This is a genomic window from Lelliottia sp. 7254-16 (assembly GCF_002922995.1).
Taxonomy (GTDB): Bacteria; Pseudomonadota; Gammaproteobacteria; order Enterobacterales; family Enterobacteriaceae; genus Enterobacter; species Enterobacter jeotgali.
Genome location: NZ_PQVS01000019.1, coordinates 1 through 57,671, shown reverse-complemented (window position 1 = coordinate 57,671; position 57,671 = coordinate 1). Strand labels below are relative to the sequence as shown.

Below are 57,671 nucleotides of genomic sequence, written 5' to 3'. Positions count from 1 at the left end.
GCTGGCCTTTTTCGGTAATATAGACGGCTTCGCCCGGCGCGACATCGCGCAGGAACTCAAAGCCCAGGGTGTCCAGCGCCACGCTTTCGGAGGCGACCATGTACTCGGTACGGCCATCGCCCAGATCGCGTTTACCCAGCACCAGCGGACGGATGCCGTTAGGGTCGCGGAACGCCACCATACCGTGGCCGATAATCATCGCCACGCAGGCATACGCGCCACGGATCAGGCGGTTAGTCGCGGCAATGGCGGCAAAAATGTTGTCTGCTTCCAGCGGATAATGGCGGAAGTTATCCAGCTCGCTGGCAAAGATATTGAGCAGAATTTCAGAATCAGAGGTGGTGTTAATGTGGCGACGTTTCTCTTCAAACAGCTTTTGACGCAGCTCATGCGCGTTGGTCAGGTTGCCATTGTGGGCAAGCGTGATGCCATATGGAGAGTTGACGTAGAAAGGCTGTGCTTCAGAGGCGCTGGAACTGCCAGCGGTAGGATAACGAACGTGGCCAATACCCATATTGCCTTGCAGGCGCTGCATATGGCGGGCTTCAAATACATCGTTGACCAGGCCATTCGCTTTGCGTAAACGGAAACAGTTATTGGCATCAATTGTGATGATGCCTGCTGCATCCTGCCCACGGTGCTGAAGCACCGACAACGCGTCATAAATAGACTGGTTTACCGGCATGAAACCGGCGATACCGACAATACCGCACATTCGTCTTTTCCTCGTTAAGCCACATCTCAAAGCGATTTACACTTTGGGCAAGAAACTCGACGAGCTTTGCAGATAGTCAAAGAACCATCTGATGATGAAGCTGAACTGTGGAATCAGCTGTGACTTGCTCCAGTCTTCGCTTTTTGAAAACCCGGTAAAGGTATCAAGGAAGAACAATATCGCTGCCACGATCAGCACGCCTCGCAGCGCACCAAAACAGATCCCTAACACTCTGTCCGTTCCTGACAGACCGGTTTTCTCGACCAGCTGGCCTATCACGTAGTTAACGATAGCGCCGACGAGAAGTGTCGCGATAAACAGCACCGCGATGGCGATTCCATTCCGGACCAGTTCATCTTCAAAGCCCGTGAACCAGACAGACAGGTAAGTGTAGTAATGACTGGCAACAAAGAAAGCACAACCCCATGTCACCAGCGATAACGCTTCACGAACAAAGCCACGGATCAGGCTAACCAGACAGGAAAAACCTATCACCGCAATGATGGCGTAATCAATCCAGACCATATGTGTCCCACGATTAAACGCCCTGTCATCCAGTTCGGGGCGAATTCTAACAGAAAAAGAAAACGTTTGCGTAGGGATTTCCTTCCCGCGCGTAAATAAAAAAGGCGCTGAAAAAATGCTCAACGCCGTCAGCCTTGTTGCCTTATCTGGCAATCTGGCGCACGCGAATTCCCCTCACCCTAACCCTCTCCCCAAAGGGGCGAGAGGATGGTTTTCTCCCTCTCCCTGAGGGAGAGGGCCGGAGTGAGGGACTCATTAGTTCGCGCTATAATTCATCACCACGCCGCTCAGACCAGAGATTTGCTTCATGTCGCCAAGCGAACTTTTCAGCTTATCTTTTGAGGCATCTGGGCCGACCAGAATACGGGTAATTTTACCCTGCACCGGGGTCGAAGGTGAAGTGTAAGCGCGATATCCCGCGGCGCGTAACTTACCGACCACTTCATTGACTTTATCGGCATTTTTGAGCGCACCGAGCTGGACGACATAGGCTTTGCCGGTTGGCGCTGCTTTGTCTTCCTGGACCGGTTTTTCCGGCGGTGCTTCTGTCGCGGCGGCAATTTGCTCGCTGGCTTTATCACGCTGCGGCTTCGGCTGCGGCTGAGGTTTTTCGGCCGGTTTCGTAACAGGCTTTGGCTGCACCACAGGTTCCGGGACAGGATCCAATTCGCTATTGTTGTTCGCCGTTAAGCGCGAAGGATCGAGCGACGGGGCAGCTGCATCACCCGCACGTACCTCTTCCGCTGCGCCTTCCGGAGGCTGAGCGGGCAACGCCTGCGTGGCCGCAGGCAGCATGTCGGGCTCGTCGCGATCGCCAGGTTTTGGCACCAGCGGGATCGCCGCAAACTCATCCTGATAATGTTTTTTCTGCCCATCGAGCAGTCCTGGAAGGATAATCACTCCCAGCGCAACCAGCACAATGGTTCCTGTTAAACGGTTCTGAAACTTACTTGCCACCGGTTCTCCCCGCCTCCATCACTTCCATGACATGCGCCACGGTGTGAAATGATCCACACACCAGCACGGTATCTTCAGGTTTAGCATCCGCCATCGCGGCGTGCCATGCCAGCGCCACGTTTTCATAAGCTTCACCCTGCGCGAGATGTTCCATCAACTGTTCGGCAGATGCGCCACGTGGCCCTTCCAGTGGAGCACAATACCAGCAATCGACGACACTCTCCATGCAGGCCAGCGTGCCCGCAATATCTTTATCATGAAGCATACCGATAACCGCCAGCACTCGCCCGGTTTTTGGCAGGGATTTGAGTCGTTCTGCGAGGTAGGCCGCGGCATGGGGATTGTGCGCTACGTCCAGGATCAGACGAGGCGACTCGCTGATAATCTGAAAACGGCCCGGCAAAAGTGCATTCTGGATACCGTCATGTATCGCCTGCTCGCTCACCGCCAGCCCACTGGCGCGAATGGCCGCCAGTGCGGTTGCGGCGTTAGGCTGCGGAACCTGCGGCAGAGGCAGATTGTCCAGCACGCCCTGCGCGTCACTAAAGCGCCAGCCGTCAGCCGTCATCTCATACTGCCAGTCAACGCCGCGACGCATCAGATGCGCGCCCTTCTCCTGCGCTACATCGGCGATGGTGTGCGGCATATCCGGCTCACCCACCACGGCAGGCTTGTTCGCGCGGAACACGCCTGCTTTTTCACGGCCAATGCTTTCGCGATCCGGCCCCAGCCAGTCCGTATGATCGAGTGCAATACTGGTCACCACGGCGACGTCGGCATCGACCATGTTAGTGGCGTCCAGGCGTCCGCCCAGACCCACTTCGAGGATCACCACGTCCAGTTGCGCCTGCTTAAACAACCACAGAGCGGAAAGCGTCCCGTACTCAAAATAGGAAAGAGAAATCTCACCGCGCGCCGCTTCAATTTCGGCAAAAGAGGCCGTATGCGCCGATTCTGGCAGCTCGGTATTCTGCACGCGTACACGCTCGGTGTAGCGCACCAGATGCGGAGAGCTGTAAACGCCCACCTTGTAACCGGCGGCCATCAGCATCGATTCCAGCGTGCGGCAGGTGGTGCCTTTCCCGTTGGTTCCCGCCACCGTAAAGACGAACGGTGCAGGTTTGAGCACATCCAGACGCGCACCAACCTGGCTGACGCGTTCCAGTCCCATATCGATGGTTTTACTGTGCAGATTTTCCAGATAAGAAAGCCACGTGACCAGAGGTGACGTGGCTTGGGGGGCAATGTTTTTTTCCATGATACGCACTTTCATCTGAATCGAATAAGTGAAAAGGGCAGCGCCGTCTGGCCCTGCCCTTTTTGAGTTATCAGGCTTCGGGTTCCTGATCCGGCACAACCACGCCTTCACGCGGCTCATCCGGGTTCGGCGACGGCAGATTCATCAGCTTCGCCAGGACGCTTGCCAGTTTCAGGCGCATTTCCGGGCGGCGAACGATCATATCGATAGCGCCTTTTTCAATAAGGAATTCACTGCGCTGGAAGCCCGGCGGCAGTTTCTCACGGACGGTCTGTTCGATAACGCGTGGACCAGCAAAGCCGATCAGCGCTTTCGGTTCAGCGATGTTCAGATCGCCCAGCATCGCGAAGCTCGCAGAGACACCACCCATTGTTGGGTCGGTCAGTACGGAGATATACGGCAGACCGCGTTCCTGCATTTTGCCCAGTGCCGCAGAGGTTTTCGCCATCTGCATCAGGGACATCAGCGCTTCCTGCATACGTGCACCACCGGAGGCGGAGAAGCAGATCAGCGGGCAGTTGTCTTCCAGAGCCTGCTCAACGGCACGGATGAAACGCGCACCAACCACAGAACCCATTGAGCCACCCATAAAGGAGAACTCAAAGGCCACAGCGACAACCGGCATCTCGTGCAGAGTGCCTTTCATCACGACAAGCGCGTCTTTCTCGCCGGTCTCTTTCTGAGCAGAAGCCAGTCTGTCTTTGTATTTCTTGGAGTCACGGAACTTCAGCACATCTTTAGGCTCAAGTTCACTACCCAGTTCTACCAGCGAACCTTCGTCCAGCACGCTGTGCAGGCGATTACGCGCCGACATACGCATGTGGTGGTCACACTTCGGGCACACCTCAAGATTGCGTTCCAGCTCAGCGCGGTACAGGACCTGGCCGCAGCTGTCACACTTGGTCCACACCCCTTCAGGAATACTCGCCTTACGGGTTGGGGCTATGTTGCTTTTAATTCGTTCAATCCAGCTCATTGATAACCTTTCTGCCTGAACCTGGTCGTATGCCAGTTTTGCTGTAAGCGGCGCATAATGCCATTTTTGCCGCAAACAGACCATGAATGTTGCACATTAAAACATAACAGCCCGAAACTTTGGATAAAAAAGTGGTCGAACCGCAAATGCGTATTTATTTCGCTTGCTTCGCTGCCGCACGTTTATGGCGAATTATTTCGATAACGCCAGGCAGGATTGAGAGCACAATAATGGCAACAATCAGTAACTTAAGATTTTCCTGCACAATCGGCAGATCGCCAAACAGGTAGCCCGCGTAGGTAAACAGCAGCACCCACAGCAGTGCACCAATGACGTTATATGCCGCGAAATGACGATAGGACATATGCCCCATTCCCGCCACAAACGGCGCAAACGTACGGACGATCGGCACAAAACGCGCCAGAATAATGGTTTTGCCGCCGTGGCGTTCGTAGAACGCATGCGTTTTGTCTAAATAGCTGCGACGGAAAATCTTCGAATTCGGATTACTAAACAACCGTTCACCGAACACCCGCCCAATAGTGTAGTTCACCGCATCGCCAACGATAGCCGCGATAATCATCAGCACCACCATCAGGTGAACGTTCAAATCGTTGGTCGGCAGCGCGGAAAGCGCACCCGCGACAAACAGCAGCGAATCGCCCGGCAGAAACGGCGTGACCACCAGACCGGTTTCACAGAACAAAATCAGGAACAGAATGGCATACACCCAGACGCCGTACTGCGCGACCAGCTCCGCCAGATGCACATCGATATGCAGGATGAAATCAATAATAAATCGTATTAAGTCCATATTATGAATAACCTTAATTGCAACTGCGTTAGTCCGCTAAAAACAGCGGGCCCATTGGCGGTTTTGGAAGGTCAAAGCGATCCGGGTAGTCTACCGACACCAGATACAGCCCTTCCGCCTTCGCCGTTGCTGCCGCAAGCGTTCTGTCCTTCGCTGCCAGCAGTTCTGCAATCCAGCTCTCCGGCTGGTGTCCGGCGCCTACTTCCATCAGGCTGCCCACTATATTCCGCACCATATGATGTACAAAGGCATTGGCTTTGATATCCACCACCACATACGCGCCATAACGACTGACGGTAATGTGCATCACGTTTCGCCACGGCGTGCGCGACTGGCACTGAACCGCACGAAACGAGGTAAAGTCATTTTCACCGAGCAGAAACTGCGCGGCACGATGCATACGTTCGGCATCCAGCGGCTCATAAAAATGGGTCACGCCCTGGCTTAACACTGCCGGTCGCAGACGCTGATTGTAAATAACGTAACGGTAGCGACGTGCCGTGGCGCTGAATCGCGCATGAAAGTCATCCGGCACATCTTTCACCCAGCGCACCGCGATGTCACCAGGCAAATTCGCATTTACGCCCAGTGTCCATGCCGCATGTTTTCGCACCGCAGTGGTTTCGAAATGCACCACCTGGCCCGTTCCGTGTACGCCTGCATCGGTACGACCGGCGCACAGCACGCCGATCGGTTCGTTCGCCACCTGAGAGAGCGCTTTCTCCAGCTTTTCCTGAACGCTGCGCACTTCATTCTGACGCTGCCAGCCATAGTATTTGCTGCCGTCGTATTCAATGCCGAGGGCAATTCTATGAACGGGCTTTTGTTCCACTTCAGACATCCTTACAGGTACTCCTGCACCAGTTTCTCAGCGATTTTCACCGCCATCAGTGCGCCGCCAAAACGAACGTTATCGGCAACCGACCAGAACTGCACCTGTTCCGGCATTCCGTAATCGTTACGCACGCAGCCAATAGAGAGACGCGCATTGCCGGTAGCATCGCCCACCTGAGTCGGGAAGTCGGTTTCTTCACTTAATGAGATATCTTCGCCGCGCTCAAACGCATAACGCGCTTCTTCAGCAGCCAGCGGGCGCAGAGCTTCAAAGCTCACCATCTGCGCATGGCCGTAGAAGACCGGCGCACGCACGCAGGTGGCGGAAATTATCAGACCGTCATCCTGCAAAATCTTGCGCGTCTCATCGACGATACGACGCTCTTCACGCACGCTACCTTCGCGATCGGCCAGAATCGGCATCAGGTTGAAGGCTAACTGGCGACCAAAGAAATCGTCATCGTCTACTGGAATCCCGTTCAGCAGTTTGGCGCTTTGCCCAGCCAGCGCGTCGACGGCCTTTTTACCCTGCGCAGACACAGAAAGCAGGCTGGTCACATTAATGCGCGCTAAACCGCCATCGTCGATCAGCGGTTTCAGGGCGGTAAGCAACTGGCTGGTCAGGCTGTCCGGGACAGCGATGATGTTACGGTTACGGTAATCGGCCAGCACAAATGGATTCACGTCTGGCACCACCAGCGGCACGTCCGGCTCCAGTGAGAACAGACCGCTCAGGTCGATAACTAAACAGCCTGCGTTAGCCGCTTCTTCAGCGTAAGCTGCCGACGCTTCAGCGCCACCAGCAAAAAACGCCAGCTGCGCCTGCGTCCAGTCAAACTCCGCAACATCCTGCGCACGAACAGTTTTACCTTCATAGCGCAGGGACGTCCCGGCGCTCTCTGCGCGGGACAAAGCATAAATTTCTCCCACCGGGAACTGACGCTCCGCAAGTGTTTCGAGCAGGGCTTCGCCCACAGCGCCAGTGGCACCCAGTACGGCAATATTCCAGCCTTCAGACATGGTGGTTTACTCCAGAAGTGAAACGGCGTCCCTGCCAGATTATCTGGCAGGAAGCATTAAGAAGACATTAACGCGCCGGGTTATATGTGGCGTTGAACCCCAGTTGATTCAGTAACGTTGCAGCAGTGGCATCGTCACAGATGACATACAGGGAGGACCACTCGCGACGCTCAAGATAATTCTTGCGCAATTTGTCGAACTCGCCCGGAGCGCCCGCCACTTTACGCAGCAGCGCATCATCGCGGCGCACATCATACACTAAATGTACCAGCCTTTTTAGCGAAGACTCATCAAGCGATCCGTGCAATGTGATGCGGCCAAATTCCGGCGCAGGCAACAGTGAATCCAACGACACCTGCTGCGGATTACCGATAAAAGCACTATAGGCTTCAAACACCTGCGTCGTGCCGCGTGCTTTGCCTTCCAGGGTATATCCCGCGATGTGTGCCGTAGCGACATCGACGTGATTGAGCAGCGTGACATTAAGATCAGGCTCCGGCTCCCAGACGTCCAGCACCACGCTCAGATCCAGCCCCTCTTCCAGGCATTTCAACAGCGCCGCATTATCCACTACCGGACCACGGCAGGCATTTATCAGAATAGTGCCAGGCTTTAGACGGCGAATAAACGCTTCATCAGCCAGATGCAGGGATTTATAAGGGCCGTCTTTGAACAGCGGCGTATGGAAAGTGATAACATCCGCCTGCTCGACCAGCTCATCCAGGGCGCGGAAATCGCCTTCATCACCACGATCGGCGCGCGGCGGATCGCACAGCAGCGTGCGGATGCCGAGCGCTTCTAGACGTTTTTGCAAACGCCCGCCGACGTTACCCACGCCAACAATACCCACGGTGCGATCTTTCAGCGCAAAGCCGTCGCGCTCGCCCAGCATCAGTAAAGAAGAGAAAACATATTCCACGACCGCAATCGCGTTACAGCCCGGCGCTGCTGAAAATCCGATACCGGCCTGTGCCAGCCAGGCATCGTCCACGTGATCGGTTCCTGCCGTCGCTGTACCGACAAACTTGACGCTTTTGCCCGACAGCAGCGTCTCATTTACTTTGGTCACCGAGCGCACCATCAGGGCGTCGGCATCGTCAAGTTCCGCCAGCGGAATCGGGCGGCCGGGGACAGCCTTAACGTCACCCAGGCGGCTAAACAGCTCACGGGCGTAAGGCATATTTTCATCAACAAGGATTTTCACGACAGAGTACCTGTTTGAGAGGAAGTTAACCGGGCAAGTGTGCCATAATCTCGCCGCCAGGCATACCCGAACGCCTTGCCTGGTTTACGGTGAGTAACGACTTTAAGGATTTTGACCATGCAGCCCATTTCAGGTACGCCGCCGCGCCCTCCCGGTGAAGGCCCCGTAACAGCTTCCGCCATTGGCGAACAGCCTTTATCGACGCAGCAGCGCACCGTGCTGGAGCGACTGATCACCCGTCTGGTTGCGCTCACCTCGCAGCAGAATGCGGAAGTTTGGGCGGGAATGAAGCACGATTTAGGGCTGAAAAATGACACTCCGTTGTTGTCGCGTCACTTCCCGGCCGCCGAGCAAAATCTCAACCTGCGCCTGAATACCGCGCAGCAAAATCACACGACTCGCCAGATTGTGTCCCAGCTTACCGAGTTGTTAAGCCAGGGAAATAATCGCCAGGCAGTAAGTGATTTTATTCGTCAGCAATTTGGCCAGACGGCGCTGAGCCAGCTCACGCCAGATCAGCTGAAAACCGTGCTGACGCTGTTGCAAAGCAACCAGCTTTCTATCCCTCAGCCGCAGCAGCGCCCTGCTACCGAGCGCCCATTACAGCCAGCGGAGCATAATACGCTCAAGCAGATGGTCACACGGCTGGCCGCCGCCACGGGCGAATCGAACAAACTTATCTGGCAATCAATGCTGGAGCTTTCTGGCGTGAAAGCCGGAGAGCTGATCCCGGCGAAACAATTTACCCATCTGGTCACCTGGCTGCAGGCGCGCCAGACGTTGAGCACGCAAAGTGCACCGACGCTGCATACCCTGCAGGCGGCGCTCAAGCAGCCGCTGGAACCGCGTGAATTTGAAGCGGTGCGCGAATATGCTCAGCAGAACTGGCAGGTGACGCCGCAAACGGTGCTGACCACCGCGCAGGTGCAGGATTTGCTCAATCAGATATTCATTCGCCGCGCCGAACGCGATGGCGGAGTGCCAGAAGCACGCAACATTCAGCCGATTTATAGCCCACTGTTTGCCCCGGTGGTCGAAACGATGAAATCGCTGTCGGCACGTCCAGGGCTGATGTTCATTGCGCTGATGATTGCCCTGGCGCTCTTCTGGCTGGTTGCCTGATTCGTTAAACATCCAGCGGACGAAATAACGGGTTTTGTAGGTCGGGTAAGGCGCAGCCGCCACCCGACAACCCCGCTCAGCGCTTACGAAACGCGATAATCGTCACCACAATCCCCACCACCGCCGAAACCGCCCCGGCCAAAAACACCGACGGATAACCAAATGACGTTGCCAGTACGCCCGCCAGCGGACCGGTGATACCGTAAGAGATATCCTGGAACGCCGCATAGCCGCCGAGCGCGGTTCCGCGAATCTGCGGCGCGACGCGTTTTACCACTTCCACGCCGAGTGCGGGGAAGATAAGCGAGCAGCCGCAGCCCGTTAACGCCGCGCCCAGTAACGCTATCCACGCCACCGGAGCTTGCCACAGGAGCAGCAGGCCGAGGGTTTCTATAACCAGTGAAACCACAGCCACTTTGACACCGCCAAAACGATCCGGCATCCAGCCGAACAACACGCGCATAAGAACGAATGCGCCACCGAATGCGGTCAGCGTGAAACCCGCCATCGCCCAGCCGCGACTCATAAAGTAGAGCGAGACAAAGGTGCCAATCACCGCGAAACCGACGCCCTGCAGCGCCAGTCCAAGACCCGGCTTCCAGATTTGCCCTACCACGCTCCACAGCGAAGGACGCTCGCCTTTGTGCGCGGGCACTTTACGCACCGTGCCATTAAAGGCCCATGCCACCAGCGGCAGGAACATCGTCGTTCCCGCCAGCGCGGCAAAACCGAAATGGCTGTGGATCAGCAGACCCAGCGGAGCGCCTGCGGCGAGTGCCCCGTAGATAGCCATCCCGTTCCAGGACATCACTTTGCCTGACCGCGTCGGCCCGACCAGCCCCATGCCCCAGGTGAGCGTCCCGGTCAGCAGCTGGCTTTCGCCAAAACCGAGAATTAAGCGCCCAACAATCAGTAGCGCGAATTTATAGAGGGCATCCACCGGCAATAGTGCCGCCAGAAGCCAGGCGCCGCCCGCCAGCCCACAGGCAAACATCCCCTGTAACGCGGAGCGTTTTGCGCCATGCTGATCGGCCAGTCGCCCGGCATAGCCACGGGTTAGAACGGTGGCTAAAAACTGAATCCCCACCGCGACGCCCACCAGGGTATTGCCGTAGCCCAGCTCCTGATGCACAAATAAGGGGATTACCGGCAGCGGCAGGCCGACGGTCAAATAGGTAAGAAACACCGCGAACGCGATGCGAAACAGCGAGACATTCGCTGATGCCGTTTTTTCGGTTTGGGTTACTGCGGTCATGCGTTACTCCGAAATAAAGAGTAAGGCGGGGAAATGCCACGCCCCCTCTACCTGATGATCAGGATTAAGGTGCGTTGGTTGACGTTAAACGCTTACGCATTATCAAAATGATAATGTTGAAGCCGAAGTTTGCCTTTTCAGTCAACCGATTGTCAACGCATAAAAAAAGGAGCCCTCAGGCTCCTTTTTCACATCAGCGGAAAACTTACGCTTTCAGCTTACGCATTACCAGAGTGGCGTTGGTACCGCCGAAACCGAAGCTGTTAGACATGACGGTCGTCAGCGCCTGCTCAGTCGGTTTAGTGACGATGTTCAGGCCAGCAGCCTGCTCATCCAGCTCTTCAACGTTGATGCTTGGGGCGATAAAGCCGTGTTCCAGCATCAGCAGAGAGTAGATGGCTTCCTGCACGCCAGCGGCACCCAGAGAGTGACCGGTCATCGCTTTGGTTGCGGAGATTGCAGGGCTGTTGTCGCCGAAGACTTCGCGGATAGCACCCAGCTCTTTCACGTCGCCGACCGGAGTCGAGGTACCGTGGGAGTTCAGGTAGTCGATTGGGGTATCAACACCGTCCATCGCCAGCTTCATGCAGCGCACAGCGCCTTCACCTGATGGAGCAACCATATCTGCGCCATCGGACGTTGCGCCGTAGCCAACAACTTCTGCATAGATGTGTGCGCCACGCGCCAGAGCATGTTCCAGCTCTTCAACCACAACCATACCGCCGCCGCCAGCGATGATGAAACCATCACGGTGCGCATCATAAGTACGGGAGGCTTTTTCTGGTGTTTCGTTGTATTTGGTGGAGAGTGCGCCCATTGCGTCAAACTCACACGCCATTTCCCAGCACAGCTCTTCGCCGCCGCCAGCAAAGACGATGTCTTGTTTGCCCAGCTGGATCTGCTCAACCGCGCTGCCGATGCAGTGTGCAGAAGTTGCACACGCGGAGCTGATGGAGTAGTTCACACCGTGGATTTTGAACGGCGTTGCGAGGCACGCAGAAACTGCAGACGCCATCGCTTTGGTCACGACGTAAGGACCAACCGCTTTCAGGCCGCGCGGACTACGCATAGCGTCTGCGCCGAATACCTGAGATTTAGAAGAACCACCGGAACCTGCGATCAGGCCCACGCGCGGATTGTTCTGATAAACATCTTCTTTCAAACCAGCATCTTCAACAGCCTGCTGCATTGAGAGGTAAGCGTAGATAGAGGCATCGTTCATGAAACGGACCACTTTACGGTCAATCAGACCGGTGGTGTCCAGTTTGACGTTACCCCACACGTGGCTACGCATGCCTGAATCTTTGAATTCTTGAGAGAAAGTGATCCCCGAGCGTCCTTCACGCAGAGATTCCAGGACTTCCTGCTGGTTGTTACCGATGCTGGAAACGATGCCCAGGCCAGTAATCACTGCACGTTTCATTCAATACCTCTGTCATTCACACTAGTAAAGTTTCGAGTCGCACAATAGCGTACACTTGTACGCTGAACAAGTCCGATCAGCCAATTTCTGTGGAAATTTGCACCATCGGGCGCACATCGTTAAGATCGTGCCACTGCCTGTCAGACGAGTAACTTACGTGAAACAAAACGCCATACAACCCGCCAACCTTGAGTTCAATGCTGAGGGTACACCTGTTTCCCGAGATTTCGACGATGTCTACTTCTCTAATGATAACGGACTGGAAGAAACCCGTTATGTTTTCCTCGACGGTAACCAGCTTAGTGCCCGCTTCCCTGTGCATCCGCGCAGCCAGTTTGTGGTCGCGGAGAGCGGTTTTGGCACCGGATTAAACTTCCTCACCCTCTGGCAGGCGTTTGATCAGTTCTGCGAGGCGCATCCCGACGCTACGCTACAAAGATTACATTTCATCAGTTTCGAGAAATTCCCCCTCACCGCCCAGGATTTGACGCTTGCTCATCAACACTGGCCGGAACTGCGCGCCTGGGCCGAACAGCTACAGGCCCAGTGGCCGCAGCCGATCGGCGGGTGCCATCGTTTAGTGCTGGACAATGGGCGAGTGACGCTCGATCTGTGGCTCGGGGATATCAACGATCTGACGGATAAACTCGACGATTCACTGAATCAGAAAGTCGACGCCTGGTTTTTAGATGGCTTTGCCCCGGCGAAAAACCCGGATATGTGGAGCGAGAATTTGTTTGCGGCGATGGCGCGACTGGCCCGCCCTGGTGCGACGCTTGCCACCTTTACCTGCGCCGGATTTGTGCGCCGTGGTTTGCAGGACGCCGGTTTCACCATGCGTAAAACCAAAGGATTTGGCCGCAAGCGAGAAATGCTGACGGGCGTAATGGAACAGGATAATACTCAGCCTGCACGCACGCCGTGGTTTGCCCGCAGCGGCGCGGAAAAACGTGAAACGGCGATTATTGGCGGCGGTATTGCCAGCGTATTGTTGTCGCTCGCTCTGATTCAGCGCGGCTGGCAGGTGACTTTGTACTGCGCCGATCCCGCGCCCGCCGCAGGTGCCTCCGGCAATCGCCAGGGCGCGCTGTATCCCCTTCTTACCGCCCACGATCCGGCGCTCAGCCAGTTTTTCCCGGCGGCGTTTACCTTCGCCCGCCGTCTGTACGACGCCCTGCCGGTGAAATTTGACCATCAGTGGTGCGGCGTGACGCAGCTCGGCTGGGATGAAAAAAGCCAGCGCAAGATCGACCAGATGCTGAGCATGGGAATGCCCGCGCAAATTGCCACGGCAGTGGATGCGCAGCAGGTTCTGGAAAATAGCGGTTTGCCAACCGAATGCGGCGGTATTCATTATCCGCTGGGCGGCTGGCTGTGCCCGGCAGAGCTGACGGCGGCAGCCATGACACTTGCGCAGTCGCAGGGGCTGACCGTGCATTTTGGCTATCAACTTGAGTCGTTCGAGCGTCGGGACGACAGCTGGCAGCTGCGCTTTAGCAGTGGCTCAGAAGCGCTGCATTCCAGCCTGGTACTGGCAAACGGTCATCGCATTGGCGACTTCCCGCAGACAGAAAATCTACCGGTGTATCCGGTTGGCGGCCAGGTCAGCCATATTCCCACGACGCCCCAGCTGAAAAAACTACGCCAGGTTCTGTGCTACGACGGCTACCTGACACCGCAAAACCAGGCTAATGGTCATCATTGTATTGGCGCAAGCTATCATCGCGGTCAGACGGAAATTCAGTACAGCGAAGAAGATCAGCAGCAAAACCGCCAGCGCCTGATCGACTGCTTCCCGCAGGCGGAGTGGGTAAAAGAGGTCGATGTTAGCGACGCGAATGCGCGCTGCGGTATTCGCTGCGCCACCCGCGATCATCTGCCGATGATTGGCAATGTACCGGATTACGCCGCGACGCTTACCACCTATGAGGATCTGGCTGAAAACCAGGAATCAGCAGCCAGTGCACCTGTGCATCCAAACCTGTTTATGCTCGGTGCGCTGGGTTCGCGCGGATTGTGTACCGCCCCGCTGGCGGCAGAAATTCTGGCTTCGCAGATGAGTGAAGAACCGATCCCGATGGACGGCGTTACGCTGGCAGGACTGAACCCGAATCGACTGTGGGTACGGAAATTATTGAAGGGTAAGTTAGTTAAACTGGGTGCGGCCTGATGCCCTCACCCCGGCCCTCTCCCACGGGAGAGGGAGAAAACATTAAAAACGACAACTGGCGTTGCCGTTTTGCTTTTACCTTGTGCGGCCTGATGCCCTCACCCCGGCCCTCTCCCACGGGAGAGGGAGAAAACACTAAAAACGACAACCAAAGGTTGTCGTTTTGCTTTTACCTCGCAGCGCCACCGGGCAAAACATTTACTTCAGATTCGCCTGCTGGAACAAATTGTCCCACATGCCCAGCACCAGAGACTGGTCACGCGGCGAAAGCTCACCCGCCTGAATCGCTTTTTCCAGACCACGGCTCACTTCAGCGTGGACCGCTTCAGGTGAGTGATCGTCGCCTGCTTCAAGTTCCGCAACGGCAAGCGTCAGGTGACCACGCAGATAACCGCTGGCAAACAGTTCATCGTCACTGGCATGTTCCACCATGTCATCAATTAACGCCAGAATGCGTGATTCAAATTCTGCGATCATCTTCTTTCCTCAGTTAAGATCTTCCGGCCACGGGAAGAGTTCCGCCTTTAATTCCGGCGTGTGGTAATAATTCTGTAGTGCCTTGATGAAACGCGCCGGTCGCTCCGGGATGCCTTTCTCAAGATATTCCATCACCTGCGCGTGAACGCGGCGCTGGAAGGTAATGCGATCCGGCTCGCAATCCCCTTCGAGATTGTCGCAGCTGACGTTGAACGGGAAACCTGCCGCCACGCAAAACAGCCAGTCGAAGGCCTGCGGTTTAACTTCCACATCTTCAAACTGCCCTTGCGTCGTGGCATCACGCCCGTCCGGACAATACCAGTAACCAAAATCCACCAGCTCGCGGCGTGCTTTCCCGGCGATACACCAGTGGGAAATTTCATGCAGACCGCTGGCATAAAAGCCGTGCGCAAAGACGATCCGGTTGTACGGCGCGTCGGCATCAGCAGGAAGATAGATCGGTTCGTCGTCGCCTTTAATCAGACGGGTATTAAAATCATCAGCAAAACAGCCGTCGAAGATCTCAATCAGCTGCTCATATTTATGCGTACTGTTCATTAGTTCATCCCCAACCAGTGGAGGATCTCCTGTCCGTGGCTGTCATAAAGAAGTTTGGCACTCATCACCGCCGACACAATCACAATCATCGGGCGAATAAGCTGTTGCCCTTTGCTCAATACCAGACGCGAGCCGACGCGCGCGCCTAAAAACTGCCCGACCATCATCACAAAGCCGGTCGCCCAAATCACCTTGCCGCCAATAATAAACAGCAGCAGACCGCCGAGGTTCGAAGTAGCGTTGAGCACTTTGGCGTGGGCGGTGGATTTAGCGAGATTAAAACCGGCCAGCGTGACAAACGCCAGCGCATAAAACGAACCCGCGCCAGGGCCGAAGAAGCCATCGTAAAAACCGACGCAACCCCCGGCAATGAGGGCAAACGGCAGGCCGTGCAAGCGACGTTGTCTGTCCTCTTCACCCAATTTTGGCATCAGTAAAAAATAGAGACCAATGCATATCACAAGGATTGGTAAAATCTGGCGCAAAATGTCCGACTGCACGTGCTGGACCAGCAGCGCACCGCTGGTAGAGCCGATAAAGGTCATCAGAATATTGAGTTTCTGATCGGCAAGGCTGACCACTTTACGACGAATAAAGTAGATCGACGCGGAAAGCGAACCGCCGCAGGCTTGAAGCTTATTGGTCGCCAGCGCCTGAGCCGGACTCATGCCCGCCGCCAGCAGCGCAGGCACCGTGAGCAATCCGCCTCCACCCGCCAGCGCATCGATAAATCCCGCCAGCATCGCGACAAAAAACAGCACCACCAGCAACAGCGGCGACACCATAAACAGATCGACGAAATTATCCATTACAGTACATGCTCATCCAGTAGCGCCTGGCAGGAAGGCGGCAACGGAGGCGGTGTCTTCTTCTCAGGCTTGGTGGTTCCAGGTTTTGCTGGCTCAAACCAGCTCTGCAGCTCGGCTCCGCAGCCATCTCCCGGCGGCGGTAACGGCTGATCTTCACATTCGAGGCTGTTCGCCGGGCAACGCAGACGCACGTGCATATGCGCACGATGCTGGAACCACGGGCGCACTTTACGCAGCCAGTCGCGATCCGTTCCGGCATCGAGGCACAGCTGCTGTTTGATCGCCGGGTTCACGAAGATGCGCGTGACGTCGTTATCTTTTGCAGCCAGTTTGATCATGCTGGAAACGTCCGGCGACCACAGGGATGGCACTACGCTTTTGCCATCGCGCGCCACTAAATCCAGCGCCTGCGGTTTCAGCAGTTGCGCGGAGCTCCAGCGTGTTTTCGGCAATTGCAGGAAGATATCAACATCCAGACCGGACTGATGGCTGGCGTGACCACCGTTGAAGCGACCGCCCGCTGGCATTCCCATATCGCCAATCAGCATCGTCCCCATCCCCAGGTTGTGCACCTGGTTACCCAGACGCTGGATAAACAGCACCAGATCCGGATGACCAAAGTAACGACGCTGGTCGGTGCGCATCACCTGATAGGTATCAGATTGCAGCGGTAAATCTTGCGCGCCCACAATACAACCGTTGGCAAACGCGCCGATCGACTGGGCGCTGCCCGCGATCGGATGGGTAATTTTCTGCCACGGGGTGGCTGCCAGACTGGCTCCGCTGGCGAGCATTGCCAGCAGAGCAATAGCGGTTTTTTTCATGTTTACCAGCGTGGAAGAGGGGCTGTAACGTCCGCATTCTGCGCGCGCTGGCGCAGGAAATGATCCATCAGCACAATCGCCAACATCGCTTCTGCGATCGGCACCGCACGGATACCCACACACGGGTCGTGACGCCCTTTGGTGATCATCTCAACTTCTTCGCCAGAGCGGTTAATAGTGCGCCCCGGAACGGTAATGCTGGAGGTTGGTTTCAGCGCAATGTTGGTCACAATTTGCTGTCCGCTGCTGATACCGCCCAGAATGCCGCCCGCGTGGTTGCTCTGGAAACCGTCTTTGGTGATTTCGTCGCGGTTCTGGCTGCCGCGCAGCGCCACCACGTCAAAACCGTCGCCAATCTCAACGCCCTTCACCGCATTGATGCTCATCATCGCGTGGGCGATGTCTGCATCAAGGCGATCGAAGACCGGTTCACCGAGGCCCGGCGGAACGCCGTCTGCCACCACGGTCACTTTCGCGCCGATGGAGTCGCCCTCTTTTTTCAGGCCGCGCATCAGTTCGTCCAGCGCATCAATTTTGTCGGCATCCGCGCAGAAGAACGGGTTCTGTTCGACCAGATCCCAGTCTTTGATCGCCAGTGGAATGTCGCCCATCTGGGTCAGGCAGCCGCGGATCACGATGCCAAATTTCTGCGCCAGATATTTTTTAGCGATAGCGCCTGCGGCCACACGCATGGCGGTTTCACGCGCCGAAGAGCGCCCGCCGCCGCGATAGTCGCGAAAACCGTATTTTTGTTCGTAGGTGTAATCAGCGTGTCCTGGGCGGAAAACGTCTTTAATCGCGCCGTAGTCCTGGGAACGCTGATCGGTATTTTCAATCAGCAGACCGATACTGGTGCCGGTGGTGCGGCCCTCGAAAACGCCGGAGAGAATTTTGACCTGGTCAGGCTCGCGACGCTGCGTGGTGTAGCGCGAGGTCCCCGGACGGCGACGATCGAGATCGTGCTGTAAATCGGCTTCGGTCAGTTCAATGCCAGGCGGAACACCGTCCACGATGCAACCCAGCGCCAGGCCGTGAGACTCACCGAAAGTGGTTACACGGAATAATTGTCCAATACTGTTTCCTGCCATCACGGCTCCGTTGTCGTTGTTCTGTTTTTGAGCAATGTGAAACGGGCCGAAGCCCGTTGGATTAATCTTTATAGATGCTGAAGTATTCGCGCGCGGCGATGAGCTGCACTTTGGTCAGCATGAAGACGCCTTCGCCACCGTTGTCAAATTCAAGCCAGGTGAACGGCACGTCCGGGTACTGCTCCATCAGATGTACCATGCTGTTACCGACTTCACAAATCAGAATGCCGTCATCGGTCAGATAATCCGGCGCACAGGCCAGAATGCGGCGCGTCAGCTTCAGGCCGTCAGACCCGGACGCCAGGCCGAGTTCTGGCTCGTGGCGATATTCGTTTGGCAGATCGGACATATCTTCTGCATCAACGTACGGCGGGTTGGTGACAATCAGGTCATATTGCAGTTTTGGCAAGTCACGGAACAGATCGGAGCGGATTGGCGTGACGTGATGAATCAGACCGTGTTCTTCGATGTTGTGTTCGGTAACGGCCAGCGCGTCGGTGGAGATATCCACCGCGTCGACTTCCGCTTCCGGGTAGGCGTACGCGCAGGCAATCGCGATACAGCCGCTGCCGGTACACATATCCAGAATGTGTTGCGGCTGATGGTCGATCAGACCCGCGAAGTGGTTGTTGATCAGCTCGCCAATCGGTGAGCGCGGCACCAGCACACGTTCATCAACATAGAATTCGTGGCCGCAGAACCAGGCTTTATTGGTGAGATAAGCGACCGGAATGCGTTCGTTAACGCGGCGAATCACGCGCTCAACGATGCGATGTTTTTCGCTGGAGGTCAGACGTGCTGTGCGCATGTCCTCTGGAATATCCAGCGGCAGATACAGGGACGGCAGAACCAGTTGAACCGCCTCATCCCACGGATTGTCCGTACCATGACCGTACCAGATGTTGGCGGCGCTAAAGCGGCTGACGGACCAACGCAACATGTCCTGAATGGTATGCAGTTCGTTTACTGCTTCATCGACAAAAATTTTATCCATTATTCTCTCCAGGGCATGCTTGCTTAATTTTCGGCGGCTAGTTTGCCATGAAGACGGCGATAAATCAGCACTGCGAGGGCGTGGGATAGGTGAAAAAATGCGTTTTGCTTGCGGCTCGCTCAGGTAAACTAAGGGAAATAAGAGATGAGACGGACTAATGAAAAAGAAAATGCCGCTTAGCGAGGAGGATCAGACGCTCTTTCGCCAGCTCATGAGCGGGACGCGCAAAATCACTCAGGACACGATTGTCCACCGCCCGATCCGCAAAAAAGTGACCGAAGTGCCAGTGAAACGGCTGCTGCAGGAACAGGCCGATAACAGCCACTATTTTTCAGACGAATTTCAGCCGTTGCTGAACACCCAGGGCGCGGTGAAATATGTGCGGGAAGATGTCAGCCATTTTGAGCTGAAAAAGTTACGTCGCGGGGATTATTCGCCAGAGCTGTTTCTCGATCTGCACGGTCTGACGCAGATGCAGGCAAAGCAGGAATTGGGCGCGCTGATTGCGGCGTGTCGTCGCGAGCACGTGTTTTGCACCTGTGTGATGCACGGCCACGGGAAGCATATTCTTAAGCAACAAACGCCGTTGTGGCTGGCTCAGCATCCACACGTGATGGCTTTTCATCAGGCGCCAAAAGAATACGGCGGAGATGCCGCGCTACTGGTGTTGATTGAAGTTGAAGAGTGGCAGCCACCGGAGCTGCCCTGACAGGCAGGCGGGTGGCACAGGCTACCCGCCAGATCATTCGTCACGTCAGATAGCTTTTGCCATCTTCAAATTGCACGGACTCATTTGCCAGTTAAATACCCCTTTGCCGCTTTCGTCGAGGGTGACGTTAGCAATGGCCGAGGTAGTAAACATCGGTGGCGTTTCGCCGGGGCACAGTTCAGACACCAGGTAGCCGACCAGCGGCAGATGGGAAATCACCAGTGCAGAAGCGACACCTTCATTGCACAGCGCCTGAAGATAAGCGCTGACAAGACCCACATCGCCGCACGGAGTGAGTTCAGGAAGAACATCCACGCCTTTAGGCAGGTTCATACATTCCCCTACCACATCCAGCGTCTGCTCGGCCCGCAGGAAAGGGCTCACCAGTACACGATCGATATCCACTTTTTGGCCCTTGAGCCAGGTCGCCATTTGACGGGATTCGTCACAGCCACAGGTGGTCAAAGGACGAACAGAGTCACTGGCAGCATCGAGTGCCGCGTCGCCGTGACGCATGATAAAAACTTGCATATTGCACCGCTTTTGTTAACCAGGATCACCGGCGTTGACTACCCGCTATAACAGCAAAAAAGGTAGAAAACCCGATGGCCGGGCATTGTGCCTGATCCATCTGATGAATGAAACGCTGTTTTTTACCTTAATGGTGTAAGTATAGTCAATATCTGTTTACAAAATCACCAAAACAGGTTCATTCACCGTTGGATATACTCTTGTTGGACCTTAAGTTACGAGGTCAGTTTCCTCTGTCGGCCAAAAGTGCAGATTATTTTCTGCCATCCGCATTAAAGGTTCACACGGGGTAAACCGCGGACCATAAAGCGATGCCAGACGCTGCAATATTGCCACAACTTCACCCGCGCCCAGACTATCCATATAGCGGAACGGGCCACCCAGGAAAGGTGGAAAACCAATGCCAAACACGGCGCCAATATCGCCGTCTCGCGCACTTCTAACGACCTGCTCGTCAAAACAACGAGCCGCTTCGTTGAGCATCATCATGACGCAGCGCTCAGCACATTGCTGTGCTGACAGTTTCCCCTGGCCGCTGGCGCGAATAAGCCCATAAACCGAGGGGTCGACCTGTTTCTTGCTTTTACGCCCTTTAACTGCGTAAAGATAGAAGCCGCGTCCATTTTTTCTGCCTTTGCGATCGTCATTCAGGATCGTAGAAACAATGTTTGCAGGCGGGCTAAAACGTTCTCCATAAGCCGCTTCTAACACAGGTATAATTTTAGTGCCTGTGTCTATTCCAACCTCATCCAAAAGTTGGATTGGGCCGACAGGAAAACCAAACTTCACTAAAGCTTCATCGATGTGATCGATTTTCTCGCCTTCGGTCAGCAGCCGCATGGCCTCATTAATATAAGGCGCGAGAATACGGTTGACGTAAAAGCCGGCCTTATCGGCCACCACAATCGGCGTTTTTCCCTGCAACTTAGCGAGCTTCACCACCGTTGCCACCGTTTGTGCGCTGGTTGATGCATGGGGAATAACCTCCACCAGCGGCATTTTTTCGACCGGACTAAAGAAGTGCAAACCGATTACTTGCTCCGGGCGTGCTGCTTTCTCCGCAATATCGCCAATCGGCAACGACGACGTGTTTGAGGCAAAAATGGTGTGCGGCGCGCAGTGCTGCTCCACTTCCGCGACCATCTGCTGCTTGAGATTCAGATCTTCAAACACGGCTTCAATCACCACATCACGATGCTGAAAACCGCTGTAATCGGTGGTGCCGGAAATCAGCGCCAGTTCTTTGTCGCGTTCACTGGCTTTGATATGGCGGCGTTTGACCTTTTGATCAAGGTGCTGCCAGCTGTATTGCAGGGCATGGTTGATGCCCTTGGGATTGATGTCTTTAATACGTACCGGCAATTTGCCTTTGCTGGCTGTCACGAATGCAATTCCACCGCCCATCAACCCACCGCCGAGCACACCAATGGCAGTGAGCGGCGCAGGAGAAGCATCACTTCCAGGATCTTTTTTCACGTCGGTACTGGCAAAGAAAATGCTGCGCAACGCCTGAGATTGCGGCGTCATTGCCAGCTCACCAAAGGCTTTGGCCTCTGCCGCATAGCCACTGCTGCTGCCCTGCGACAGACCGGTTTCAATTACACTCAGAATACGTTTGGTCGCCGGGTAGTTGCCTTTGGTTTTTTGCTCGGTTTTCTTGCCAACCATATTAAACAGCAGCGCGCGCCCAAGCGGCCCTGCCAGAATACGTTCACGTACCGGCAAATGACGACTGGCCTGACGCCCTTTTAACGCCAGCTCAACTGCCGCTTCCAGCAGAATCGAGTGCGGAACCACTTCGTCCACCAGCCCGGCTTTTAATGCCTGACGAGGGCGCAGCTGTTTACCGGTCAGAATCATCTCCAGCGCAGTACTCACACCAATCAGGCGCGGCAAACGTTGGGTTCCCCCTGAACCCGGTAACAGTCCAAGCTGCACTTCAGGCAGGCCGAGTACGGTTTTCCCATCATCCGTGCAAATTCGGCTGTGGCAGGCCAACGCCAGCTCCAGACCGCCGCCAAGACACGCGCCGTGGATCGCCGCGATCACCGGGATCGGCAATCCGTGGATCTCAGCCATGATCTGCTGTCCCTGACGAGCGAGCTCTTCGGCCTCCATCGCACTATTGGCGCGGGCGATCATATTAATATCCGCACCTGCGATGAAATTGTCGGGTTTCGCGGAAATAAAAATCAGGCCGCGAATCTCTTTGTTTTCACGAATTTGCTTGAGGATAGCGCGCACCTGAACGCCAAACTCGGCTTTCAGGGTATTCATTTTTTCGCCCGGCACGTCGATGGTGACGACGGCGATATTGTCCAGACGGACTTTCAGGGAAAAAGCGGAAGTCGTTTCCATTATTCAGCCTCCAGAACCATCGCCGCACCCAGGCCACCCGCTGCGCAGGCGGTAACCAGACCAAAACCGCCGCCGCGACGGCGAAGTTCATGCAGCGTTTGGGTGATCATACGTGCGCCGGTAGCCGCAAACGGGTGGCCGTAAGCGATGGAGCCGCCCAGCACGTTAAATTTGCTTTCGTCCACTTCGCCGGTGGCATGAGCGCGGCCCAGCACGTCGCGGGCAAAGCGTTCGCTGGCCAACAGTTGCAGGTTCGCGAGCGTTTGTGCGGCAAAGGCTTCGTGCATATCGATCAGGGTTAAATCAGCCATCGTTAATCCGGCGCGTTCGAGCGCCAGTGGAGTAGACCATGCCGGCCCCAGCAGCATGTCCTGCCAGACGTCGATAGCGGTGAATGCATAGCTGCGCAGATAACCCAGCGGAACCAAACCCAGCTCTTTAGCGCGGGACTCCGTCATCAGGATCACTGCTGCCGCACCGTCGGTGAGCGGCGTGCTATTCGCCGCTGTAACGGTACCGTGTTTGCGGTCAAACGCCGGACGCAACTTTGCATAATCCGCTAGCGTTGAGTTCCCGCGAATGTTGTTATCTTCAACGAGAGGCTCACGAAATGGCGGAATGTAGGCCGTCATGACTTCGTCGGCGAGTTTGCCCTCTGACCACGCCAGCGCCGCGCGTTGATGTGAACGATGCGCCAACGCATCCTGCTGTTCGCGCGTAATGCCGTACGTTTTTGCCATTTGCTCGGCGGTATCGCCCATTCGCAGGCCGGTAGAGTATTCCGCAACCGCAGGCGGCACAGGCGCGAGATCGCGCAGGCGAAGACGTGAGAAAAGTTTGAGGCGCTGCCCCATCGTGCGAGCTTTGTTGACGTCTACCAGCACGCGAGCCAGCTTTTTACTGACGCCAATTGGCAGAACGGACGAGGAGTCAGCCCCGCCCGCAATGCCCGCACGAATAGTCCCGGTGAGCAGGCTTTCCGCCACGTTGGCGACGGCCTGGAAGCTGGTCGCACAGGCACGGCTGACGCTGTAGGCGTCCGTATGGACGTTCATGCCGGTGCCGAGCACGATTTCGCGGGCGATGTTGGGCGCTTCGGGCATTTGAACCACCTGCCCAAACACCAGCTGTTCGATAACCTCAGGGGGTATTTCGCTGCGTGCCAGCATCTCCCCCACCACCATTTTCCCCAGATCGACAGCCGGTATTCCGTGAAATGCCGTCGCCTGACGTGCAAACGGAGTACGCAATCCACTGACAATGGCAATGCGATCACCCTGACGGGTGACGAGCGGTAATGCCTGACTCATAACAGTCCCCTGTAAATAACCTATGCGCAAAGTGGTCTGACCTGATAACAGTTTTAACCATATTTTTACATTGAGCCAATCGGGGAAGCAAAAAATTGCGAGGTAAGGCACAGAGAAGAAAAAGAAAATGCCCCTGCATAGCAGAGGCATTTGAGATGTTTTTTATCGGGTAGCGCTTCGCTTACCCGACCTACAATTTCGTAGGCCGGGTAAGGCAAAGCCGCCACCCGGCATAATTACTTAGAAAATTAACGCAGACCGAGCTGGAAAATCAGCGTTTCGGCTTCACACGCAAAAATGAAATCGATGTCGAGTTGCACACCGCCTTCCACTTCCGTGAAGGTCGATTTGATTTCACAAGGATCGGATTCCACGTCGCGCGCGCGTTTCGTCAACGCGGTCAGGGTTTCTTCAGCATCCGAACGTTTGCTAAATACACGGCTGTAAGACGCGGTGCAATCGGTGTTATCCATAATGGTACCGACATCCATACAGCAGCAAACCGGGGTTTCATCAGCACTGCATTTACTCATAGCTCAAGTTCCTCTGCGTTTTCGCGCACGGCGCGAGATAAATACGTTGCTGATATTTTACGCCCTGGCTGAAGGTCTCTCCAGCCGTTAATGGCGCAAATGGGGATAAGTGACCGATATCACACTAAAAAATGATCTGGCGCAAAAATCACCCTTTCTGATGAGTGCGGGTGGTCGCATTTTTGCCACATAGATCTCGTTTCAAAAAACATCTTTGAAAAACTTCAGAAACAAACTTGCAACATCCCATCTGGTCCGACCTATACTCTCGCCACTGGTCTGATTTCTAAGTGTTACCACAGACCCTACACTTCGCGCTCCTGTTACTGTATGTAACATATATTGCATAAAAATAACTCAATGAGGTTATGGTCATGAGCCAGAAAACCCTGTTCAAAAAGACTGCGCTGGCAGTCGCAGTGGCAATCGTATCAACGTCCGCCTGGTCAGCGGGCTTCCAGCTTAACGAATTTTCTTCCTCTGGCCTTGGCCGTGCATATTCCGGGGAAGGCGCCATTGCCGATGACGCAGGCAACGTGAGCCGTAACCCGGCGCTGATCACCATGTTTGATCGCCCTACCTTCTCTATGGGTGCCGTCTATATCGATCCCGATGTCAACGTCACCGGGAAATCCAATTTAACCGGGCAGAGTGCTAACCAGGACAACATCGCGCCAGTCGCCTGGGTTCCTAACATGCACTTTGTTATGCCAATCAACGATCAGTTTGGTTGGGGTGCGTCTGTGACCTCCAACTACGGTCTGGCAACAGAATTTAACGACAGCTACGCGGCCGGCATTTACGGCGGCAAGACCGACCTGCAGACCATCAACCTGAACCTGAGCGGTGCTTATCGCCTGGACAGCAACTGGAGCTTCGGTGTGGGCTTTGATGCTGTTTACGCAAAAGCGAAAATTGAACGCTATGCAGGTTCCCTCGGCCCTCTGCTGGCGAGTCAGCTGCAAGGCCGGGTTCCACCCTCCATGCTGGACGGCATTAGCTCTCCAGACGACCAGATCGCGTACCTGAAAGGCGACGAGTGGGGCTTCGGCTGGAACGCAGGCATCCTGTATGAGCTGGACAAAAACAACCGTTGGGGCTTCACCTACCGTTCAGAAGTCAAAATCGACTTCGACGGCGACTATAAAAGCTCCATCGATCCGAACCTGAGCAACATCTTTGCCAGCATGGGTCTGACCGGCCTGCCAGCAGGTACCGGCGGCAGAACCCAGAACGGCGCACTGACGCTGAACCTGCCTGAAATGTGGGAAGTGTCTGGTTATAACCGCGTTGCACCGCAGTGGGCTATTCACTACAGCCTGACCTACACCAGCTGGAGCCAGTTCCAGGAACTGAAAGCGACCGGCAACGACGGCCAGACGCTGTTCTATAAAGATGAAAGCTTCAAAGATGCTTATCGTATCGCGCTGGGTACTACCTACTACTACGATAAGAACTGGACCTTCCGTACCGGTATCGCGTTCGATGACAGCCCAGTTCCGGCTGACAAGCGTTCCATCTCTATCCCGGATCAGGACCGTCTGTGGCTGAGCGCCGGTATGACTTATGCGTTTAACGACGATGCATCTATCGATGTGGGCGCGTCTTATATGCACGGTCAGAACGTCAGCTTCACCGAGGGCGAAGGCCCTGCAGCGTACACCTTCAAATCTGAAGGTAAAGCCTGGCTGTTCGGTACCAACTTCAACTACGCGTTCTAAAAGCGTCGTTATTAAAAAAGGTGAGCATTTGCTCACCTTTTTTATTTATTCTTTATCTATCTCAGAAAGCTCATTCTCGATAGCCTTGGCGTTCGGATTATCTTCTGGTTTCAGCTTGCCGCCGCTAGCAATGAAGTCATGATTCTGGAAGTAGGCTTCGCGGACCATAATGTACGGGTCGGAAGACTGACGCAGCAGGCCGTCCGAATCCAGCAGTTGAGCGCGGGTCTCGATACCTTCCACGGTCCATTTGCCAATCGACAGCGGCCAGGTCAGCCACGACAGCACCGGATAAAGGGTATCGACCATGTCGCCACCGTCATCACGAATCGTAAAGCTGCCATAAAACGGCAATTGCATATACGGACCGTAACCGACGCCATAGCTGCCGAGTGTGCTACCAAAGCGATGCGGCTGCTCACGCTGCAACTTCTGATTCGCCATTCCCGCCACATCAATAAAGCCACCCATCCCTAACAGGCTGTTCAGGAAGAAGCGGGTGAAATGCACCATCCCCTGATACGGATCGCCCTGCAGGAAGAAGTTCACCATGACAGCAGGCTCTTCCAGGTTACTGGTGAAGTTGCTCAGACCATTTCGAGCCGGTTGCGGAACGTAATCACGCCATGCCACAGCAACCGGACGAACCAGATACGGGTCCAGCACGTTGTAGTTAAAGCTATACATGGATCGGTTGAACCCTTCTAAGGGATCGGAGCGCCCTGTTTGCTCGCCCGAGCTGGCACAGCCCACGAGCAACGTGGTGCCCAGCGCAAGCGCCGACAGCCGAAGTTTCATATATTTCTCCCTGTTAGTATGGCTATCGTTGACTGCCATCCGAAACGGAACGCCGCGCGCTCCGCTAACATACGTGCAAGTGATTGTAACAGCACGTTTCTGGATGTCCACGCACACAGTGACGGGCAGTCAGCTGCCATCACTCTGATCTCAGCATAGCCTGGCTTTTTCATTTCATTTCTTTGCCAATTTTATCCTGTGTCAGAGGTCGATGTATCACGTTTATTGCCATTGCCAGGAAAATAAGAGCATCCCCACGGGCAATGGCCGGAAAACCGCTACGATTACTGTTATGACAACGCAGCGAGACGCTTCTGATGGACGAACTGAACGCAGAAAAAATCGATAAACATACCGATGAGCTGGAAGTGGAAAGCGAAGAAAAACAGCACGGGGGCAAAATCGAGGTCGATGAGGACCGGCTTCCCTCACGGGCGATGGCGATCCACGAACATATCCGTCAGGACGGCGAAAAAGAGCTTGAGCGCGATGCGATGGCGTTACTGTGGTCAGCCATTGCCGCCGGGCTGTCGATGGGGGCATCGCTACTGGCAAAAGGGATATTCCACGTCCAGCTAGAAGGCGTGCCGGGCGGGTTTCTGATTGAGAATCTGGGCTACACCTTTGGGTTTGTGATTGTCATTATGGCGCGCCAACAGCTGTTTACTGAGAACACAGTCACAGCAGTTCTGCCCGTTATGCAAAAGCCAACGTGGGGGAACTTCGGGCTTCTGATGCGCCTGTGGAGCGTGGTGCTGCTGGGGAATATCATCGGCACGGGCGTCGCCGCCTGGGCGTTCGAGTATATGCCAATATTTGATGAGCCTACCCGTGATGCGTTTGTCAAAATCGGCATGGACATCATGAAGAACACCCCGCTCGAAATGTTCTCCAACGCCATTATCTCTGGCTGGATCATCGCCACTATGGTCTGGATGTTCCCCTCTGCCGGGGCTGCCAAAATCGTGGTGATTATCCTGATGACCTGGCTGATCGCGCTGGCAGACACCACCCATATTGTCGTCGGCACGGTGGAAGTTCTGTATCTGGTGTTCAATGGCACCCAACACTGGAGCGATTTTTTCTGGCCTTTCGCCCTGCCAACGCTGGCGGGTAATATCTGTGGCGGAACCTTTATCTTTGCCCTGCTGAGCCATGCACAAATCCGCAATGATATGTCCAACAAGCGTAAGGCTGAGCTGAAGGAAAAGGAAAAATCTCAGCAAAACAACGTCGAAAATCCAAAAAAAGCGGATTAAACGGCGACTCTTTAAGCAGTCAGGCGGTATCGAGCTTAACGCTAAGTATAAATAGGGCTATACTCGTGCCGCTTCGTCCCCTTAGTTAAATGGATATAACGAGCCCCTCCTAAGGGCTAGTTGCAGGTTCGATTCCTGCAGGGGACACCATCCCTGTCTCTCCCAAGCTCTACCCAACTCAACAAAACCCCATTATAATCAGCAATAGCCCCACCTATCCTGCAAGCCGACATCAACCGATATCTACCCAACTAAACGTAAATCAATTGATGCTTGGGGGCCTTTGTGGGGGCTTGCCGTGTTCAATTAAAATTGAGGCCCCCAAATGCCACTTAATGCTCGTCAGGTTGATACTGCAAAACCTAAAGATAAAATCTACAAACTTGCCGATGGTGGCGGGATGTATCTCCAAATTAATGTTAATGGTTCCAAATACTGGCGCATGAAGTATCGGTTTGCAGGCAAAGAGAAAAAATTATCTTTCGGGACTTATCCTGACGTTTCTCTTTCTGATGCTCGCTCAAAACGGGAAGATGCCAGGAAAACTCTGGCTGCGGGTAATGATCCCGGTGAGCTTAAGAAAGCGGAAGAGCTTGCTAAAAAAATGTCTATTGAAAATACCTTCGAGTCTATTGCGACTGAATGGTATAGAGCAAAAGTCCAGGGCTGGTCAAAAAGTTATGCTGATTATGTCGATCGAGCCTTTAAGAACAATGTTTTCCCCTTTATAGGTTCTCGACCAGTTAACGAGATAAAACCCCTTGAACTTCTGTCTGTTTTGCAACGAATCGAAAAACGTGGCGCGCCTGAGTTAGCCAGTAAGGTCCGCCAGCGGTGTGGCGAAGTTTTCCGATACGCAATTGTGACGGGCCGAGCTGAGTACAATCCAGCCCCCGATCTCGCAAGCGCTTTACAAGGATATGAAAAGCGACACTATCCATTCTTGCAGTCTTCCGAACTACCCGAATTTCTCAACAAATTATCTGAGTACACAGGAAGTTTTATTACGCTACAGGCAACCCGTTTGCTTATGTTGACAGGTCTAAGAACTGTTGAATTACGTATGGCTGAATGGAGTGAAATTGATTTTGATAATCATATCTGGGAAATACCAAAAACCAGAATGAAGATGAAAAGGGCCCATTTGGTGCCACTATCACGTCAATCACTAGAGGCTCTTCACCAACTGAAACAGATCACCGGTCGTTACCAACTCATTTTTTCTGGACGAAACGATGTCAATAAACCGATGAGCGAAGCCAGTATTAACATGGTCCTGAAGCGAATTGGGTATGACAAAAGGGCTACAGGGCATGGTTTCCGACACACAATGAGCACCATCCTTCATGAACAGGGTTTCAATACTTCGTGGATTGAAATGCAGTTGGCTCACACGGATAAAAACAGCATTCGTGGAATCTACAATCATGCTCAGTACCTAGAGGGCAGACGCGAAATGATGCAATGGTATGCTGATTATATCGATGACCTCGCAACCGGTCCAGAGTAGAAGATTGAATACCCCTCCCATTGGCCCGGTAATTAAGACCGGGCCAATGCTTTCCTGCAGTACCTACTGACCACTCTCCTTTTTCGATGATCAGATAGTATAAAATGGACCGCCACCGGGGCCTCGAACCCCGCACCTGCAACATCAGTATCAGTATCAGTATCAGTATCAGTATCAGTATCAGTATCAGTATCAGTATCAGTATCAGTATCAGTATCAGTATCAGTATCAGTATCACCGGCTCTATCCTGCTGAGCTAGTGGCGGTATTTAGATCTTATCAATGTCGTATAAATTATTACTCATAGCTCATTTTCCCCGCAACCACTCTATATTAACCATTTATTTCTCACAAATTCATAGTGTTAAAGTTGTTTCAATACTCATTTCAAAAGGTACCAATATTTATTGTGCTACTGCAGCGAGTATGCCAGTGCTCTTATTTATTAGCGCTCTAATGCTGAAAAAGTAAATTGCAAAGAAGCGTCTTCTTTGGTAAGAAAGGTAAGCATTGAAAAATAAGATAAATCTGAGCAAAAAAAGTCACACCACACAATGCACTATATTTTTCAGCGCAGGAAATATTTTCGACTGCTCAAGTTATATTCATTTAAGAGTCATACAACGTCCATATAACACATATCTAAATTGTTCCTCAGTAATTTTGCGTACAGGGATCTTTATGAACATTGCTCTAACCAAAGTATCAGAAAATGAAATCAAATCCCTGATTAGCGCCTCCAGTAGAGGCCCTGTCTTAAGAGCACGCAACCTTAGTAAGGCCTGGCCCAGGCAACCTTACCTGCTGAAGAATATCAATTTTGATCTTTATGCTGGTGAGATGGCTGGGGTTATTGGCAAGTCTGGATCCGGTAAATCAACCCTGCTTCAGCTACTAAATGGAATGCAATCCATTAGTGGCGGAGAAATCCTTAGCCATTATGATGCTGGCAAGTTGATTGATATCACAAAATTAAAACGTCGAGCCCTAACAAGCTGGCGCAGCCGGTGTAGCATGATTTTTCAGGACTATTGTCTCGTCCCGCGTCTAGATGTCTTGACCAATGTCATGTTAGGTCGACTGCACCATACTTCTACGCTCAAATCCCTTTTCAATCTATTTTCTGAAGCCGACCGGTCTCGTGCAATATCTTTGCTGGAGTGGATGAACATGTTGCCCTATGCGTTACAGCGAGCAGAATACCTCTCTGGCGGTCAGATGCAGCGCGTGGCCATTTGTCGGGCGCTAATGCAAAATCCAAATATTTTATTGGCCGACGAGCCCGTGGCCGCACTGGATCCAGCAAACACTCACCTGATTATGAGCGCTCTCTGCAAAATAGCCGGACAAGGTGTCGCCGTAATGGTCAATCTCCATTCCCCGGAACTGGTTAAAAAGTATTGTTCGCGCGTTATTGGCATTGCTGGTGGACAAATCATCTTCGACGGGCCGCCCTCAGGGCTGAATGCTAAAATTCTGCACCAGTTGTACAACGAAAAAGATTAACTACTTAATTCATTTATACGGGGAAAGAAATGACTACACATTTTTGTAATGGCATTCGAATTTCTGCAATTATTCTTGGCATCGCGGTTTCAGGACAAGCAACCGCTGTTGAACAACCAGAAACATTAAATCTCGGTATCCTGGGTGGTCAGAATTCCACTCAACAAATCGGTGATAATCAATGTGTTAAATCATTCCTGGATAAAGAGCTAAATATTGAAACTAAACTCAGAAATGCTTCCGACTATACGGCAATCACACAGGGCCTGCTGGGGGGAAAGGTGGACGTGGTATTGAACATGTCACCGGCCGCCTACGCGTCGGTATATATCAAAAATCCGAATGCCGTTGATGTCATTGGAATGACTGCAGATGATGCAACCGGTGCACACGGTTACCATTCGGTGGTCGTGGTGAAAGCCGACAGCCCTTACCAGACATTAGATGAACTGAAAGGCAAATCCTTTGCTTTTGCCGATCCCGACTCCACTTCAGGATACCTAATCCCTGACTACTCCTTCAGACAAAAGCTAGGAGGAAATGTGGATAACCAGTATAACCATTTCTTTTCCAGTATTACGTTCTCTGGTGGGCATGAGCAGGATATTCTTGGCGTTCTGAACGGACAGTTTGCCGGAGCAGTGACCTACAGTTCGATGTCAGGGGATTACAACACCGGTTATAGTGCCAGCGCCTTCCGCTCATTGATCCGTGCAGGACACACGGATGTGATGAAACAGATTCGTATTATCTGGCAATCCCCGCTGATTCCGAGTGGACCAATCCTCATCAGTAATACTCTTCCTACAGAGTTTAAAGAAAATGTAATCCGTGCCATCAAAAAACTGGATACGGACGATCATGCCTGTTTTGTAAAAGCTGTCGGGGGACCATTACATATTCGTGAAGGGAGCGTCGCTGATTTCCAGCACATCATCGATATGAAACGTGAAATATTGAGTGCGCATTAATACAGCTTTCGATCCTCCCGGCAGTAAAGTCGGGAGATTTCAGCCCCGGAAAACAACGATCAATGAGTAGCCTCCATAACGAGTTTGAACGCTATTACCAACAGATTCGCAAACGTCAAAGGCGGGACACACTAGGCGTATCCGCTCTCCTTCTGTTGCTCTATTTTTCTGCCGGACATATTGCCGAGTTCAGCCTTGCCAGCATATGGCATGCGTTACCTGATTTCTTCAGCTATCTGCGTGATATCTTGCCTGTACTTCATCTGTCCGACCTGTTTGCAGGTTCTGATATTAGAGGGTCATTGTCATGGTGGGGTTATCGTCTGCCTATTCAGTTACCGCTCATTCTTGAAACACTACAGATGGCAATGGCTTCAACGATTATTGCAGTTTTTCTCGCCATTCCACTTTCGTTCCTTACTGCTAACAATGGAGGAACCGCGTTAACGATACGCTTAACCTTCCGTACGCTGGTGGCTTTCTTTCGAACCATGCCTGACCTTGCATGGGCAATGATTTTCGTAATGGCATTTGGTATTGGTCCGTTTTCGGGATTTCTGGCCCTGTTGTTACACAGCACCGGAAGTTTAACTAAACTCTTTTACGACACTATAGAAAGCACTCATGATAAACCAGTCCTAGGGCTCAAGGCATGTGGCGCATCGCCCTTCCAGCAGATACGCTTTGCCTTGTGGCCACAGGTAAAACCCCTGTTTATCTCATTTAGCCTCATGTGCCTTGAAATCAATTTTCGATCATCAACCATTCTTGGGCTTGTGGGGGCTGGCGGGATAGGCCAGGAACTCATGACTAATATCAAGCTCGACCGTTACGATCAGGTCAGCATGACGCTGCTGCTCATCATCGTTGTCGTCACTCTTCTGGATAGCTTTTCCGGATTACTGCGAAAAAAGGTACTGCACGGACACAAAGTACCGCGCACATTTAACCCATTAAAATCCAGTTATCTCCAATACAACAAAAAATTTCTGCGCAATTTTAGTAGACACTCACTATTTCATACCGGGCTAGGGATTTTGGCTTGCGTGTCGTACTACCTTTGGTTTTTTTCACAACATGGTATCAGTTTAGAGCAGCTCAGCAGTGGTATTCGCCAAATAGGCTTTTATTTGCATCGGATGTTTACCTGGCATAATTTTACTGACTGGCCACTGCGTTATTATCTGACACAAATACTGATTACTCTGGCGATTGTTTTCACCGGGACGATCACCGCTACAGCAATCGCTCTTCCACTTTCCTTTTTGGCTGCACGCAATATTATGCAAGGCAAGTTAGCAGGCATTGCTGCCCTGCTGATGCGCCGCCTGTTTGATATTTTGCGCGGGGTAGATATGGCCATATGGGGGCTCATTTTTGTTCGTGCTGTTGGTCTTGGTCCACTAGCAGGAGCATTGGCGATTCTCATGCAAGACATAGGACTTCTGGGACGGTTATATGCTGAAAGTCATGAAGCTGTAGATGGTTCCCCTACAAAAGGACTAACATCGGTTGCAGCCAGCCCTCTGCAAAAACACCGCTTTGGTATTTTTACGCAATCTTTCCCGGCTTTCATCGCTCTAAGCCTTTACCAAATCGAATCCAACACCCGGTCAGCTGCAGTATTAGGTTTTGTGGGTGCAGGAGGCATCGGGCTCGTCTATGCAGAAAACATGCGTTTGTGGAATTGGGACGTGGTGATGTTCATCACACTGGCAATGGTTATTGTCGTGATGACCATTGACGCGATCTCAGCATGGCTACGTTACCGTTACATTGACGGAAATGTAGTCCCCCAGTTTACTCTCCCTGAACGTCGGTATTCGGGTGCTGAGAGCTCTTAATTTTGAATCATCGCAATGACCTTTGTCGCCAGGAGCGTTCTTTCTTAACGGCTGCAATCGCCTTAATAACAGCATAACCCAGCGTTCTGTTGACGTAATGTTTAGTGTTGCGTTTGTAGCGTCACTATTTGTACCTCCTTAACATACTTTATGTCTTCCCGCTGTTTCCCACCTTAACAGCGGGATTTTTTTAGCTAAGGGGAGCCTGTCGGCCCTCCTTGTCCCCTGTTAGTAAGGAGACATGATGATTGATTTAATGAAAGCCCTTGGACTTTGACTTATTGTCCTTCTCCCTCTGGCAAATCCACTGACCACAGTTGCAATGTTTCTTGCACTCACTGGTGGGATGAGTGTAGCCATGAGAAACCGCATTGCATTTCTGGCCTCAATGAACGTATTTATTATCATGATGACGACGTGTTACGCGGGACAGTTGGTAATGAACACGTTCGGGATTTCTATTCCTGGACTGCGTATTGACGGGGGATTGATTGTCGCTTTCATTGGCTTTCGTATGCTATTCGCGCAGCCCACCAGACCAGTTTCTCCCGGTTCTGACGCTGAAACTACCGATATTGGAATAGCTTTTGTTCCGCTAGCGATGCCCTCAACAGCAGGTCCCGGTACTATTGCCATGATTATCAGCTCAGCTTCTACATCTGCGGCTCGGCATGGTGTGGAATATGCCCCCTAGATAATTCTTGTAGCGCCACCACTCATTTTCCTGCTGGTGGGCCTGATTCTCTGGTTGAGTCTTCGAAGCTCTGGAACCATTATGCGACTTGTCGGGACTGGTGGTATTGATGCTGTTTCAAGGCTGATGGGTTTTCTTCTGGTCCGTACCGACGTGCAATTCATTATTAACGGAACGCTTGAGCTCGTTTCACTCGGTAAGGGATAACAAACTTTACTACTTCATTCTTTTGGTGGCAGAAAATAACCAGCTACTGGCGACCAGTCCCAAGGACCTCGCCAGATGATTGCCATGCACATAAACTCCGCTTTCTGCCTGACCGCCTACGATTTACAGCGCCTGTTCGCTGCAGGCGATAATCAGCGGCGCGACTGAGATAATGGTGTACTGTTTCGCCACTGGAAGATCATCGGCACGTGAAAATAGCAGCTATTTTTTTGCCTCCATCGACGGACGTGAAAAATAAAAAAAAACACTCATGATTAACTTCCTGTAACTAAGGTTAATCGTAATAACTCTTTATCATCCGCTGGAATATTTGAATGAATACCAAATCAAATCAATCCCACAAACACAATGCATGTAAACTAACATGTTTAGACTGGGATAACAGCGACTATCATTTCTTCATATATTTCAATAACTAAAACCTATAAACCCCAGAGTTGATAATCAACAAGGTCCATGTCAATTGAAAGTTTTATATGTTTTATTATAGCGTCACAAATTGGACCAAAACCACCGGCATGTTCATAAGCTGTATAACACATCGTTTCGTTCTCTTTGTTTAGGATAACGTTTATCGCCCTCCCTTTAATATACATACAAACATCTATATTAAAGCAAGATTTCAATGCATAACTCCGTGTACAAAGAGCAGTAATCAGTACAAAGTGAACTATATTCCCTTGAGACATAGGTATATCAGAAATGGAGCAAATTAAACCATCTCTCTCACTACTTTCGGTTCCTATTTCAACAACATTAAATTTTTTGTTATTCGCAGAATATTTTATATTGCTGAGTAGACCTAAAGCTGAAATATATTCACTTTTTAGTTGAGAGATCGCCTTATGCATACGTTCAAGCATGTTACAAGGGGCTTCCGCAACGTTTAAGCACTCCTCTGCCTTGCCAATTAATTTATATCTCATAGTTACTCCTTATTAAGGATAGAATTGCTAATTATTGTTTTTATCAAAATACGAAGGCAGACAAAAACCAACCCCAAATTAACAGATTAGCCATTGGTCTCTTTGACTATGAAATTTGATATTTAATAGCATTGTTGTGCCTGGTGCCTCCAGGTGAGTCTTTGGTCAGCAGCCTGACTCGCATCTATTTCGATTCCCTACGACCACAGGAGTAGTTTGCTGGTTCTACCCCTCCGCACAGGGGGATTCATCACAACAGGAAAGGACACTGATAACCCAACCGACACATTAGAGTGAACCCTCAGAAGCAGTATACTTTCCTGTTATTAAGTTAAAATTCCTACCCGAACTGATGAAGATAATTGTGGAAACGATAAATAAGTACCACAACAGTGTATTAACAATTCGTTACCAGATAAGTGAAAAGAATGACAGTGTCATACACGCCGGATTCAAGAATACATAGGGATAAATCGACATTCTGTTGACACAGTAAAAAAACGTTAACAGTATCGTTAAAGTCTGGTTTCCTGCCGGTTTTCCAGACGCGGCGGTGCTTTCAATTACTTCTGAAGCACAACACCAGGTAGTTAATCCCCTGAAAGCACCGCCACCTACAAATTTGATGATAAAAAAGAAGGCAGAATAAAACCATCTGCCTGATAAGTTAAATCGATGCGGTCTTAGGAGTTACCTAACTTCTTCGATCTCACCCGGTTTCCACGTTTTATCAAACCAGGGCTCGAGAGGCCCATATAGACGAATGATTGTAAACCAGCCTTTTCCAGGAACTGTCTGCATCCAGTTGGCTTCCTTACCCTTAGGTGGTTTAGGGCCGAAGAATAAGTCTACGGATCCATCTTGATTTGCAATCAACTTGTCTCGTTTGTTATTTTTACTCGGGAAAGGCTGAGAGGTCTGCAGTTCAGAACGGGTCTGAGGGTCATAAATAACCACTGACCAGAAGTCATTTGCCGGCACATTGCCAGGAATATTGAGCCTGTAGTTCTTAGAACCATTAAGTGGAGCCCCCATCTTATCTGCGCTGGCAATGGCATACTGCGAACCACTGCCCACCGATTTCGCCGCCATTGATGGTGTATTAACAGTTGCGACGTAGAAGAAGCTGGTTCGGGCATCGAGATCGCGGCCAGCGAGCCCATCCCCACCAAGCCAGAGATAGTCATCACCAATGAAACTGGTTCGCCATTGACTGTTAGGATAAAGAACAGAGCGAGGATCTCGATTATGAAAACTAATAGCTCTGGCCGTTGCGTTACCTGTCGCAACAGCATCTGTCAAAATTGCTTTCATCCGTTTATCAGGATCAAACTTTTTACCTTTGCTAATACCAATTGAGGCAGCGAGACCACGGATTTCAGGATCAATAAAATCGACAGGCTCTTTCTGTATGACGTTATTGAGTTCATTATAAAACTCAAAATTGTTTGCATGGACAGTATTAAATCCCCTCTTAGAAGAATTGATAAATTCCATTTTAGGTGGATTATCAGCTTTGCTGAGCGGATAAACTTTAAAACCATCGCGAAACATCTTTGATGCGGCATCTGGCTTACCGTCAACCAGAAATCCACGTAAAACAACAATGTTTACATATGAGGGTGAGCGCGTAATATAATATTCACCGCCATTCCTGACATCCTTAGGTAGATTCCCCATATAATCAGATGGAACAATTAAATATTTTCCTCCCCTTCCCCGATCTGGCCCAGGGACGCCCATATCAACAACGAATCTGAAAAATGCGTCATTCACCGTTCCCGGACCACTGCCAGGCGGTACCTCAACGACCGTTGGGCCATCAGTTTCGAGGTCAAGCATTGAGAAAGCGTAAACGGTATCAGTATTCGCCGTCAGTAAAAGAGGGTTTGAATCTGCAAGTTGATCATAAATTGTTGCCTGGTTACTTTTGGTTGCACCCAGTGCAATATTTCCACGGCGAATTGCTTCAATACTTGCGGCAGGCATAAGGCTCAAGAAAACCTCGACTCCGCGAACGAAGTCAAGGTTATCAAAAGCCAGTTTTGCCGTTTCTTTTGTTGGGACACCATCAATAAAATTAAGTGTGCCAATACGGGTATGGATCTTATCCGGAGTTAGAATATCTTCCGGAATAAACGTATTAAAGCCATGAGTCGGAACCGTTGCATAGGGAGTCTTTTGTGCGTAGCTACATTGAATGTATACCACACTAATAAATGTCATAATAGCCAAACTTATTTTACGCCTATTCGTCATAAACCCTCCACTTTAATATTATAAAATGCATTCACATAAAATTATGATACAACCGTATAATCCAGAACAATGATGTTCTGAAGTAGAGGTTTGAAGATCTCCTTCAATTCCTCATGAACTGAATGTGGTAAATATTTTTGTCGGACAGTTTCATCCGCAAATGTCATAAAAACACAATGTGTATAGCCTGCATTTTTCATCTCTGGGCTATCATTCTCTCCCCACTCAACATCTAAAACACCTTCAATTTTATTTCTAACACCTAAAAATAAAATACGAACAATATCAACATCAAGACTCAAAACATCAGGTTTAAACTGTATAAACAGTACGTGTCTAATCATTAACACCTCTTCTAAAATAAGGACACATGTTCTGAAATAGAAAATAATTCATTAATAGATCAAGGTAACAATAACAGTATCCTGATAATGCCCCGGAGCCAGACCATTCTGGGGTAATACCCGCCCATATATAGAGATCATGAACGGGTTAGCAATGCCCGCTCCAACACCACTCAGCGTATCTATATTACTTTTATTACCCCAGGTTTGTGCTCGTGCCGCATCGCGATAAATTTGATACTGAACTAAATCGCCCTGGTCATTGCTCATTCTCCGTGATCCACCCGCCGAATATAATCCTTCGTTCAAAGCCAGTTGCCAGGTTGTACCCACAGGACATTGCAATGTCAGACTAGAGCGTTGATCGAGTGGGCCAGTAATATCATACTCATGAGTACCAAAATCGATATCCGAGACCGAACGGATCATACATGTGTCTTCAGCACTTGCGACAACATTGAGGTAGTAACTCACCTCACTTTATATCTAAAAAGAGTTAAGTTGTGTGTTCACACATTTTATTTATTTCAATGTAATACTGATTTATTTCCCATATGAATATCTGAAAAAAAACATAAATCAAAATCTCAACGGTTTTTACAAAAAGCAAGCACAATAAAATAATCAACGCACTAAAAAATCACTTCGCACGAATCTTTATCCTGCCAGACTCTCGAAAAGCGTGCTGCGTTGCCAGCAGTGTAATGAACTGTGTGCCTGATATTTCGATGACCAAGATAATCCTGTATCAGGCGTGTATCCATACCTTGCTCTGCCAGTTCATACCCACATGCATGCCGCAGCATATGAGGATGTACGTCGAAAGGGAGACCAGCCATTCGTCCATACTCCTTGCAGATCATATAAAAACGCTGACGTGAGATACGCCCACCTTTACGTGAAACAAATAGCCACTGATTATCATTATCAATTACGAGTTGATTCCGTATATTTAGCCACACATCCAGTGCCTTCCTGGCTTGAACATGTAAAGGGTGTACAGTACTAAATCCATTTTTTAATCGACTAATAGATAATCGCCCCCCTGACAAGTCAAGGTCTGAAAGTTTTAATCCTGTTAACTCACTCGTTCTGAATCCATGTAAATAGCAGAGAAGCAACATACAGTAATCTCTTAATCCATTCTTACTACCAAATGTGGCCCTAGCTAAAACAGATACTTCCTGACGCGTGAGATATAATCTTTGCTTCATGGAAAACTCCGGCATCATGTAGTCTGATAAAATAAGCATGTTCAGGAAAAAACTGTTGTTAACACATTCCCGGCATCCTCTGAATCAAAAGAATCCATCCTAAAATATTCAACCCGCGTTCAGTCACCTTCATAAGGGCAACTGTCACAGGTGACGGTTAAGCTCCCTCTCCCAAATTTCATTAATAAAAATGATTACTTACGGGCCGTCCTTGTAATGTTCGTATAAACCTCGTCATCAGTAGGTGTTGGTCACTTTCTTAACAACAAACACTACCCTGTATGCGGCTGTGTATTTTTTCCTCCATCCTGCCTGTGAGACTTTTTGGCTGACACACTTTTAATACATAATTTTCTGATGCAAGATTGTGTCAAATCGGACAATTGAGGAAGAAAAGTGGAAATGACTCGAGAAAGGGCTGAGTATCTGATCTGCCAAAGAGGGTGGTTATCGCTCATGCCTGAAGATTTCAGAACAAGGCTGCTAAAGCATGCTTTACTTCTGAAATTTGAACCTGGGCAATTTATCTTCCGTACCGGAGCCCCTGCCGGAGGAATCTTTGGCCTTGTCGACGGAACAGTTGTTATCAATACGGCCCCGCTTGATTCCGTGCCTCGCCTCATCCACATTGCTGTACCAGGTGGATGGACAGGAGAAGATAGTTTTCTAACGGGCGATACTCGAAGAATTGAAGTTGTCGCACAAAGTGAAACCTGGATTTTGCACGTACCGATTAAAGCGATGGAACAAATGGTTTCAGCTTATCCAAATGACATTCGCGCTTTTGGCGTGATTTCTATACAGCAGGCTGATTCAGCTTTAAGAATTGTGCATGACTTACAGAAGAGGAATATCAGCTCAAGAATCGCCTCAGCGTTACATCGTATGTCGTGGTCCACAGATAGTCCGGTAACGGTTTCCCAGGATAATCTCAGCATCATCACCAACACTTCTCGTAAGCAGGTCAACAACGTCATTCAGCGGTTTGTAGAAGAGGGATGGGTTGAAACCAGTTATCGGTCAATCACCGTTAAAGATCCTTCTGCATTGCTTCAGCATGCAGAAAAGGACATAAGTAACTAGCTGAACGATATTCCCATTATGCATTCCATTGATTTATGTATTGAGCCGATCACGCACACTGCAGAACCAGGAAATGGACAGCCTGGTTAAATAGGGTCAAATCTATTACGGCTCAAATAGCAATCGAGTTGTATTATCTTCAATAGATCCCGAGCGCTTCCCGTCAGCATCGAAAAAACGATCCTTGCGACATACTTTCGCCTTCGTGTCACAAAAAATCCTATTTGCAAAAGTAAATGCTGAATGATAGAAGTCGCCCATTGCACTCAGTTGTTCTCCACGCACTTGGCCCAAAAATTGTGTTGTTAAAGCATCTGAAACTCCCTTTGCATCAGCGCAAAAAAACACATCGCACACAACCCCTTGCGCAGGGGAAGCCAGCCTATGTAGTGTAGATGCTCCCGTCGATACCACGGTTGCACTCAGTATCAAAAAAACCAACCGTAAAATAGTGATAATTGGCATAACTCGCCCTCTATGGATTAGTTTCACTCAGTTCAAATACTGTTGGCGACACCGCATCCTTCTTGGCTATGAACGCTATGATTCACTGGTCAGGTTAAACAGTGTTCTAACCATATGTGGTTTGTAATCGATTTTTTCAAACGGTTCATATTGACAGAAAGGAAAACCGTTACGAGATTAAGAAGTACTTAAACCAAAATAACGAACCACTTAACTTTGTGTCGCCCGCTCTCCCGTAGTGGGCTTTTTTTTGCTTGCTAATAATCCCTTTGATACTCACTGAATGTCGGCATAATCGAGTTGATTTAAGCCAAAACACCTCAGGATCCTTCGATTAATCCGCCTGCCATAAGTTTTATAAAATTGTCCTCCGTTTTCCATATCTTCCTGAAGTAACGATAATATTTCGTGCTAAATTACTCAGTTGAATTTCTTCATCACTAGTGTCAACACTACTGTGCCAGGTATCAATAAAGACAAGTACGGCGCGAAGGATTACGAACCTATGTTGCGAAAAAACGCGGAAGCGATAGTAATTCAAAGGGGCTGGTTGAGCCGGACATCTGAAGCGTTCAAGGTCCGTCTTCTGGAAAATGCAGAGCTACTGAAGTTCGACACTGGGCATGTCATCTTCGCGAAGGGTGACAAGGCTGGTGGGATTTATGGGCTTGTATCAGGGACTCTGGGGATCATGGCTGCACCACCTTATTCAACGCCCCGTTTGATCGATATTGCAGTTTCAGGCGACTGGATTGGTGAAGACAGTTTTATTTCGGGCAAACCAAGAAGGATTGAGCTGGTTGCACAAAATGAAACCTGGCTACTGCATGTACCGCTTGAAAAAATGGAGCAAATGGCTGAACTAGATCCTGACAATATGCGCGCTTTTGGCGTGATGTCTATTCTGGGGGCCGACTCGATGCTCAGGCTTGTACATGACTTACAGAAGAAAAGCGCAAGCGCCAGAATCGCCTCTGCCCTTCATCGTATTTGCTGGGCAACGCATATTCCAGTGGCCGTTTCACAAGAAAGCCTGAGCGTTATCACTACCACATCGCGAAAACAAGTTAATGCTATTATCAAGCGTTTCGTTGAAGAGGGCTGGGTTGAGACTGGTTACCGCTCAATCACGGTTTTAAATCCAGAAGCGTTAAAACATCATGCAGATGAGGATATGGCTGACTGATTAGTGTAATGATAACCACGCTGATAATGTATTTTCTTGGCTATACTACCCAAAGCAATCATTAACCAGATAGAGAAATAATGACATTGGTGTCCCTGAAATCACGAGAAAAGGCTGAGAAAATCATCTGCCAGCGAGGCTGGCTATCTCATATGCCAGTTGATTTCAGAATGTTGTTATTACACAACGCAGAGTTTTTACGATTCCGGGCCGGGACCGTAATCTTTTCTCCGGGAGACCCTGCTGGCGGAATCTATGGCCTCGTTAGCGGAGTAGTAACGGTAAAAACAGCACCTTCAGGCCAGACACCACGATTAATACATATTGCAGTCCCTGGTGGCTGGACAGGTGAAGACAGTTTCTTGACTGGAGATCCTCGGCGTATCTCTTTGACGGCCTACACTGACATTCAGGTTATGCACGTCCCGCTCCCCGTAATGGAAGAAATGGTCTGTGCCGATCCAAATACCTTACGGGCTTTCTCCTCTATGTCTCTCATATCGACAGACTCTCTAATCAGAATCGTTCATGACCTGCAATTAAAAGATGTCAGTTCAAGGATCGCCTCTGCTCTGCATCGAATGTCCTGGTCAACAGATACGCCAGTAATGGTATCCCAGGAAAATCTGAGTATCATTACAAATACCTCTCGTAAACAGGTCAATATCGCAGTTAAACGCTTTGAGGAAAACGGTTGGATTGAGGCTAGCTACCGTGCAATTACAGTTATCAATCCTGATGCTTTACTACAATTTGCAGAACGCAGGACTTAGTTTCATAATGCGCCACTATTAATTTTTTAAATAATATCAATCGTAATCTGCAACGTCTTGACAAGATAAAATCCTGTTTAAATAATAATCTATAATTATTCCCAACCTATTTCCAAAGCATGTCTTTTTTATTTACTCTATTTTGATTTTTAAGCTCTCAAAAAACTTTTTCCTATCGGAAAAATAATTTAAGTGGAATTTTATGGGCTTGTAAGTGTACGGTGAGAACCATATTGGCGAACTAGGGCTATTCAGTTTACAGTACGATGCGCCACGGCAAACTGAACCATCCTGGTAATCTTGGAGAATATACTCTTTGAGAGTTAGCGAGGATGACAAAAGATTACCGATTTTCCCCTGAAGTTTGTCAACGCGCTATTCGCATGATTCTGGAAAACCAGAATATTTACAACTTACAATGGGCTGCTATCTTCTCCATTGCCCTAAGATCGACTGCGCTCCCGAGACATTGCGTATATGGATCCGTCGGTAGGAGACCATTATTGATGAGAAGTATGCTGCTGACTGCCAGCGAACGCCAGCGTCTTAAAGAACTGGAGAAGGAGGTCCGTAAACTGCGACGCAGCAATGATATTGCTGCGTCAGGCTTCAGCGTATTTTGCCCAGGTGGAGCTAGACCGCCACTGAAAAAATAATGCTGCTTCTGGAAAATCTGCGCGGTGAGCACGGGGTAGGGCCAGTCTGCCACGAGCTGGATATTGCCCCGTAAACGTACTACTGGCACTAGTAACGGCAGAAGCATCCGGAGCGGCGAAGCTGCCGGAATAAGCGCGATGCCGCACTGATACCTGAGATACAGCGTGTATATGAAGCAAGCTACAGCATTTATGGCGTTCGTAAGGTTTGGCGACAGCTAAAACCTCAAGCAATCGGTGTTGCCCGATGCACCATTGAGCGCTTGATGAAAGCCTTGCAGATACTTATGGTGGCACGCGGCTAATTGTCAGAACCACCCGCAGCACCAAAGCCGAAACACCGTAGGAGCGGGTGAATCGTCAGTTCGTGGCCGAACGGCACTATAGCCCTTTGGTGGCCAATTTTACCTACGTCAGCACCTGGGAGGGGTTCGTATATGTGGAGTTCGTCATCAATGTGTTTGCCGGAGTCATCGTGAGCTGGCGGGTCTCACCCACGATGGAAACATTATTCGTCTTGGATGCGCTGGAGCAGGCGTTGTGGGCCACATGTACGAGCTTACGTTTCCGTCTTGGGACATGGTTGCGTCCGAGGTCTTGGGTTCGATATGTGGTGTAGTAACAACTAAGCAGAGCCAATTCGTCGGGCACTTCTAGAATTAGGGCGTCTGGCTCGTTATATCCGACCGGAACGGCGGGGCTGCTTATCTCGGGTTTTAGTTCGCAATTTCATGCAGGCGGACAGAGATAAGCCGGACTTGTGATTTGTTTACGCTGTTTGGTCTCAACGGATGGATCGAGGACAGGATGGCGCCCTGTTACCGCTTCGGGCATGATATTTTTTCTTACTTACAGAGGCCATTAGAAACCTGGCATGTTCCGCCGCGCGCGGCGCTAGGTCATGCTTTGTTATCTATAGTAGCTGCCGGCAAGCACATAGAAAGAGTAGGAGCTGTAGTATTTGGTCCCGGTGTCGAGACGAACGTTGAATTTGCCGGAAGAATCGCTCTGATCGACGGCTAGTGTTCCGGTTTTAACCCCATCTACGGACCAGTTTCCTTTTGTTCCGTCTGCACTATCGACGGCCACAGACGCACCGGGTCGTTCGTTGATGCTCGCCGACGTACTAAACGTCCCCTCCCCACTCGGGCTTACACCTAGCACGTACCCATAAGCGGGCATGTCGCAAGTCACGGTGACGGTGCCTAATAATTTTGGCCCTCCCCCGGGTTCGGAGTATGGAAAGTTAACCTCCGTAGCAAGGCCGTTTACTATTGAACAGGCGGCGGGAGAGGTTACGATAATAGGTATTGTGACTGTTTCCGCGGGGCCGGTCATGCAGAGCCCTAAGCTAGGCCCGATGAGGCCCAACAGGCAGAATATTTTAGGTAGATTTAGTAGATCCATGCCGTGTCCAATTTGATGTTGTAGTTACCAGGTGTGATGGTGTAGTACGGATCTCTGGCCTCGATCGCAAATTTTTTGGCCCCAGCGTCGATCCCGGTGGTGTACCCGTTTTCTTCTACGCAGGAGTCAGTGCATACGACGTACAGTTGCCAATTCGGTTGAAGGCCACATTCTATCGAGGAGCACACGTCGTTTATTTTTATGCCCTGCCGACCCTTCCCTGTGGTCGTAACGTAAAAAAGAACGGTGTTGCCAACCGCACCCATCGCCACCGGGTGGTTACCCGTTATCGACAGGGTGGGTACGTCGGTAGTATCGCTTACGAACACGGCAGCATTGGCCGTGCCAGAGGAGCCGTATTGGCGGGCCGGTGCCATGGGCGAGCAGGCGGCCCATGCGGCGGCCATCGCGAGTATCATAGTAACCCTCACCCGTTTAGACCGTTTGTAATTTTTAGTCATAGTATCCCCCGAAGAGTACGACGTAGTTCCATGTACCGGTTAGGACAGGTTGGTACATACTGCCGTGGAGGTAGATGTGAGTGTTCATGTCCCCGTCTTTTTGGTATACGTTCGTTGTGTTCGGGGGGAAGTACTGCCAGTCGGCATGCGTGGAGGACGTAGCCAGCTTCTTTTGCGCGTCGGAGTCGTCGTCGCCTATATACATTTTCCACCCCATACAGCAGCCGCCTTTGGATTTTACCATATGCATTATGTCTGTGGGCATCTCGCACGTTGGGGAGGAGTCAGAGTAGGTATAACTGCAATGGGTCCCGTTACCTGTTGTGAGGGTGGCCCATGTCCCTACGGAGCCGGGGCACGAGATCTTAAGGTCGGCGACCAGGTTGTCTATTTTTTGAAGTGTCGTCGGTAGCGCGTAGCTGACGATCGTAGCCGTGCACGTAGCCACCGCTCCAACTTGGATTCGTCCGGTAACGGTGGTTTCAGACCCGTACTGTCGCGCCTGTGTGTTGGTAGGTAGTGCGACGACGAGGTAAAGTAGTATGGTGTGTAGGTATCGCATCGATGTCCATGAGTGGTGTAGGTGGCTGGGCGGACGGTTCGCCCGTAGACACAGAATACCTGTGCATTTTATGCCACGTTTTGTTTTCTCGTATTGTAATAGCAGGCAGAAGTGAGCCGCTCGGAGCTAGCCCCGCATTCCTCAATAAACCATCTGCCCACTGCAACCATCTCTTGCGGTAGTCCTGCACTCTGGCCAAGGCGGCATCAATACCCTCTTCCCGGCGCAAAGCCTGCTCATAAAGCCGCTGACATCGCTCATGATGGTGCTCTCTCGCACGTGTTGATATTCCGGTGGCCCCGTGGTCATTAAATTCCACACCCAGCCAGTCAAAGCCGCGACTGACCCGGCCAGTAAAGGTGTTATCCGGATGACACCGGAAGGCATGCATTTCAAAATACGTATTGAGCTGACGTACACACGAACGCAGTCGCCAGCGTGTCTTTGCCAGTAACAGAAAGTCATCCATATATCGTGCATAACAAATATCCTCAACCACATTAAACCTACAATCCACGTGGTACGGTAATGAAGCGCCAAATAAGGATCTCAGTGCACACCCTTGGGGTATCCCCGTCTGAGGGATAATGATTTCTCCTGCATCCTCACCGCTGTACCAGAGATATTGCCGGATGAGTCTGATCAACCTGGTGTCAATAACATGCCGAGTGACCTGTCTCCAGAGTTCCATTTTGACTATGTGTCGGTAATTAGACTGGCCCCATGAATCTCCAGACAGTTACATCGGGCGTGCAATAACCATGCTCTGGCCTGCTCCCAATACCCATCAGTAAGGCATAACTGCAAGTTAGCTTCCCTGGCTTGTTCAGAATGGGCTTCAGTTACCATCTACATCATGAATACGCAGGACCGCATTCCTTATTTATCTCTCCGGAATGACACAGTCGGAATGTATTTATATTCAGACAGCAGATTAACGTGGTCAGGTATAAATCTGCACATCAATCATTGCAGTATAAATCCCCTCCGCAGCTGACTGACCGCTGTCGGCCCACAGACTCACCGTATGCCGCTCTTGCGCCTCGCCAGAAAGCTGGCACAGTCCGGGAGGGATACCGCACTTCAGCGGACTGCCCTCACTGCCCCCGGCAAGAGTGACGCTCAGCTGCTGCCCATCCGCATCGTCGTCATCCGTGAACATATAGCCTTGCCCGGGCCCGCTCCCCTGGTTCGCAGATGACAGCCTGACGGCAACATCCCCCCCGGGAACCGGTGCGCCCCCCACATCCACATCAATCGTTAATTCACCCAGCTTCAGACGCGTTGTTAAGGTGGCGGTGGTGAAGGTTTCCTTTTCGGGGAGCCAGTGCAGCTCCAGCTTGCTGATTCTGGTCGTCGTCAGCGTTAACGGTGTTTCCTTTACCGCATAAATAGCGGCTCCGGCGTGCTCACATCCCAGACAGGACACCAGAAGCGCGATGACCCCCGGGCCGTGCCTGAGCGTTTTCAACAGTGCCACCATACTTCCCCTCCCACCGCCACCGGCTTAGCGGTTAGTTAGAGTACACAGCGGCCTGAATCCCAGCCGTGTATTTGCCTGCCGACAGGCCCTTGCCGATATCCTGTTCCGGGTAGAACTGCACGGTCACATCCGAGGCCGTGCCCTCTCCCTCAACCATATACCAGTTATCGGAGCCAACGGTTGACTCAGGGAGCAGGGTATTCCCCTGAGAATCCTTTAGCCTCACAGCGATGGTGCTCAGATCGGTTTCATTTACAAAATCGGTTACATCTCCCCTGCCTTTGTCATTGTATGGCGTTAACCAGTGGAAACGAATGCCTGCCCCATCACTGCCTGCCTTGCTTGCCGTCACGGCACCCAGCACCGTAGAGGCCAGAAGCGGGGTGTCCTTGTTGAAAGAGAAGTGCGTCTCCCGGGAGAACTGTACCGTATCCGGTGCCGTGAATGTCACGTTGACCGGGGCGCTGTTGCCATCCTGCCAGGTATCGGAAGCAGCAGCAGCAGAGCCCGCCGCCATCAGTAAACCCACTGCAATCATTAGCTTTTTCATTTCATCATCCTTACTGGGTATAAGCCGCGGCCTGAAGTACGCCACTGTACGTGCCAGGAACGGGTGTCTGGCCCGCGCCATCCACAACCACATACAGCGTCATGTCCTGGATTTCGACGGCTTTGTCAGTGCCGACATAGGAAGGGTCACTTGTTTTTGGAACAGCTTTGGTGCCCGAAGCGTCAGTCGCAAGCATAACCTTCAACTTTTTACTCTTATCCGAGGTGCTCACCAGCGAATATTTTCCTGGTTCTCCTAGGTCAATAACCCCTCCATCGGCTGTGACCACCCACTTAACACCAAGGTCTGTGGCTGTCCCCTTGCTGGTACCCAGAGATGCCACCGCTGTTGCAAGTTTTTTGTTGGCATCCAGTGCTGCCCCAGACAGCAACCCTGCCTCAGGCGTCACCGTAATCTCTGCGACGTTGGGTTCCCTGAGCGTAAACTCAAGGGTATCGTTAGCCGCTTTCCCCAGACTGCCAGCATGAGCCGACGTAACCGCCATCGATAACAGCACGGGCAAGGCCCCGAGCGTCAGTTTTAATTTATTATTCACACACAGACTCCTGTTTAATGTATTTTCACACGTGCTTGTTTTTCTTTTTAAATAAGCCCTGACCGAATGTAAAATGTCATGAACTGTTTATTATATTTTAAATTACCGTCCTCCTTTTACTTCACTCACCATATACCTCAGGCGCAAAAAAAAAAAAAAAAAAAATACGAAGATACGGTTTATTCATCACTCTAATGGCGATATAAACCCGCACCGGAATTAAAATCGCTTATCGCAAGACGGGGAATTAATTTCAGTGATAAATAAAATATTCACACCAGCAACAAACATTCATTCGTGCAGACATGAATTAACCGGTAATGACCACGCCGGGCATAAATATGTCAGCCTATTAACAGGTGTCATTCCTTTACTCCACCCAGACCGCGCTGGCCAGGGAATAGGTAAAGTTACCTGCAGTCGTTACGGTTCCTGAGGGAGTTAACGTGAACTGAGCGGCATCAGCTTTTGCCGCCGCGACGACCATCTTGTCAATATTCTTTGTTGACGAATAGTTATCGGCTGTACTCAGCGATGTCGCCGTACCGCCCCCCAGAATGAGGGTTAATGTACCCACAGCACCTGCTTCCGGAGTCCCGTCTGCCTTCTCGGCATAGTGATCAGTAGAGCTCTTCGCAATCGCAAGGGCCACTTTCCCGGAGCCCACGCCCGCACAGGTGACCGTAACCGTCCCGGCACTGGTGTCCAGTACCTTACCTGCAGCATCGAGATGCACATCTGTCGGAGTGAGTTTATTACTACACGTCATCGCCTTTATCGCCTTTATCGTGAGCGTATCCACCTTGGCATCATAGATAGCCCCAGCTGCCAGCGCGGGCACCGACGACAGGAAGCCGGCACCGGCAATCAGGTACGCGAGTAACGCCCCTGTTTTCCTTTGGTTCTTCGCTATTACTCTCGTGTTCATAGTCTTATCCTTTGAAGGTCATTGTTGTTGCGCAGGCTGACACTCAGGGCAGTAACGCCACACCATGTAACTGCACCGGGTACTCATCGGGTATCGCATTCTGCTCACCGTCGCTGTAGAGGGTGAACTTCACCACGTCATCTCCAGTCAACAGTAGAATGCCCTTGCCGTTTTCCTGGTCTTGCTGCCAGCCGGAGCCGCCCAGCCTGATACGGATTTTATTGTGGCTGCCGTTTTTGCCTTCCAGCTCATAGCGGTGCGGCTGGTCGGTGCTTTTCACCCCATCGCTCCAGACCTGAAACCCCGTATGGCTGCTGTGGAACACCATATAACCCTCACCCAAAATGGCATCTTTAATGAGGACGCCGCTTATCTGAGGCCGCATCTTGAGCACCATCTGCGGCCCGTCCGCCGCCCACCCGATAGCGCTGCCTGCAAGCCAAAGACACAGAAGTGCCGTGAGCCAGACGCGGCACGCCTTCATTCCCCGCCGCAGGCGTTGTCCAGGGCATCGTTTCCCGTCAGTCATTCACACTCACCTTTCATGACATAGATACCCGCCGGCCCCTTCTCTGCAGGCAGGGTGTAGCTCGCCTCACACTGCTGTTTGCCGCCCCACTTCACGAGGAGCGTGCCTTTATCCGGCAACCCGGTCAGGTAAACCTGGCCGTCATCCCCCATGATACCGGCGGTCACGTCGTTGATCTGGACCACAGCACCGAGCGGGATAACACTGCCGTCCTTGCGGCTAAGCGTCATCAACCCGCGGGCACCCACCCGGGTGCGGAAGCGGGCCGGAATAACCGCCCCCTGCGTCGGGATAACTTTGACACTGGTCTGCTCGATGTCCGCATCCCCGGCCAAGGAGGTCGGGTCCAGATTCAGGGTATTTTCCTGATAGGCAGACAGCCCGGACATCAGGGTGTAACCTCGAAAATCCGTCTTCACGCCGGGCCAGTTGCTGACCTCCACACCCGATGCTCCCGGCGCTTCAATCACGCCAACCGTGTCGCTAAGGGGCTGCCCGAAGGTGACCCCGTGCGCATACGCCACCATCCCGCCGGAAACACTCCCGGTCACCTGCTTGGTATCCGGGCTGTAGCGGTATCCGCCACCCAGCACCCCATACTGGCCCTGCCAGTTCAGGTTGACCGCGCTGCTGTCGCTGCTGCGGTTCTCTTCTCCCGCCTGATACGATTGCGACAGGTTCCAGTTAAGCTGACGATCGAACCCCTGACCGCTCAGCTGCAGGTCCTGTGTCCCCGGACTTTGCGACGGTGCCGTGTACTGATAGCTGGCGTAGGTATTCCCCCCCAGCCACTGGTCCAGCGGAAAACTCAGCGACAGGTTGGTCAGGTTGTCCATTCCGTTGTCGCCGTTGCCGCCGATATGCTTGCTCCTGGACCAGTTCAACGACGCCGTCACCTGCTTAAAGCCCACGGAATAGCCCAGCGAGAACGTTTCCTCATGTCCCGGACGGTTCCAGTAATCTTCACGACGCCCGCTCATGCTGAGCGAACCCACCTCACCGATGGACTGACTCACCGTCATGGACGTGGTCGACTTGCGGCGATCATCACCGTTATACCCGGACTGCGCATCCGAGAAGGCATCATACCCGTAGCTGTCAAGCACGTCTGACAGGCTGTAGTACCCAGACGAGGCATACTGATAGCTCGCCAGCGTGAAGGTCGTGTTGGTGGTGTCAAACTCCTTCGAGTAACGTACCCGCCACGTCCCCCCTTTTTCTGTCTTCTCCCGGCGCCGGGTTCCCCGCGACTCAATCGCATCCAGGGACAGACTGCCCCAGTCTCCCAAGGACATCCCCAGCCCCACGGCGACGGCGTTAAAATGTTCTGCCCCCTGCAGGCCGCCATAGGCGGTTAGGTTCCAGGGCAGGCCATACATCAGGGTGAACTGCCCCACTGACGCACGGTCCGTACCGGACTGTGCCGGACGGTACTGCCCCATCATGACGTTATAATCCAGGTACCCTTCGCGCAGGGCGATAGCCGGGGTCTGGTACGGCACGGTAAAGACCTGCTGCTGCCCGTCCGATTCCCTCACCGTCACCTCCAGGTCCCCCCCGCTGCCCGGCACGCTTAAATCTGTTAGCGCAAAGGGGCCTGGGGCCACTGAGGCACTGTAGACCGTGTAACCATTTTGTTTCACTTCAACCCGGGCCTGAGTCCGGGCAATACCACGCACCACCGGCGCAAATTCACGTTGGTAATACGGCACCATGCTGTTGTCGGTGCCCACCATCACCCCACGAAAGGGCACGGTGTCGAAAATATCGGAAGGGGTGAAACGCTCCCCCACCGTTAAGCGACTTTTATTCTCGTACAACCCACGCTCCGCGTAGGTCATCAGGGTTTGCCATTTACCGGGTTCGTCGCCCTGCCGCTGCCAGTTTGTCTGGTTACGCAGGCGCCAGGCGCCCAGATTGGCCCCAGGATTGAGCTGCACATAGCTGCTCTGCTCATTCCCGCTGGCAAACGTGGTCTTGCTGGTGTTGGCGTTGTAATTGAGCAATAACGCCGGCACCCCGTCATCCCAGAGTTCCGTAGGTGCAATGCCGCGCAGTTCAGGGCGAAGGGCCACCTGCGGAATGCTCAGCAACAACTGCTGCTCGTTAAAGTTGTACTCTGCCTTTGCCTGTGAAATGGCTTCAAGGTGCACACACGCTCCGGCCTTATCGTCACCCTTTGTGGTACCCTCGCCCGTGGCGGTATCACCACTGCCGTCGCCGCCCTTCCCGAGCAGGTCGGGATAATCATCGGTTTTCACCCCGTAGTGCGATAACTGCTCTGCCGATAGGCAGGGCTGTAGACGGGAGCGTCCCTGTGCGTCTTTCACCGCGCTGAACTTAATATCCCGGGTGTCCACCCGCTCGCCGTTCAGCAGGACATCCACCTGATAGTTACCCGGCATCTGTCCGCCGGCGTTAAACACCGAGACATCTACCGCGCCGCCCAGCACACCCTCGTCAAATGCCCACTCCTTTGCAGACACCCTTTCTAACAGGCACACCAAACCAATTGCCAGAGCAAGACGGGTGTATTTCATCGCCTGCTCCCTGACCCGAAAAACACCAACCACCACCCCTCTTACTGGATTTTCGCCTGGAATGCCTGACTCGCTCCGCCGTAATCGGTGATCACTTTCCACTGGGCGGCCTCACCAGATTTTGCGCCTGGCACGGTCAGCAGGGTTTTGCCAAAGGGAGGAACGTAATCCGAGGTCACTTTTTCAGTGCCCACTTTCACTTCTGTCAGGCTCATGTAATAAGGTGAAGGATTATTCACCTCCAGCTTGCCTCCTTTCTGAGACCAGATGAGCGATGCCCCAGCTTTTTCCGGACCACCGCCGAGCGAAGAGGGGCGAACCAGCAGTTTGATGCAACTGCTGATGCTCATCTGAATATTGAGGGACACGCTCTTATTTTTACTGGCCTCCCCCTGCGCCCACTCATCGTCCGCCTTGGGCGGTACACCAGTCACACACAACCAGCTCAATGATTCACGGTCTTTCGGATATTCCCCGCCGACCCTTACAATGCGCAGGCGACTCTGCTGCCCCCCATCCAGACGAAACACTGGGGGAGTCACCATGAAGTTCGCTGCCGTTTTTTTGTCATCACCCGTCACCTTGGACTGAACCAGAATGGGGTAGTCCTGCGGGTTAGTCACTTCTAGCGAACTGCCAGCAGAATCGGGGTCATAAATCACCCGAGTCGCTCCAAGTTTTACAGAAAACGATTGTGTCGCTGCTTTAACATCCTGTTCTGCCGCCTGCGTGCTTACTGCGACAATACATGCTGCACCTGCCACTATCAGAGTGCTTAATCTTTTACTCACGTCACCTCTCCTGACTTACCCGCATAATTGCGCGCTTTAGTCATATTTTTTATTTAGCAAATACGTTTCTCCAGGTGGTCAATTAGAATCAAACTGACCACTCAAATTAACGGACCGTTCCAGAGATCGTCCTGAGTGCATATTCAGTTCACTTTCGGCCCGCAGACTGCCGACTCATACCCTAAAGTATCATTTCGTTAAGGCCTCACAGTCCGATATTCATTAATTCTTATCGGTCCTTTGCCTCAATTATTGCAGGCACTACCCCCAGAGCTCTCTCAAGAGATAAGGATGGTCCTAACGGTTTTCACTTCGTAAAAGCTCAAAAGTGTAACAATTAATGCCAATGTGAAATAAAAAAACAAAACAACGTAACCTTGCGGTGGCGGCAAACGTAAATTAATAACCAGCACTAAATTGTTAATTGGCTGTAGCGTTAACCCGGAAGGGGAACCTCCGTTAATGAAAAAACCGAAGCTGGAAAGACGTCGCTGAAAAATCACAGCGACGTGGATGTGATTATTTAAGCTTTATAACTAAATCGTCATTCTTGTTTATAGTAATATCAAATTTATTAGCACTCAGGGGGGTTCCATTGAGGCAAAGGATCATATGCGAAGAGAGCCAGTACTTTATCTTAGTTGGGTCGCTTTCGAATTCTTCACCATCAAAGTACCGACAATGCAAATGAATCTCCCCCAAAAAATCCCCCTTCCCTTCTTCAATAAAGTTGAAGCGCCCCTTCGCACGTCTATATTCACCTGGCTCTCCGGGATTTACCGTAACGACTTCGCCAAAGGATGTAATGTCGCATGCAACACCCTGAGGGTCACCTATTGAAACTTTAGGATTTCCTGAATTTATTACAAAATCCAACAAATTTAAACCATTAATCTCAGTGGAATAAATGTTAAGCGCCGCATTACCTTTTACTGTATAAGTTGTTATTTCCTCATTTTCCAGTGAGAAAATATTGAATACTGCCTGCGACTTGCCATCAAGTGAAACATCCCCATTAATCCCTACTTTAGGGGACTCGCTTACATCTCTGCTAATTAACAGCTGTGCGTTTTCACTTAAATTTACTTTTGATGCTGCAGATGAGATGTAGAATTCCTCCTTGACTGAGTCAACTGAGAGTATTCCATTGCTTTTTATTGAAATATCACCCAAAATATCTACAAACTTCGGGCTTTTAATTTTAAAGCAAGATTGAGCAGCATCTTTTACGCCTACATTAACTCCCCGAAGCATTAATAAAGGCGCCTGTAATGGAGATGAGGGGAAATGAGAAAAATCGTATGTGAATGTTCCAGCCTCAACATTAAGCTTCGAATTATCGAACCACCATATTGATTCCTGGGTATGTTTATCCGTGATCTTCATCACAAGTTCGCAACCAGCAGCTCCCATTGTAAATTTTTTCCCTTCAGCTTTGTCAAACGAGCCATCGGTGAGGGTTTGTGAACCAAGGTCCTGAGAATAAATCTGATCTTGCGATGGATCCCAAATGAACGGTGTAGATTGAGTCATATATAACGCCCTTATTTATTAGTTGATAATAGAGTAAAGAGAATAATGCAGAGCATGCTGTCTTTCTTAACACTGCAGGTACTGACACTTCCAGAAGACATCCACATTACATAATGACTAAATAACAGTATAAAATGTAAAACACCCCCTTTCCGATTCATAAAAAAATGTTGGTTAATCCTGAAACACCCCTGATCATCTCAACGACTTTCATTATGTCACCATTATTTTTTGTAACCATAAGTACAATCGTAAAATAAATATCACCCGGGCATGTTAAATGGTTAACCAGAGCAAAGGGATCCAGCCTCCGAAGAGGCTGAAAATGACAAAGGGTCAATATTAAAAATCACTCCAAATCTTCAAGGCATGCAGTGTAGAGCGAATTATCTTTACTCCCGTAATTGACCTGCCCGTTATGAAGATTGATACCCTTGCGATTATTGGGTTCAGCATCCGGTGGATTGCTCGCCCAGTAAGTTTGCGCAACAAAACCCGTGCCGTATTGGGTCATGTCGCCCCACTCACTCCACAGAGCCCCTGCCTCGCCTCGTGGGCTCGCTCTATATTGGATCGTTGCTGAGCCTCCCAACTCAAGAAGAGTGGGAAGACGCTTACTCTGCGCTGCACAATAATCGATGCTGTCCTGCCAGCTGGTTTTTGTGCCTCCGTTATGATCAAACCAGGACTTTAGCGCAAATTTGTAGGTAAAATACGTGTCCGGATCAGCTATCGAGGTTGCCGTAATGGTCACCTGACCCGCATTCCCTTTCGACACAAACGCCACTACACCATCAGTGACTGGTGCCCAGCCCGCACTGGATGTCCAGGTATAATTTGATGGCACATCACCGTCCAGATTAAGGGTAAATTTTGCACCGACAAAACCCGTTTTCGGGAATCCTGCACCTGCCGTATAGGTATATCCATTCGCCTCCACATCCTTGACGGAAGCCTCCAGCGTTACTGTGACCTCCAGTGGGTCTACCACCACACCGTCATACTCCGGTTTCACCGTAAAGGTCCCCGCCTTCGTTCCATGCAGCTGTGCGGTATAGGTTCCCGGCATGCCGCTCTCCACCGCCGCGCCGACTGTCACATCGCTCCCGCTGACCGTGCTGCCTCCCCCATCCAGGACCACAAACGTCAGTTTACCCGTCCCCCCCGTCACAGGGTTATTGTTGACATCTTTTGCCGTAAGGCTCAGCTGCAGATTATCCGAACCGTCCGCCACAATAATGTCATCACCCGGCAGGCCAAACGTCGATGTCGACCCGAATATATCACCCGCGGTCAGCGTCACCGGCTGACTCAGCGTTCCCACCTCTGTACCGTCATAAAGCGGCTTCACCGTATAGCTTCCCGCCTTCGTGCCGTGCAGCTGGGCCGTGTAAACGCCGGGGCTCTCCTCTGTTGCCGTGTCCACCGTCACCCCGGCAGTCACCTCCTGGCTACCGTCCCACACGCTGAAGGTCACCTTAGAAGCCCCCCCCGTCACCGGGTTACTGTTGACATCTTTTGCTGCGAAACTCAGTGCCAGTGGCGCAGTGTCATCAGCCACGATGCTCGTGTCACCCGGCAGTGTAAAGGTCGATGTCGTATCAGAAACCTCACCCGCCGTCAGCGTCACAGACTGGCTCAGTGTCCCCACTGTCGCACCTTCATACAGCGGCTTCACCGTATAGCTTCCCGCCTTCGTGCCGTGCAGCTGTGCGGTGTAAACGCCAGGGCTCTCCTGTGTCAACGCCTCCACTGTCACCGCGGGGCCGGTAACCGGTAGATTACCGCTGTCCTGCACACTAATGCTCATCTTCGATTCCACGCCCGGCACCGGGTTGCCATACCTGTCTTTTGCCGCGAAGCTCAGTTTCAGCGTAGCCGTGTCATTCGCTACAATAGTGTCACCACCAGGCAGGTCAAAGGTCGATTCCGTATCAGAAACCTCACCCGCTGTCAGCGTCACCGGCTTACTCAGCGTCCCCACTGCCGCACCTTCATACAGCGGCTTCACCGTATAGCTCCCCGCCTTCGTGCCATGCAGCTGTGCCGTATAGGTTCCCGGCGTGCTGCTCTCCACCGCCGCATCCACCGTCACCCCGGAAGTCACTTCCTGGCTGCCGTCCCACACGCTGAAGGTCACCTTCGAAGCCCCCCCCGTCACCGGGTTACTGTTGACATCTTTTGCTGCGAAACTCAGTGGCAGTGTGGTTGCATCATCCGCCGCGATGGTCGTGGCACCCGGCAGCATAAAGGTCGATGTCGACCCGGAGACCTCACCCGCCGTCAGCGTCACCTCCTGACTTAGCGCTCCCACCTCCGCACCGTCATACAGCGGCTTCACCGTATAGCTCCCCGCCTTCGTGCCGTGCAGCTGTGCCGTATAGATACCGGGAGCACCATCCACCGCCGCATCCACCGTCACTGCGGAGC

The 57,671-nt window shown here is 51.6% G+C and carries 51 protein-coding genes, 1 tRNA gene, 3 pseudogenes and 1 other annotated feature (1 of these 56 running past the window's edge); of the genes and pseudogenes, 16 read left to right on the top strand and 39 right to left on the bottom strand.

The window, feature by feature from the left end:
• The 9 genes from purF to pdxB form a co-directional block, all read right to left on the bottom strand.
• Window positions 1–715 carry the 5' end (the start) of an amidophosphoribosyltransferase gene (gene purF, locus C3708_RS20310; protein WP_095282778.1) on the bottom strand. It extends 803 nt beyond the left edge of the window, so 715 of the gene's 1,518 nt are visible here — the first part of the coding sequence; it begins with the start codon at window positions 713–715; its stop codon lies off the left edge, out of view.
• 36 nt (window positions 716–751) lie between these two features.
• Window positions 752–1,240 (bottom strand): colicin V production protein, encoded by a 489-nt coding sequence (gene cvpA, locus C3708_RS20305; protein WP_095282779.1) that lies wholly within the window; start codon window positions 1,238–1,240, stop codon window positions 752–754.
• Window positions 1,241–1,495: 255 nt separating this feature from the next.
• On the bottom strand, window positions 1,496–2,197 hold the full coding sequence (gene dedD / locus C3708_RS20300) for a cell division protein DedD (protein ID WP_103947232.1): 702 nt from the start codon (window positions 2,195–2,197) through the stop codon (window positions 1,496–1,498).
• A complete protein-coding gene (gene folC, locus C3708_RS20295) occupies window positions 2,187–3,455 on the bottom strand; it encodes a bifunctional tetrahydrofolate synthase/dihydrofolate synthase (RefSeq protein WP_103950099.1) in 1,269 nt (422 codons plus the stop codon). Before folC ends, dedD begins: the two co-directional genes overlap by 11 nt.
• Window positions 3,456–3,525: 70 nt before the next feature.
• Complete coding sequence (gene accD, locus C3708_RS20290) at window positions 3,526–4,431, bottom strand: acetyl-CoA carboxylase, carboxyltransferase subunit beta (RefSeq protein ID WP_095282781.1); 906 nt, start codon at window positions 4,429–4,431, stop codon at window positions 3,526–3,528.
• Between the two features lie 154 nt (window positions 4,432–4,585).
• Window positions 4,586–5,245, bottom strand: a complete 660-nt coding sequence (locus C3708_RS20285) for a DedA family protein (protein ID WP_095282782.1) — start codon at window positions 5,243–5,245, stop codon at window positions 4,586–4,588.
• Window positions 5,246–5,273: 28 nt separating this feature from the next.
• Entirely contained in the window at window positions 5,274–6,086 is an 813-nt protein-coding gene (gene truA / locus C3708_RS20280) for a tRNA pseudouridine(38-40) synthase TruA (protein WP_103950081.1), read from the bottom strand.
• A gap of 2 nt (window positions 6,087–6,088) precedes the next feature.
• Entirely contained in the window at window positions 6,089–7,099 is a 1,011-nt protein-coding gene (locus C3708_RS20275; protein WP_095282784.1) for an aspartate-semialdehyde dehydrogenase, read from the bottom strand.
• A 67-nt stretch (window positions 7,100–7,166) separates the two neighbouring features.
• Entirely contained in the window at window positions 7,167–8,303 is a 1,137-nt protein-coding gene (gene pdxB, locus C3708_RS20270) for a 4-phosphoerythronate dehydrogenase PdxB (protein ID WP_103950080.1), read from the bottom strand.
• A gap of 117 nt (window positions 8,304–8,420) precedes the next feature.
• On the opposite strand from pdxB, the gene flk reads away from it, so the two are divergent.
• Window positions 8,421–9,425: a flagella biosynthesis regulator Flk gene (flk, locus tag C3708_RS20265; protein ID WP_095282786.1), complete on the top strand. Its 1,005-nt coding sequence runs from the start codon at window positions 8,421–8,423 to the stop codon at window positions 9,423–9,425.
• A 76-nt stretch (window positions 9,426–9,501) separates the two neighbouring features.
• On the opposite strand, the gene C3708_RS20260 is transcribed toward flk, so the two are convergent.
• Together C3708_RS20260 and fabB are read right to left on the bottom strand one after the other, a co-directional pair.
• Window positions 9,502–10,680 carry an MFS transporter gene (locus C3708_RS20260; protein WP_103950079.1) on the bottom strand — a complete coding sequence of 393 codons (1,179 nt, stop codon included), beginning with the start codon at window positions 10,678–10,680 and terminating at the stop codon, window positions 9,502–9,504.
• 205 nt (window positions 10,681–10,885) lie between these two features.
• The gene (gene fabB / locus C3708_RS20255) at window positions 10,886–12,103 is read right to left on the bottom strand and encodes a beta-ketoacyl-ACP synthase I (protein ID WP_095282788.1); all 1,218 of its coding nucleotides are present in this window, start codon (window positions 12,101–12,103) and stop codon (window positions 10,886–10,888) included.
• A 157-nt stretch (window positions 12,104–12,260) separates the two neighbouring features.
• Here fabB and mnmC point away from each other — a divergent pair, with 157 nt between their 5' ends.
• Window positions 12,261–14,273: a bifunctional tRNA (5-methylaminomethyl-2-thiouridine)(34)-methyltransferase MnmD/FAD-dependent 5-carboxymethylaminomethyl-2-thiouridine(34) oxidoreductase MnmC gene (mnmC, locus tag C3708_RS20250; protein WP_199184174.1), complete on the top strand. Its 2,013-nt coding sequence runs from the start codon at window positions 12,261–12,263 to the stop codon at window positions 14,271–14,273.
• Window positions 14,274–14,471: 198 nt separating this feature from the next.
• Here the strand turns inward: mnmC and C3708_RS20245 are convergent, their stop codons facing one another.
• From C3708_RS20245 to prmB, 6 genes are all read right to left on the bottom strand, one after another.
• Complete coding sequence (locus C3708_RS20245; protein WP_100779413.1) at window positions 14,472–14,750, bottom strand: YfcL family protein; 279 nt, start codon at window positions 14,748–14,750, stop codon at window positions 14,472–14,474.
• 9 nt (window positions 14,751–14,759) lie between these two features.
• Window positions 14,760–15,308 carry an elongation factor P hydroxylase gene (locus C3708_RS20240; RefSeq protein WP_095282791.1) on the bottom strand — a complete coding sequence of 183 codons (549 nt, stop codon included), beginning with the start codon at window positions 15,306–15,308 and terminating at the stop codon, window positions 14,760–14,762.
• A complete protein-coding gene (locus C3708_RS20235) occupies window positions 15,308–16,117 on the bottom strand; it encodes a sulfite exporter TauE/SafE family protein (RefSeq protein WP_095282792.1) in 810 nt (269 codons plus the stop codon). The genes C3708_RS20240 and C3708_RS20235 overlap by 1 nt, the downstream gene beginning before the upstream one ends.
• Window positions 16,117–16,941 carry a penicillin-insensitive murein endopeptidase gene (gene mepA, locus C3708_RS20230; RefSeq protein WP_103950077.1) on the bottom strand — a complete coding sequence of 275 codons (825 nt, stop codon included), beginning with the start codon at window positions 16,939–16,941 and terminating at the stop codon, window positions 16,117–16,119. Before mepA ends, C3708_RS20235 begins: the two co-directional genes overlap by 1 nt.
• Window positions 16,942–16,943: 2 nt before the next feature.
• A complete protein-coding gene (aroC, locus tag C3708_RS20225; protein WP_095282794.1) occupies window positions 16,944–18,029 on the bottom strand; it encodes a chorismate synthase in 1,086 nt (361 codons plus the stop codon).
• A 61-nt stretch (window positions 18,030–18,090) separates the two neighbouring features.
• On the bottom strand, window positions 18,091–19,023 hold the full coding sequence (prmB, locus tag C3708_RS20220) for a 50S ribosomal protein L3 N(5)-glutamine methyltransferase (protein ID WP_103950076.1): 933 nt from the start codon (window positions 19,021–19,023) through the stop codon (window positions 18,091–18,093).
• A 157-nt stretch (window positions 19,024–19,180) separates the two neighbouring features.
• On the opposite strand from prmB, the gene smrB reads away from it, so the two are divergent.
• A complete protein-coding gene (smrB, locus tag C3708_RS20215; protein WP_095282796.1) occupies window positions 19,181–19,732 on the top strand; it encodes an endonuclease SmrB in 552 nt (183 codons plus the stop codon).
• 45 nt (window positions 19,733–19,777) lie between these two features.
• Here smrB and sixA read toward each other — a convergent pair whose 3' ends face one another.
• From sixA to C3708_RS20195, 4 genes are all read right to left on the bottom strand, one after another.
• Entirely contained in the window at window positions 19,778–20,263 is a 486-nt protein-coding gene (gene sixA / locus C3708_RS20210; RefSeq protein WP_095282797.1) for a phosphohistidine phosphatase SixA, read from the bottom strand.
• 210 nt (window positions 20,264–20,473) lie between these two features.
• Window positions 20,474–22,621, bottom strand: coding sequence for a fatty acid oxidation complex subunit alpha FadJ (fadJ, locus tag C3708_RS20205; protein WP_095282798.1), 2,148 nt, complete (start codon window positions 22,619–22,621; stop codon window positions 20,474–20,476).
• The gene (fadI, locus tag C3708_RS20200; RefSeq protein WP_103950075.1) at window positions 22,621–23,931 is read right to left on the bottom strand and encodes an acetyl-CoA C-acyltransferase FadI; all 1,311 of its coding nucleotides are present in this window, start codon (window positions 23,929–23,931) and stop codon (window positions 22,621–22,623) included. Before fadI ends, fadJ begins: the two co-directional genes overlap by 1 nt.
• A 248-nt stretch (window positions 23,932–24,179) precedes the next feature.
• Entirely contained in the window at window positions 24,180–24,464 is a 285-nt protein-coding gene (locus C3708_RS20195) for a YfcZ/YiiS family protein (RefSeq protein ID WP_095282800.1), read from the bottom strand.
• A gap of 374 nt (window positions 24,465–24,838) precedes the next feature.
• Here C3708_RS20195 and fadL point away from each other — a divergent pair, with 374 nt between their 5' ends.
• The gene (gene fadL / locus C3708_RS20190) at window positions 24,839–26,185 is read left to right on the top strand and encodes a long-chain fatty acid transporter FadL (RefSeq protein WP_095282801.1); all 1,347 of its coding nucleotides are present in this window, start codon (window positions 24,839–24,841) and stop codon (window positions 26,183–26,185) included.
• A gap of 45 nt (window positions 26,186–26,230) precedes the next feature.
• Here fadL and mlaA read toward each other — a convergent pair whose 3' ends face one another.
• On the bottom strand, window positions 26,231–26,983 hold the full coding sequence (mlaA, locus tag C3708_RS20185; protein ID WP_095282802.1) for a phospholipid-binding lipoprotein MlaA: 753 nt from the start codon (window positions 26,981–26,983) through the stop codon (window positions 26,231–26,233).
• Between the two features lie 317 nt (window positions 26,984–27,300).
• On the opposite strand from mlaA, the gene C3708_RS20180 reads away from it, so the two are divergent.
• The 8 genes and pseudogenes from C3708_RS20180 (at window position 27,301) to C3708_RS20150 (ending at window position 34,974) form a co-directional block, all read left to right on the top strand.
• Window positions 27,301–28,242: a formate/nitrite transporter family protein gene (locus C3708_RS20180; RefSeq protein WP_095282803.1), complete on the top strand. Its 942-nt coding sequence runs from the start codon at window positions 27,301–27,303 to the stop codon at window positions 28,240–28,242.
• Window positions 28,243–28,317: 75 nt separating this feature from the next.
• A tRNA-Arg gene (locus tag C3708_RS20175) sits at window positions 28,318–28,392 on the top strand.
• Between the two features lie 175 nt (window positions 28,393–28,567).
• The gene (locus C3708_RS20170; protein WP_103947239.1) at window positions 28,568–29,752 is read left to right on the top strand and encodes a tyrosine-type recombinase/integrase; all 1,185 of its coding nucleotides are present in this window, start codon (window positions 28,568–28,570) and stop codon (window positions 29,750–29,752) included.
• Between the two features lie 681 nt (window positions 29,753–30,433).
• Window positions 30,434–31,258, top strand: a complete 825-nt coding sequence (phnC, locus tag C3708_RS20165; RefSeq protein WP_103947240.1) for a phosphonate ABC transporter ATP-binding protein — start codon at window positions 30,434–30,436, stop codon at window positions 31,256–31,258.
• A gap of 29 nt (window positions 31,259–31,287) precedes the next feature.
• The gene (gene phnD, locus C3708_RS20160) at window positions 31,288–32,229 is read left to right on the top strand and encodes a phosphonate ABC transporter substrate-binding protein (protein WP_103947241.1); all 942 of its coding nucleotides are present in this window, start codon (window positions 31,288–31,290) and stop codon (window positions 32,227–32,229) included.
• Between the two features lie 62 nt (window positions 32,230–32,291).
• A pseudogene (gene phnE, locus C3708_RS23950) lies at window positions 32,292–33,161 on the top strand (phosphonate ABC transporter, permease protein PhnE); the annotation flags it as partial.
• Window positions 33,162–33,218: 57 nt separating this feature from the next.
• Window positions 33,219–34,073, top strand: coding sequence for a phosphonate ABC transporter, permease protein PhnE (gene phnE, locus C3708_RS20155; RefSeq protein WP_370446907.1), 855 nt, complete (start codon window positions 33,219–33,221; stop codon window positions 34,071–34,073).
• 280 nt (window positions 34,074–34,353) lie between these two features.
• Window positions 34,354–34,974, top strand: a pseudogene (locus tag C3708_RS20150) (MarC family NAAT transporter).
• Window positions 34,975–35,417: 443 nt separating this feature from the next.
• On the opposite strand, the gene C3708_RS20145 reads toward C3708_RS20150, so the two are convergent.
• The 5 genes from C3708_RS20145 to C3708_RS20125 form a co-directional block, all read right to left on the bottom strand.
• Window positions 35,418–35,921, bottom strand: coding sequence for a hypothetical protein (locus tag C3708_RS20145; protein WP_103950074.1), 504 nt, complete (start codon window positions 35,919–35,921; stop codon window positions 35,418–35,420).
• Window positions 35,922–36,611: 690 nt separating this feature from the next.
• On the bottom strand, window positions 36,612–38,180 hold the full coding sequence (locus C3708_RS20140; RefSeq protein WP_199184172.1) for a DUF1254 domain-containing protein: 1,569 nt from the start codon (window positions 38,178–38,180) through the stop codon (window positions 36,612–36,614).
• A gap of 41 nt (window positions 38,181–38,221) precedes the next feature.
• Window positions 38,222–38,524, bottom strand: a complete 303-nt coding sequence (locus C3708_RS20135; protein WP_103950073.1) for a Dabb family protein — start codon at window positions 38,522–38,524, stop codon at window positions 38,222–38,224.
• Between the two features lie 51 nt (window positions 38,525–38,575).
• The gene (locus C3708_RS20130) at window positions 38,576–38,998 is read right to left on the bottom strand and encodes a spore coat U domain-containing protein (RefSeq protein ID WP_255411609.1); all 423 of its coding nucleotides are present in this window, start codon (window positions 38,996–38,998) and stop codon (window positions 38,576–38,578) included.
• Between the two features lie 158 nt (window positions 38,999–39,156).
• Window positions 39,157–39,738 (bottom strand): tyrosine-type DNA invertase, encoded by a 582-nt coding sequence (locus tag C3708_RS20125; RefSeq protein WP_103947245.1) that lies wholly within the window; start codon window positions 39,736–39,738, stop codon window positions 39,157–39,159.
• A 402-nt stretch (window positions 39,739–40,140) separates the two neighbouring features.
• On the opposite strand from C3708_RS20125, the gene C3708_RS20120 reads away from it, so the two are divergent.
• Window positions 40,141–40,821 carry a Crp/Fnr family transcriptional regulator gene (locus C3708_RS20120; RefSeq protein WP_103947246.1) on the top strand — a complete coding sequence of 227 codons (681 nt, stop codon included), beginning with the start codon at window positions 40,141–40,143 and terminating at the stop codon, window positions 40,819–40,821.
• A gap of 105 nt (window positions 40,822–40,926) precedes the next feature.
• Here the strand turns inward: C3708_RS20120 and C3708_RS20115 are convergent, their stop codons facing one another.
• On the bottom strand, window positions 40,927–41,286 hold the full coding sequence (locus tag C3708_RS20115) for a YcgJ family protein (protein WP_103950072.1): 360 nt from the start codon (window positions 41,284–41,286) through the stop codon (window positions 40,927–40,929).
• Between the two features lie 505 nt (window positions 41,287–41,791).
• Here C3708_RS20115 and C3708_RS20110 point away from each other — a divergent pair.
• From C3708_RS20110 to C3708_RS23945, 3 genes and pseudogenes are all read left to right on the top strand, one after another.
• Window positions 41,792–42,472, top strand: a complete 681-nt coding sequence (locus tag C3708_RS20110; protein ID WP_103947248.1) for a Crp/Fnr family transcriptional regulator — start codon at window positions 41,792–41,794, stop codon at window positions 42,470–42,472.
• 80 nt (window positions 42,473–42,552) lie between these two features.
• Window positions 42,553–43,245, top strand: a complete 693-nt coding sequence (locus C3708_RS20105; RefSeq protein ID WP_233210439.1) for a Crp/Fnr family transcriptional regulator — start codon at window positions 42,553–42,555, stop codon at window positions 43,243–43,245.
• Between the two features lie 332 nt (window positions 43,246–43,577).
• Window positions 43,578–44,448, top strand: a pseudogene (locus tag C3708_RS23945) (IS3 family transposase); the annotation flags it as partial.
• Window positions 43,857–43,972, top strand: a sequence feature (AL1L pseudoknot). (Overlaps the previous pseudogene by 116 nt.)
• An 847-nt stretch (window positions 44,449–45,295) precedes the next feature.
• Here the strand turns inward: C3708_RS23945 and C3708_RS20090 are convergent.
• From C3708_RS20090 to C3708_RS20035, 11 genes are all read right to left on the bottom strand, one after another.
• Window positions 45,296–45,769, bottom strand: coding sequence for a hypothetical protein (locus C3708_RS20090; RefSeq protein WP_103947250.1), 474 nt, complete (start codon window positions 45,767–45,769; stop codon window positions 45,296–45,298).
• A 482-nt stretch (window positions 45,770–46,251) separates the two neighbouring features.
• Window positions 46,252–47,031, bottom strand: a complete 780-nt coding sequence (locus C3708_RS24080) for a reverse transcriptase domain-containing protein (protein WP_370446906.1) — start codon at window positions 47,029–47,031, stop codon at window positions 46,252–46,254.
• 243 nt (window positions 47,032–47,274) lie between these two features.
• The gene (locus tag C3708_RS20075) at window positions 47,275–47,814 is read right to left on the bottom strand and encodes a hypothetical protein (RefSeq protein ID WP_103947252.1); all 540 of its coding nucleotides are present in this window, start codon (window positions 47,812–47,814) and stop codon (window positions 47,275–47,277) included.
• Between the two features lie 31 nt (window positions 47,815–47,845).
• Window positions 47,846–48,364: a hypothetical protein gene (locus C3708_RS20070; RefSeq protein ID WP_103947253.1), complete on the bottom strand. Its 519-nt coding sequence runs from the start codon at window positions 48,362–48,364 to the stop codon at window positions 47,846–47,848.
• Window positions 48,365–48,374: 10 nt separating this feature from the next.
• Complete coding sequence (locus C3708_RS20065) at window positions 48,375–48,920, bottom strand: hypothetical protein (protein WP_103947254.1); 546 nt, start codon at window positions 48,918–48,920, stop codon at window positions 48,375–48,377.
• Window positions 48,921–49,290: 370 nt separating this feature from the next.
• Window positions 49,291–49,848, bottom strand: coding sequence for a hypothetical protein (locus C3708_RS20060; RefSeq protein WP_103950068.1), 558 nt, complete (start codon window positions 49,846–49,848; stop codon window positions 49,291–49,293).
• Window positions 49,849–49,891: 43 nt separating this feature from the next.
• Entirely contained in the window at window positions 49,892–50,377 is a 486-nt protein-coding gene (afaD, locus tag C3708_RS20055; protein WP_112174223.1) for an AfaD family invasin, read from the bottom strand.
• Window positions 50,374–52,917 carry a fimbria/pilus outer membrane usher protein gene (locus tag C3708_RS20050; RefSeq protein WP_103950067.1) on the bottom strand — a complete coding sequence of 848 codons (2,544 nt, stop codon included), beginning with the start codon at window positions 52,915–52,917 and terminating at the stop codon, window positions 50,374–50,376. Before C3708_RS20050 ends, afaD begins: the two co-directional genes overlap by 4 nt.
• Window positions 52,918–52,958: 41 nt before the next feature.
• Entirely contained in the window at window positions 52,959–53,708 is a 750-nt protein-coding gene (locus tag C3708_RS20045; protein ID WP_103947258.1) for a fimbria/pilus periplasmic chaperone, read from the bottom strand.
• A 519-nt stretch (window positions 53,709–54,227) separates the two neighbouring features.
• Window positions 54,228–55,241: a hypothetical protein gene (locus C3708_RS20040; RefSeq protein WP_103947259.1), complete on the bottom strand. Its 1,014-nt coding sequence runs from the start codon at window positions 55,239–55,241 to the stop codon at window positions 54,228–54,230.
• Between the two features lie 349 nt (window positions 55,242–55,590).
• The coding region (locus tag C3708_RS20035; protein ID WP_233210438.1) for an invasin domain 3-containing protein at window positions 55,591–57,671 on the bottom strand (2,081 nt) is incomplete at its 5' end.

Excerpts from the sequence above, each read along its gene's own strand:
- smrB (WP_095282796.1), top strand. The coding sequence starts at position 19,181 with ATGAAAAAGAAAATGCCGCTTAGCGAGGAGGATCAGACGCTCTTTCGC.
- C3708_RS20235 (WP_095282792.1), bottom strand. The coding sequence starts at position 16,117 with ATGGATAATTTCGTCGATCTGTTTATGGTGTCGCCGCTGTTGCTGGTG.
- C3708_RS20240 (WP_095282791.1), bottom strand. The coding sequence starts at position 15,308 with ATGAACAGTACGCATAAATATGAGCAGCTGATTGAGATCTTCGACGGC.
- C3708_RS20140 (WP_199184172.1), bottom strand. The coding sequence starts at position 38,180 with ATGACGAATAGGCGTAAAATAAGTTTGGCTATTATGACATTTATTAGT.
- accD (WP_095282781.1), bottom strand. The coding sequence starts at position 4,431 with ATGAGCTGGATTGAACGAATTAAAAGCAACATAGCCCCAACCCGTAAG.
- fadL (WP_095282801.1), top strand. The coding sequence starts at position 24,839 with ATGAGCCAGAAAACCCTGTTCAAAAAGACTGCGCTGGCAGTCGCAGTG.
- C3708_RS20060 (WP_103950068.1), bottom strand. The coding sequence starts at position 49,848 with ATGAACACGAGAGTAATAGCGAAGAACCAAAGGAAAACAGGGGCGTTA.
- mepA (WP_103950077.1), bottom strand. The coding sequence starts at position 16,941 with ATGAAAAAAACCGCTATTGCTCTGCTGGCAATGCTCGCCAGCGGAGCC.
- mlaA (WP_095282802.1), bottom strand. The coding sequence starts at position 26,983 with ATGAAACTTCGGCTGTCGGCGCTTGCGCTGGGCACCACGTTGCTCGTG.
- flk (WP_095282786.1), top strand. The coding sequence starts at position 8,421 with ATGCAGCCCATTTCAGGTACGCCGCCGCGCCCTCCCGGTGAAGGCCCC.
- C3708_RS20285 (WP_095282782.1), bottom strand. The coding sequence starts at position 5,245 with ATGGACTTAATACGATTTATTATTGATTTCATCCTGCATATCGATGTG.
- phnC (WP_103947240.1), top strand. The coding sequence starts at position 30,434 with ATGAACATTGCTCTAACCAAAGTATCAGAAAATGAAATCAAATCCCTG.
- sixA (WP_095282797.1), bottom strand. The coding sequence starts at position 20,263 with ATGCAAGTTTTTATCATGCGTCACGGCGACGCGGCACTCGATGCTGCC.
- fadI (WP_103950075.1), bottom strand. The coding sequence starts at position 23,931 with ATGAGTCAGGCATTACCGCTCGTCACCCGTCAGGGTGATCGCATTGCC.
- truA (WP_103950081.1), bottom strand. The coding sequence starts at position 6,086 with ATGTCTGAAGTGGAACAAAAGCCCGTTCATAGAATTGCCCTCGGCATT.
- C3708_RS20245 (WP_100779413.1), bottom strand. The coding sequence starts at position 14,750 with ATGATCGCAGAATTTGAATCACGCATTCTGGCGTTAATTGATGACATG.
- fabB (WP_095282788.1), bottom strand. The coding sequence starts at position 12,103 with ATGAAACGTGCAGTGATTACTGGCCTGGGCATCGTTTCCAGCATCGGT.
- C3708_RS20040 (WP_103947259.1), bottom strand. The coding sequence starts at position 55,241 with ATGACTCAATCTACACCGTTCATTTGGGATCCATCGCAAGATCAGATT.
- C3708_RS20180 (WP_095282803.1), top strand. The coding sequence starts at position 27,301 with ATGGACGAACTGAACGCAGAAAAAATCGATAAACATACCGATGAGCTG.
- C3708_RS20050 (WP_103950067.1), bottom strand. The coding sequence starts at position 52,917 with ATGAAATACACCCGTCTTGCTCTGGCAATTGGTTTGGTGTGCCTGTTA.
- folC (WP_103950099.1), bottom strand. The coding sequence starts at position 3,455 with ATGGAAAAAAACATTGCCCCCCAAGCCACGTCACCTCTGGTCACGTGG.
- aroC (WP_095282794.1), bottom strand. The coding sequence starts at position 18,029 with ATGGCAGGAAACAGTATTGGACAATTATTCCGTGTAACCACTTTCGGT.
- C3708_RS20075 (WP_103947252.1), bottom strand. The coding sequence starts at position 47,814 with ATGGTGGCACTGTTGAAAACGCTCAGGCACGGCCCGGGGGTCATCGCG.
- C3708_RS20170 (WP_103947239.1), top strand. The coding sequence starts at position 28,568 with ATGCCACTTAATGCTCGTCAGGTTGATACTGCAAAACCTAAAGATAAA.
- C3708_RS20125 (WP_103947245.1), bottom strand. The coding sequence starts at position 39,738 with ATGAAGCAAAGATTATATCTCACGCGTCAGGAAGTATCTGTTTTAGCT.
- C3708_RS20115 (WP_103950072.1), bottom strand. The coding sequence starts at position 41,286 with ATGCCAATTATCACTATTTTACGGTTGGTTTTTTTGATACTGAGTGCA.
- C3708_RS20275 (WP_095282784.1), bottom strand. The coding sequence starts at position 7,099 with ATGTCTGAAGGCTGGAATATTGCCGTACTGGGTGCCACTGGCGCTGTG.
- C3708_RS20120 (WP_103947246.1), top strand. The coding sequence starts at position 40,141 with ATGACTCGAGAAAGGGCTGAGTATCTGATCTGCCAAAGAGGGTGGTTA.
- C3708_RS20135 (WP_103950073.1), bottom strand. The coding sequence starts at position 38,524 with ATGATTAGACACGTACTGTTTATACAGTTTAAACCTGATGTTTTGAGT.
- C3708_RS20145 (WP_103950074.1), bottom strand. The coding sequence starts at position 35,921 with ATGAGATATAAATTAATTGGCAAGGCAGAGGAGTGCTTAAACGTTGCG.
- C3708_RS20260 (WP_103950079.1), bottom strand. The coding sequence starts at position 10,680 with ATGACCGCAGTAACCCAAACCGAAAAAACGGCATCAGCGAATGTCTCG.
- C3708_RS20110 (WP_103947248.1), top strand. The coding sequence starts at position 41,792 with ATGTTGCGAAAAAACGCGGAAGCGATAGTAATTCAAAGGGGCTGGTTG.
- C3708_RS20195 (WP_095282800.1), bottom strand. The coding sequence starts at position 24,464 with ATGAGTAAATGCAGTGCTGATGAAACCCCGGTTTGCTGCTGTATGGAT.
- afaD (WP_112174223.1), bottom strand. The coding sequence starts at position 50,377 with ATGACTGACGGGAAACGATGCCCTGGACAACGCCTGCGGCGGGGAATG.
- C3708_RS20070 (WP_103947253.1), bottom strand. The coding sequence starts at position 48,364 with ATGAAAAAGCTAATGATTGCAGTGGGTTTACTGATGGCGGCGGGCTCT.
- C3708_RS20090 (WP_103947250.1), bottom strand. The coding sequence starts at position 45,769 with ATGACTAAAAATTACAAACGGTCTAAACGGGTGAGGGTTACTATGATA.
- C3708_RS20105 (WP_233210439.1), top strand. The coding sequence starts at position 42,553 with ATGACATTGGTGTCCCTGAAATCACGAGAAAAGGCTGAGAAAATCATC.
- phnD (WP_103947241.1), top strand. The coding sequence starts at position 31,288 with ATGACTACACATTTTTGTAATGGCATTCGAATTTCTGCAATTATTCTT.
- prmB (WP_103950076.1), bottom strand. The coding sequence starts at position 19,023 with ATGGATAAAATTTTTGTCGATGAAGCAGTAAACGAACTGCATACCATT.
- fadJ (WP_095282798.1), bottom strand. The coding sequence starts at position 22,621 with ATGGAAACGACTTCCGCTTTTTCCCTGAAAGTCCGTCTGGACAATATC.
- cvpA (WP_095282779.1), bottom strand. The coding sequence starts at position 1,240 with ATGGTCTGGATTGATTACGCCATCATTGCGGTGATAGGTTTTTCCTGT.